48 protein-coding genes and 1 pseudogene are annotated in these 57,671 nt (G+C 48.9%); 5 read left to right on the top strand and 44 right to left on the bottom strand.

Going from position 1 to position 57,671, the window contains the following annotated elements; genetic code table 11:
- The first annotated feature begins 298 nt into the window (after positions 1-298).
- Positions 299-1,525: a 6-phosphofructokinase gene (locus V8Q34_RS00235; RefSeq protein ID WP_335834501.1), complete on the top strand. Its 1,227-nt coding sequence runs from the start codon at positions 299-301 to the stop codon at positions 1,523-1,525.
- A gap of 54 nt (positions 1,526-1,579) precedes the next feature.
- Here the strand turns inward: V8Q34_RS00235 and V8Q34_RS00230 are convergent, their stop codons facing one another.
- The 3 genes from V8Q34_RS00230 to V8Q34_RS00220 form a co-directional block, all read right to left on the bottom strand.
- On the bottom strand, positions 1,580-2,203 hold the full coding sequence (locus V8Q34_RS00230) for a TetR/AcrR family transcriptional regulator (protein WP_335834500.1): 624 nt from the start codon (positions 2,201-2,203) through the stop codon (positions 1,580-1,582).
- Positions 2,184-6,194, bottom strand: a complete 4,011-nt coding sequence (locus V8Q34_RS00225) for an efflux RND transporter permease subunit (RefSeq protein ID WP_335834499.1) — start codon at positions 6,192-6,194, stop codon at positions 2,184-2,186. Before V8Q34_RS00225 ends, V8Q34_RS00230 begins: the two co-directional genes overlap by 20 nt.
- Before the next feature lie 161 nt (positions 6,195-6,355).
- Entirely contained in the window at positions 6,356-7,807 is a 1,452-nt protein-coding gene (locus V8Q34_RS00220) for an O-antigen ligase family protein (RefSeq protein WP_335834498.1), read from the bottom strand.
- 160 nt (positions 7,808-7,967) lie between these two features.
- Here V8Q34_RS00220 and srtB point away from each other — a divergent pair, with 160 nt between their 5' ends.
- Both srtB and V8Q34_RS00210 read left to right on the top strand, forming a co-directional pair.
- Positions 7,968-8,843: a class B sortase gene (gene srtB, locus V8Q34_RS00215; protein WP_052099632.1), complete on the top strand. Its 876-nt coding sequence runs from the start codon at positions 7,968-7,970 to the stop codon at positions 8,841-8,843.
- Positions 8,844-8,918: 75 nt separating this feature from the next.
- On the top strand, positions 8,919-9,638 hold the full coding sequence (locus V8Q34_RS00210) for a hypothetical protein (protein ID WP_033142766.1): 720 nt from the start codon (positions 8,919-8,921) through the stop codon (positions 9,636-9,638).
- An 86-nt stretch (positions 9,639-9,724) separates the two neighbouring features.
- Here the strand turns inward: V8Q34_RS00210 and V8Q34_RS00205 are convergent, their stop codons facing one another.
- The 13 genes from V8Q34_RS00205 to V8Q34_RS27470 all read right to left on the bottom strand — a co-directional run bounded on the left by V8Q34_RS00205 (position 9,725) and on the right by V8Q34_RS27470 (position 24,023).
- Positions 9,725-10,708, bottom strand: a complete 984-nt coding sequence (locus tag V8Q34_RS00205; RefSeq protein WP_054352864.1) for an ABC transporter ATP-binding protein — start codon at positions 10,706-10,708, stop codon at positions 9,725-9,727.
- 1 nt (position 10,709) lies between these two features.
- Complete coding sequence (locus V8Q34_RS00200; protein ID WP_033142764.1) at positions 10,710-11,684, bottom strand: ABC transporter ATP-binding protein; 975 nt, start codon at positions 11,682-11,684, stop codon at positions 10,710-10,712.
- A gap of 13 nt (positions 11,685-11,697) precedes the next feature.
- Entirely contained in the window at positions 11,698-12,588 is an 891-nt protein-coding gene (locus tag V8Q34_RS00195; protein WP_033142763.1) for an ABC transporter permease, read from the bottom strand.
- Positions 12,589-12,593: 5 nt separating this feature from the next.
- On the bottom strand, positions 12,594-13,610 hold the full coding sequence (locus V8Q34_RS00190; RefSeq protein ID WP_033142762.1) for an ABC transporter permease: 1,017 nt from the start codon (positions 13,608-13,610) through the stop codon (positions 12,594-12,596).
- A 213-nt stretch (positions 13,611-13,823) separates the two neighbouring features.
- The gene (locus tag V8Q34_RS00185; protein ID WP_033142761.1) at positions 13,824-15,506 is read right to left on the bottom strand and encodes an ABC transporter substrate-binding protein; all 1,683 of its coding nucleotides are present in this window, start codon (positions 15,504-15,506) and stop codon (positions 13,824-13,826) included.
- A 642-nt stretch (positions 15,507-16,148) separates the two neighbouring features.
- A complete protein-coding gene (locus V8Q34_RS00180; RefSeq protein WP_335834497.1) occupies positions 16,149-18,233 on the bottom strand; it encodes an aldehyde ferredoxin oxidoreductase N-terminal domain-containing protein in 2,085 nt (694 codons plus the stop codon).
- Positions 18,234-18,246: 13 nt separating this feature from the next.
- Positions 18,247-18,759, bottom strand: coding sequence for a 4Fe-4S dicluster domain-containing protein (locus V8Q34_RS00175; protein ID WP_227210001.1), 513 nt, complete (start codon positions 18,757-18,759; stop codon positions 18,247-18,249).
- A gap of 12 nt (positions 18,760-18,771) precedes the next feature.
- Positions 18,772-19,959, bottom strand: coding sequence for an MFS transporter (locus V8Q34_RS00170; protein WP_335834496.1), 1,188 nt, complete (start codon positions 19,957-19,959; stop codon positions 18,772-18,774).
- A 39-nt stretch (positions 19,960-19,998) separates the two neighbouring features.
- Positions 19,999-20,760: an SDR family NAD(P)-dependent oxidoreductase gene (locus tag V8Q34_RS00165; protein WP_244806201.1), complete on the bottom strand. Its 762-nt coding sequence runs from the start codon at positions 20,758-20,760 to the stop codon at positions 19,999-20,001.
- A 151-nt stretch (positions 20,761-20,911) separates the two neighbouring features.
- Positions 20,912-22,501: a PucR family transcriptional regulator gene (locus V8Q34_RS00160; RefSeq protein ID WP_335834495.1), complete on the bottom strand. Its 1,590-nt coding sequence runs from the start codon at positions 22,499-22,501 to the stop codon at positions 20,912-20,914.
- Between the two features lie 189 nt (positions 22,502-22,690).
- A complete protein-coding gene (locus V8Q34_RS00155) occupies positions 22,691-22,957 on the bottom strand; it encodes a DUF1905 domain-containing protein (protein WP_033142759.1) in 267 nt (88 codons plus the stop codon).
- 56 nt (positions 22,958-23,013) lie between these two features.
- Complete coding sequence (locus tag V8Q34_RS00150; RefSeq protein WP_335834494.1) at positions 23,014-23,736, bottom strand: hypothetical protein; 723 nt, start codon at positions 23,734-23,736, stop codon at positions 23,014-23,016.
- A 119-nt stretch (positions 23,737-23,855) separates the two neighbouring features.
- Positions 23,856-24,023 (bottom strand): aminoglycoside 6-adenylyltransferase, encoded by a 168-nt coding sequence (locus V8Q34_RS27470; RefSeq protein ID WP_227210006.1) that lies wholly within the window; start codon positions 24,021-24,023, stop codon positions 23,856-23,858.
- Between the two features lie 143 nt (positions 24,024-24,166).
- Here V8Q34_RS27470 and V8Q34_RS00145 point away from each other — a divergent pair, with 143 nt between their 5' ends.
- Positions 24,167-26,629 (top strand): cation-translocating P-type ATPase, encoded by a 2,463-nt coding sequence (locus tag V8Q34_RS00145; RefSeq protein ID WP_118594059.1) that lies wholly within the window; start codon positions 24,167-24,169, stop codon positions 26,627-26,629.
- Between the two features lie 51 nt (positions 26,630-26,680).
- Here V8Q34_RS00145 and V8Q34_RS00140 read toward each other — a convergent pair whose 3' ends face one another.
- Positions 26,681-27,307 (bottom strand): flavodoxin family protein, encoded by a 627-nt coding sequence (locus V8Q34_RS00140; RefSeq protein WP_033142757.1) that lies wholly within the window; start codon positions 27,305-27,307, stop codon positions 26,681-26,683.
- 48 nt (positions 27,308-27,355) lie between these two features.
- Positions 27,356-29,623, bottom strand: coding sequence for an endopeptidase La (gene lon / locus V8Q34_RS00135; protein ID WP_227210009.1), 2,268 nt, complete (start codon positions 29,621-29,623; stop codon positions 27,356-27,358).
- Positions 29,624-29,857: 234 nt separating this feature from the next.
- On the opposite strand from lon, the gene V8Q34_RS00130 reads away from it, so the two are divergent.
- The gene (locus V8Q34_RS00130; protein ID WP_225305343.1) at positions 29,858-30,241 is read left to right on the top strand and encodes a winged helix-turn-helix transcriptional regulator; all 384 of its coding nucleotides are present in this window, start codon (positions 29,858-29,860) and stop codon (positions 30,239-30,241) included.
- On the opposite strand, the gene V8Q34_RS00125 is transcribed toward V8Q34_RS00130, so the two are convergent.
- The 26 genes and pseudogenes from V8Q34_RS00125 to hutI form a co-directional block, all read right to left on the bottom strand.
- Positions 30,211-31,146: a tocopherol cyclase family protein gene (locus V8Q34_RS00125; protein WP_335834493.1), complete on the bottom strand. Its 936-nt coding sequence runs from the start codon at positions 31,144-31,146 to the stop codon at positions 30,211-30,213. The genes V8Q34_RS00130 and V8Q34_RS00125 overlap by 31 nt on opposite strands.
- A gap of 132 nt (positions 31,147-31,278) precedes the next feature.
- Positions 31,279-33,081 (bottom strand): ABC-F family ATP-binding cassette domain-containing protein, encoded by a 1,803-nt coding sequence (locus V8Q34_RS00120; RefSeq protein ID WP_335834492.1) that lies wholly within the window; start codon positions 33,079-33,081, stop codon positions 31,279-31,281.
- Positions 33,082-33,475: 394 nt separating this feature from the next.
- Positions 33,476-34,453, bottom strand: coding sequence for an Rpn family recombination-promoting nuclease/putative transposase (locus V8Q34_RS00115; RefSeq protein WP_335834491.1), 978 nt, complete (start codon positions 34,451-34,453; stop codon positions 33,476-33,478).
- Between the two features lie 390 nt (positions 34,454-34,843).
- Positions 34,844-35,908 (bottom strand): phosphotriesterase, encoded by a 1,065-nt coding sequence (locus V8Q34_RS00110; RefSeq protein WP_353964000.1) that lies wholly within the window; start codon positions 35,906-35,908, stop codon positions 34,844-34,846.
- Positions 35,859-35,990, bottom strand: a pseudogene (locus tag V8Q34_RS27465) (hypothetical protein); the annotation flags it as partial. The gene V8Q34_RS00110 and the pseudogene V8Q34_RS27465, both read right to left, overlap by 50 nt.
- A gap of 7 nt (positions 35,991-35,997) precedes the next feature.
- Positions 35,998-37,203: an alanyl-tRNA editing protein gene (locus tag V8Q34_RS00105; protein WP_335834490.1), complete on the bottom strand. Its 1,206-nt coding sequence runs from the start codon at positions 37,201-37,203 to the stop codon at positions 35,998-36,000.
- A 2-nt stretch (positions 37,204-37,205) separates the two neighbouring features.
- Positions 37,206-38,498 (bottom strand): homoserine dehydrogenase, encoded by a 1,293-nt coding sequence (locus V8Q34_RS00100; protein ID WP_335834489.1) that lies wholly within the window; start codon positions 38,496-38,498, stop codon positions 37,206-37,208.
- A gap of 2 nt (positions 38,499-38,500) precedes the next feature.
- The gene (locus tag V8Q34_RS00095) at positions 38,501-39,334 is read right to left on the bottom strand and encodes a PHP-associated domain-containing protein (protein ID WP_033142750.1); all 834 of its coding nucleotides are present in this window, start codon (positions 39,332-39,334) and stop codon (positions 38,501-38,503) included.
- Between the two features lie 45 nt (positions 39,335-39,379).
- Positions 39,380-40,186 carry an amidohydrolase family protein gene (locus tag V8Q34_RS00090; RefSeq protein WP_054352859.1) on the bottom strand — a complete coding sequence of 269 codons (807 nt, stop codon included), beginning with the start codon at positions 40,184-40,186 and terminating at the stop codon, positions 39,380-39,382.
- Positions 40,187-40,200: 14 nt separating this feature from the next.
- The gene (locus V8Q34_RS00085) at positions 40,201-40,992 is read right to left on the bottom strand and encodes an SseB family protein (RefSeq protein ID WP_033142748.1); all 792 of its coding nucleotides are present in this window, start codon (positions 40,990-40,992) and stop codon (positions 40,201-40,203) included.
- Positions 40,993-41,268: 276 nt separating this feature from the next.
- Positions 41,269-42,093: an MBL fold metallo-hydrolase gene (locus tag V8Q34_RS00080; protein WP_033142747.1), complete on the bottom strand. Its 825-nt coding sequence runs from the start codon at positions 42,091-42,093 to the stop codon at positions 41,269-41,271.
- Between the two features lie 12 nt (positions 42,094-42,105).
- Positions 42,106-42,972, bottom strand: a complete 867-nt coding sequence (locus tag V8Q34_RS00075; RefSeq protein WP_335834486.1) for a hypothetical protein — start codon at positions 42,970-42,972, stop codon at positions 42,106-42,108.
- 161 nt (positions 42,973-43,133) lie between these two features.
- On the bottom strand, positions 43,134-44,741 hold the full coding sequence (locus tag V8Q34_RS00070; RefSeq protein ID WP_227210017.1) for a sensor domain-containing diguanylate cyclase: 1,608 nt from the start codon (positions 44,739-44,741) through the stop codon (positions 43,134-43,136).
- A gap of 216 nt (positions 44,742-44,957) precedes the next feature.
- Positions 44,958-45,494, bottom strand: a complete 537-nt coding sequence (locus V8Q34_RS00065; RefSeq protein ID WP_033142746.1) for a Fe-S-containing hydro-lyase — start codon at positions 45,492-45,494, stop codon at positions 44,958-44,960.
- A gap of 32 nt (positions 45,495-45,526) precedes the next feature.
- Entirely contained in the window at positions 45,527-46,372 is an 846-nt protein-coding gene (locus V8Q34_RS00060) for a fumarate hydratase (RefSeq protein ID WP_033142745.1), read from the bottom strand.
- Positions 46,373-46,405: 33 nt separating this feature from the next.
- Positions 46,406-47,344, bottom strand: a complete 939-nt coding sequence (locus tag V8Q34_RS00055; protein ID WP_033142744.1) for an alanine-tRNA synthetase second additional domain-containing protein — start codon at positions 47,342-47,344, stop codon at positions 46,406-46,408.
- A gap of 89 nt (positions 47,345-47,433) precedes the next feature.
- Complete coding sequence (locus V8Q34_RS00050) at positions 47,434-48,684, bottom strand: methylaspartate ammonia-lyase (RefSeq protein WP_033142743.1); 1,251 nt, start codon at positions 48,682-48,684, stop codon at positions 47,434-47,436.
- Between the two features lie 90 nt (positions 48,685-48,774).
- The gene (locus tag V8Q34_RS00045; RefSeq protein WP_033142742.1) at positions 48,775-50,223 is read right to left on the bottom strand and encodes a methylaspartate mutase subunit E; all 1,449 of its coding nucleotides are present in this window, start codon (positions 50,221-50,223) and stop codon (positions 48,775-48,777) included.
- Positions 50,207-51,595, bottom strand: coding sequence for a methylaspartate mutase accessory protein GlmL (gene glmL / locus V8Q34_RS00040; protein WP_033142741.1), 1,389 nt, complete (start codon positions 51,593-51,595; stop codon positions 50,207-50,209). The genes V8Q34_RS00045 and glmL overlap by 17 nt, the downstream gene beginning before the upstream one ends.
- Before the next feature lie 15 nt (positions 51,596-51,610).
- Entirely contained in the window at positions 51,611-52,048 is a 438-nt protein-coding gene (gene glmS, locus V8Q34_RS00035) for a methylaspartate mutase subunit S (RefSeq protein WP_018594830.1), read from the bottom strand.
- A 20-nt stretch (positions 52,049-52,068) separates the two neighbouring features.
- The gene (gene citF, locus V8Q34_RS00030) at positions 52,069-53,472 is read right to left on the bottom strand and encodes a citrate lyase subunit alpha (protein ID WP_033142740.1); all 1,404 of its coding nucleotides are present in this window, start codon (positions 53,470-53,472) and stop codon (positions 52,069-52,071) included.
- Positions 53,465-54,343 carry an HpcH/HpaI aldolase/citrate lyase family protein gene (locus V8Q34_RS00025; protein ID WP_033142739.1) on the bottom strand — a complete coding sequence of 293 codons (879 nt, stop codon included), beginning with the start codon at positions 54,341-54,343 and terminating at the stop codon, positions 53,465-53,467. Before V8Q34_RS00025 ends, citF begins: the two co-directional genes overlap by 8 nt.
- Positions 54,340-54,612 carry a citrate lyase acyl carrier protein gene (gene citD / locus V8Q34_RS00020; protein ID WP_033142738.1) on the bottom strand — a complete coding sequence of 91 codons (273 nt, stop codon included), beginning with the start codon at positions 54,610-54,612 and terminating at the stop codon, positions 54,340-54,342. The genes V8Q34_RS00025 and citD overlap by 4 nt, the downstream gene beginning before the upstream one ends.
- A 132-nt stretch (positions 54,613-54,744) precedes the next feature.
- Entirely contained in the window at positions 54,745-55,380 is a 636-nt protein-coding gene (locus V8Q34_RS00015; protein ID WP_033142737.1) for a cyclodeaminase/cyclohydrolase family protein, read from the bottom strand.
- A 56-nt stretch (positions 55,381-55,436) separates the two neighbouring features.
- Positions 55,437-56,330: a glutamate formimidoyltransferase gene (gene ftcD, locus V8Q34_RS00010; RefSeq protein WP_033142736.1), complete on the bottom strand. Its 894-nt coding sequence runs from the start codon at positions 56,328-56,330 to the stop codon at positions 55,437-55,439.
- Positions 56,331-56,365: 35 nt separating this feature from the next.
- Entirely contained in the window at positions 56,366-57,619 is a 1,254-nt protein-coding gene (hutI, locus tag V8Q34_RS00005; RefSeq protein WP_054352853.1) for an imidazolonepropionase, read from the bottom strand.
- Positions 57,620-57,671: the final 52 nt, after the last annotated feature.

The following is a 57,671-nucleotide window of genomic DNA, read 5'->3' as shown; positions in this document are numbered from 1 at the left end:
AGCTTCTAACTCAATCAATAAGGCAATTAAATTGCCGGAAATATTTGCATGGAAATCTTCACCTTTATCTGTCTTCCATACATGCCATACTTTACCATAGCTTTATCAAAATAGCAAGAAAAAATTTAGACAACGCCTGCAAATTTCTGTTTTCACCCCCGGATATCTGTGGTATGATATATTTGTAGCAAAATTTCTGATTCGTAAGGAAAGGAGGGTATAATTGCCGGAATATTGATGACTGTTCAGACCTGCTGGACAGTGACAAATACTGCAGTTATACAGAGAATACAGAATTATGGAAATGAAAAATATGATCGTCGGCCAGTCCGGCGGCCCTACTGCTGCCATTAACAGCAGCCTGTACGGTGTGGTATCGGAGGGACTTCGCCAGAAAGAATTTATCGGACGTGTCTATGGAATGGTAAACGGAATTGAGGGGTTTTTGGAGGGCCATATCCTGGACTTTGAGGACGCACTTCCCGGCGGCATACTGGAAGGGCTGAAAACCACCCCCGGTGCTTACCTGGGATCCTGCCGTTATAAACTGCCGGAAGATTTGTCCGACCCGGTCTATCCTGAGCTGTTTGCCAAGTTTGAGGAGCTGCAGATAGGCTATGTCTTCTACATCGGAGGCAATGACTCCATGGATACTGTGAGCAAGCTCTCCCGCTATGCCGCCTCCGCAGGCAGCGAGATCCGTTTTATCGGAGAGCCGAAGACTGTGGACAACGACCTGGTCCTCACAGACCACACCCCCGGGTTTGGAAGCGCTGCCAGATATGTGGCCTCCACTGTGCGGGAAATCGTCATTGACGCCAATGTTTATGAGAAAAAATCAGTGACCATCATAGAGATCATGGGACGCCACGCCGGCTGGCTCACAGCCGCTTCCGCCCTGGCAAGAAAATATAAAGGGGACAATCCACTGCTCATCTACCTGCCGGAGACAGCCTTTGACCAGGAAGCCTTCCTCAAAAAAGTGAAAGAATGCTTTGAAAAGACGCCCAATGTCATTGTATGCGTTTCTGAGGGCATCCATGATGACAAGGGAACCTTTATCTGTGAATACGACAACCATGTAGGCACCGACACCTTTGGCCATAAAATGCTGGCCGGATGCGGCAAATACCTGGAGAACCTGGTGAGAAACCGCCTGGGTGTCAAGGCTCGCTCCGTAGAGCTGAATGTAAGCCAGCGCTGTTCCTCCTCCATGATGTCCCAGGCAGACCAAAAAGAGGCCGTCATGGCCGGTGAATTCGGCGTCCGCGCTGCACTCAAAGGATATACAGGGAAAATGGTGGCATACAAAAGGACATGCAACCTGCCTTACGCTATCACCTTGGGACTTGAGGATGTAAATGAAATCTGCAACAAGGAAAAAACCGTTCCCCTTGCATGGATCACTGGGGATGGTTCAGACGTAAGCGATGATTTCATCATTTATGCCCTTCCCCTCATTCAGGGAACGGTTGAGGTACCCACAGGTACAGACGGCCTGCCCGCATTTGTATATAGAAAATAAAATCTTTCATACCAAGAGAGAGGGAATCCCGCTTACCGCCGAATCCCCTCTCTCTTATTTCTGTTCTTCGCTGCTGCTGAAAGCCAGCAGAATATTTCTCTGTAAAAATTCTTTCGTCTGCTCTCTCGGAACCTCCTCTGTCTCCAGTCCCTGAAGCAGGTATACAAAATAACTCATAAATCCGGCCATCAATACCATGGTCACAAATGTTTCCGGCATCTTTACAGGGATGGTCCCTTCCTGCTTTCCCTGTTCCATGAGAATGCGGAGCACATTCTCCACCTGGCACTGGGGGCCGCCGAATTTTGTAAATTCCCTGTACAGATTCTCCTTCATTCTGCACTCTTGCCCCTGCAGACGCATAAGCTGTGTGCTGCATCTGCTCTCACTCATCTCTGTCTCGATGAAATCCAGCACTGCCATAATCTGTCCCTTCAGGCTTCCGGTCGTTCGGAGTATCTCCATAATTTTCTGAAACATTTTCTCCCCGGACCAGATGATGGCTTTTGCCACCATCTCCTCCTTACTGGAAAAGTATTCATACGCCGTGCCTTTTCCGATCCCGGCCCGGTTGGTAATATCAGATACTTTAATGGAGTGAATGTCCGCATCTTCCTCTATCAGGTCAATGACCGCCTGAAAAAGAGCCAGTTCCTTCTCACTGAGCTTCTCCTTCATCCACTAATCTCTCCTCATCCTTTTTATAATGACGGCGGTTCAGTATATCATAGATACACGGCACCACAAACAGGGTCAGCAGTGTACCGTAGATCAAACCTCCGATCGTGACGATTGCCATGGGCTGCACCATATCCGCACCCATACCCATGCCCATAGCCATAGTGACAAGGCCGAGGATGGTGGTGAGCGCTGTCATTACAATGGGGCGCAGACGGGCACGGCCGGCTTCCTCGATCGCTGCCCTCTTTTCCATGCCGTCCTTGCGGAGCTGATTGATGTAATCCACAAGCACGATACCATTGTTTACAATGATGCCCGACAGCATGACAAATCCAACCATTGCCACAATGCTGACCGGCTTGTTGCTGACAAGAAGGCCCAGGAAACCGCCTGTAAATGCCAGTGGAATGGTGAACATGATAATGAACGGGGAGAGCAGGGACTGGAACTGTGCCACCATGATCAGGTACATGAACACAAGCGCCAGCGCCAGCATCTGAAGGAGCTGCCCCATGGCCTCATTGATGCTCTCGTCCTCACCTTTCATTTCAACTGTGTACCCCTCCGGTATGGTGTATTTGTCAAGGATCTTCTGTACATCTTGGCTTACAAGCCCGATGTTATAACCGGACGCGATCTCCGCTGTCACGGACATATAGCGTGACTGTCCGTCCCTGTTGATCGCCTGGGGGCTTACGGAATCCTCAAAGTCGGCGATATCCCCCACTTTTATCTCTTCTGTCTCCCCTTCCGCATTGGTAGTCTGGATGGTTATGTCCGCAATCTGTTCCCTTGTGAGGGATTCATCCTTCTCGCTTCTGACATATACGTCGTAATCCTTGGTTGCTGTGGAGATAGTGGTGGCACTTGTGGCCTCAGCGATCTTCTTATTTATCTCCTGGAACACCTGCGCCACAGTCAGGCCGTGCCGCATGGCTTTTGATTTATCCACAACCACCTTGTACTGGGCGTCTGTCTCCTCCATGCCGTCACTGACATTCTGGGTGCCCTCCACTTTTTCAATCTTGCCGGCCAGGTCTGTGGCAATCTCCTGGAGCTGTTCCAGGTCTTTTCCCTTGATCTCTATCTGTATGCCGCTGCCGCCGAGGGCGCTCATATCCATATTGGAAGTGGAAACCACCACCTCACAGCCCTCTACATCCTTGGTTCTTTTCAGTATTTCTTTCTCAAGCTGTCCGTTGTCCAGCTTCTTATCTTCCTTCAGCACCAGGTACATGGTAACTTCATTGGTGGAACTTCCGCCCATAGACATGGCGGAACCTCCGGCCATGGCTCCGATGGTCTCAATATCATCTATATCGGAAATTTTTTCAATGACCTCATCTGCTTTCGCCGCAGTCTCCTTCAGCGGCGTTCCCTTATCCGTGGTCACAGTCATGCTTGCCTGTGTGCTCTCCATGGACGGGAAAAATTCTGTACCCTTGCGCACGGACAGGTACATGCTTCCCAGAAACAAAACCAGGGCTCCCAAAAGCACCCAGGCTTTGTGCGTCAGTGTCTTATGGATCATACGACCGTAAAAGTTCTGTACCTTATCCAAAAACTTTGACGGCTTTGCCTCCGCCCGCTTTAAAAGTCCGGCGGACATCATGGGCACCAGTGTCAGCGCCACGACAAGGCTGGCCACCAGGGAATAGAAGATGGTCAGACCCATATCCACAAAGAGCTGACGGGTAATTCCCTCTGTAAATACAATGGGCGCAAATACGCACACCGTTGTCAAAGTGGAGGAGACGATGGCTCCCGCCACCTGCTTCGCGCCCTCCACAGCAGCTTTTCTGGCAGGTATTCCCAGGCTTCGCATGCGGTATATATTCTCTATAACAACAATGGAGTTATCCACCAGCATGCCGACACCAAGGGCAAGTCCTGAGAGGGAAATAATATTAAGCGTAACTCCTGAGAAATACATGAGCACCAGAGCTGCCACCACACTGATGGGGATGGAGCAGGCAATGACAAAAGTAGGCTTAATATCCCGCAGGAATAAAAACAGCACCAGGATTGCCAGAATACCGCCGTACAGCATATTCTGCAGAACGGAATTAACAACCATATCAATATAAATACCCTGATTCATCAGCGTTGTAAAATGCAGACCGTTGTTTTCCTTTTCCAGTTCATCCATACGCTCCAGAATCTTATCTGCCACATCCCCCGTGGAATATCCGGTCTGCTTCTCTATGGAGAGCATCACGCCGGGGTTGCCGTTGATCTTGGCATACACGTCTGCGGAGTTATCGGTAACGCTGATATCAGCCACATCAGACAGACGGATGGATGCAAGTCCGTCCAGCTTCAGATCCAGAAGGACCAGATCCCCCAGACTGTCCACATCCTGCACCTTATCTCCTACTCTGACCAGATACTCCTTGTTGTCCTCCGTCACATAGCCTGCAGGCATGGCAAAGTTCTCTGCCGTGAGGATACCCTTAACCATATCAGATGTCAGGATCGTATTTAAATCCGCTTTGTCCTGCGCCTGTTCCTTCGCCTCATCTAACTGTTCCCTGCCTGAGTCAAGCTGGGACTGGGCTGCCTCCAACTGGGCCGTTCCCATGGCAATCTTGGAAGAAGCGGAACTGAGCTGAATGGAGGCCATGATCTTCTGGGTCTCAAGCTGGACCTGGGCTGCGCTCATCTGGGACTGTCCTGCCTCGATCTGGGCCTTTGCCTCCTGCAGCTTTTGAATCCCTGCGCTTAACTGGGCCTGGCCCTCTGCAAGCTGGGCTTTTGCCCCTGCGATTTCCTGCAGTCCTTTGTTAGCGGCATCCAGCCCTTTATCCACTACCTCAACAGGGTCAAGCTTGGAAAGCTGCTCATTCAGAGCGGCAAGCTGCTGCTCCATCTCCGCCTTTTTGTTCTCCATCTCCTCTTTGGCTGCTGTGAGCTGGGCAATGGCCTGCTGCCATTCCTCATCTGTCATACTGTCAGGTTTTTCAGGTGTCAGGGCACTCAGCTGTTCTTCCAGCTCTTCTATCTGCCCCTGAATCGCCGCGATCCCTTCCTCCAGCTTCTGGCTCCCCTCCTGGGCCTCCAGGAGTTTATTCTTTGCCTCTGTCAGCTTTTCCACAGTCAGGTTCAGGCCTTCCTCTGTGGCCTGCAGCAGCTTGGACTGACTGTCAAGCTCCGTCTGTTTGCTCTCCAGGTTCTGAAGCTGCATATCCACCTCAGCCGCACTTTTTGTCAGCTCACTCTGGGCCTGGGAGAGCTGTCCGCTTCCCTCCCCAATCTGGGAGGCCGCTTCATTCTGGCCGTTTTCCAGTTCACTCTGACCGCTTTCCAGCTCACTTTTTCCGGAATCCAGCTCTGCCTGGGCATCATTGAGCTTCTGCTCCTCCTCGGCGAACTTGCCGTTTATGGCATCCTGAACCTTACGGTTCATGGCATCCAACTTCTCCTGGTTGATCCGCACCTCAACACTCTCGGTGACGCCGCCGCTTTGGGAAACCCTGGCAACCCCATCTATGCTCTCGATATTGGGCTGTACATTATCTTCTATGTAATCGGTAAGCTCCGCAGCCGTAAGGCCATCCACATCCACGGCCGCCACCAGGACCGGAAGCATATCCGGGTTCAGCTTCATAATAATAGGATTACTCACCGAGTCATCCCAGTACCCTTTGATCTGATCCAGATTCTCCCGCATCTCCAGTGACACGGAATCCATATTGGTGGTCTCCTCAAACTCCAGGATCACCATGGATACATTTTCCCTGGAAACAGAGCTTACATTCTTGATATTGCTGACTGTTGCCATACTCTGTTCAATAGGCTTTGTAACAGTCTCCTCCACCGATTCGGGGCTGGCTCCCACATAGGTGGTCATTACAATTGCATAGGGCAGATTCATGCTGGGCAGCAGATCCGTGTTCATCTTCGTCACAGACACCACGCCCAAAAGAATCACCAGCACCACCGCCACAATGACGGTATAGGGCTTTTTCACACTAAAACGCGATAACATTTGAAGTCCTCCTGTATTTTTGATCGGCCGACCGACTGACCGGTCAGTCTAATGTAAAAATTATATGTCTTTCCAGTAGGTGTGTCAACAAATCTATTTATTAAAGTTGCATAAACTTCCAAATATATTACGGTTCACGGCATGCCCGGCAGCCTGAATATTCAGACATCTTTCCGGGACAGGCCCACGCAGAGGCCTGCCAGCAGAAAATAAAAAGGTGTGATCACCGGCTGAAGGATTCCGATGAACCCCTGAAGAAACATACAGAGAAAGGGAATCAGCCAGGGATATATCTCCTCTCTTCTGTTTTTCCACACCGCGCGGCATACACCGGCAAAACACCCCGCCCAGGCGGCTGCCCCGAAGATTCCGGTGGTAAGGAGCAGATGCAGGAGATCATTGTGGGCACTGTCGTAAATCTGTCCCGTCTTTTCTACCATCTCCCCGCTGCTTGTCTGCATCATGAGAAGTTTCAGTGTATCAGGTCCATATCCGAACAGCTTCCGCACAGGCGGCGCCTCCAAAAAAAGCTCCCAGGTCCGTTTCCAGATATATCCCCGGTTACTGCCCCAAAAGTCCGTGACCCGAAGAAAACCCGGTCCCTGCAGCACTCCTGCGTTCACCAGCCCGAAAGCAAGTACCCCTATCGCCGCCACCCCGCCCAGGCAAAGCATATAATAACGGTGCACTCCGGCTGCCGCCTGTTTCCACCAATCCTCTTTCAGGCCCCATCTCACTGCCGCGTACAGACAGGCAGATAACACCAGTCCCGCTGCCGCTGTCTGCCAGGATGCCAGGTATCCGGGCAGTGCCGTATAACTGCAGACTGCCTTTTTCCCCAGAAGCCAGGCTGCAAAGCAGGCCGCAGAAAAGGCAGCCCCTGTCTGTGTGATCCTGTACAGATATATCTTACTTTTGTAAAAGGCTGCGGGCAGGAAAAGGAATCCGGCGAAAACTCCCAGAAAGCCCCCGTCACTGTTTCCTGCGAACAATCCCAGAAATCCTATAAAACAGACAGCCAGAACCTCCCGCTCCCCGCCCAGGCAGAATCCCGCCATAGCGGAAACCGCCAGCAGTGCGCAGAACCCGGAAAAAATGTTGTTGTACCCAATGGTGGAAAGATAGGCTCCTGTAAGCCCCTCAGGAACGTGTTCCAGAAACCCCCAGAAATCCACGCCCGCAAAGTGCAGAATCCCTACCGCTGCGGTCACTGCCCCGATGGTATAGAATATAAGGGAAAAGAAGGATAGGTCGCAGCAGTTCCTTGATACCAGCAGATAACACAGGCACATACACACATACAGCAGGGCTCCCGCCCATCTCCCTCCGCTTCCCGTAAAGGATGCCATCCCGTAAGGGGACAGGACCGAGGATACCAGCACCGCTGCCCCCAGAGACAAGAAGCAGATATCCGCCGTCTCCGCCTTCCGGTTTCCTCTTTGCCCCATAAACGCTGTCACACACCAAAAAACGGCCGCGGCAATGGTAACCGCAATAAAAAAACAGCTTTTTGACTTCTGTATATTATAATAATAATCTGTAAAGAACAGCGGAAACACGCCCGCCACCAGACAGATGTAAACCTTTCTTCCTTTTTCGCACAGTTCGCTCATAGTCTTCCTCCCACAACATTTAGATATATTATATCAAAAAAAGTGAAAACAAGAAAGATTATTCGTCATTTTAACCATTTCTTCCTTTACTTATTTTCATATCATGGTATAATGATATTTATAAGTGCAATACCAACAAATATATGGGGGCACAGAAAGCATGAACAGAAACAGCAAATGGTTCCGTATTTTATTTCTGGTGATCGCAGCTATATTTGTGATCAGCACCTGTGCTTTTGTGAACACAAAGGTTCAGGACGCAAAAGCGCAGAAGGAATATGAACGGCTGCAGGAACTGGCACGAAAGCAGCAGGAGGAAGAGGATAAAAAAGCAGAAGAGGAAATGAAACGGCAGGAAGAGGAAGAAGCACAGCGGGCTAAAAAAGCTGCGGAGGAGGAAGCCGCAAGGCAGGCAGCTCTTGAAAAAGAAAAGAAAAGGAAATCCTTCCCCATTGATTTTGAAGGGCTGAGAGAACAGAATGAAGATATCTTTGCCTGGATCACCATTCCCGATACCGTCATAGACTATCCGCTCCTATGCCATCCGTCAGACGATACCTACTATCTCAACCACGACCCGGCAGGTAATCAGGTACAGCCCGGCGCCATTTTCATTGAGAGCATCAACAGCCTGGATATGAGTGATTCCAACACCATTCTCTATGGACATAACCAGCGAGATCAGTCCATGTTCGGCTCTCTCCATCAGTATGAAGATCAGGCTTATTTTGATACGCATCCCACGATTCTTATCTATACAAAAGATTATAAACTGCTTACATATACTGTCTTTAACTGCGGACAGATTGATGACAGCCATATTCTGGGGGAACCCAGCATGAACGGGGATACCGCTTTATTCCAGTCCTATCTGGACAATATAAAGAGCGGTACCATGCCGAAACAGCATCTGCGAAAAGATGTACAGGTAACTTCTGCGGATAAGATCATTACCCTGTCTACATGCGAAAACGGAGGACAAAATGACAGGCGTTTTATTGTACAGGCAGTGCTCACTTCCAGCGAGGATTACTGAGACACAGCCGTCAGGGGGAATATAAAGCAGCACGGCTTTATATAATATTTCTACTTTGAAAGGAGATTTAAAAAGATGAAGATGAAAAAGTTATTGGCTGTAGTGACTGCAGCAGTGCTGACCATGGCAACCGCCATGACCGCTTACGCCGCGCCTGTTGCCAGCGGAGGGGATGTATCAAAAGAAGACCCTGATGATGACGGCCTGACACCGGAGGAAGAAGAGTTCCTCAAAAAGGCTGCAACTGACAAAGTATCTGCTGTGGGGGAAAACGGCACTTCTCTTGTCACCATCGCCCTGGATTACAACAAAGTGGATGAAGATGTGGTAAAAGAGTTATCGAAACAGATCGACACAAGCAAAGCTCCCGGAAAGCTGGTCGGCTTATATGAAGTAGGCGTTGCAACTGCAGCCGGCGAAGAATACAGCGGCAAAGTTACTCTGACCTTTAAAGTTGACGGTGTAAAACCAGGTGATACCGTGACCGTGGTTCATTATCTCACAGATGCGGACGGAAACTTGACCGGAGAAATTGAATATATTAAGCCGGACAGTGTGGGCAACGGAACCGTGACAGCCACCTTCACAAGCCTTTCTCCAATCGGTATTGTGGTACAGGTTGCAAAAGCAGAAAAAACTCCGGCCAAAACAACAGCAGCCAAAACAAAGAAGACAACCACTGCTGCCAAAAAATCCCCGAAGACAGGAAACGAGGACTACACCATGATCATGCTCCTCTCTGCAGCAGCACTTGGCGTAATGACCGCAGTTTCCAAAAAGGGTAAAAAAGCCTGATTGACAAAATCCTTCTTATAAAATACAGAGACAGCCCCGGCAGCGAATCCGCCGGGGCTGTCTCTGTATTTATAGGAAGGATTTTATTATTTGTCATAGAGATGACAGGCGACCATATGTCCGTTTCCATTATCCTTTAATTCCGGGATCACCGTATCGCACCCTTCTGTCTTCTTAAAGCAGCGGGAACAGAAGCGGCAGCCTGCCGGAGGATTTATGGGTGTGGGAACATCTCCTGTCAGGATGATCCTCTCTTTTTTCTTTGTAATATCCGTGGAGGGGATGGCTGACAGCAGTGCCTGTGTGTAAGGGTTCAGCGGGTTATCATAGATCTCACGCTTATCTGCCACCTCCATCAGCTTGCCCAGGTACATAACGCCAACCCGGTCGCTGATGTGTTTCACCACATTCAGTCCGTGGGCGATGAACAGATAGGTAAGGCCGAACTCCTCCTTTAAGTCATCCAGCAGGTTCAGTACCTGTGCCTGAATGGATACGTCCAGCGCGGATACCGGCTCATCACAGACGATCAGCTTGGGCTGTACAGCCAGCGCACGGGCAATGCCCACCCTCTGCCTCTGTCCGCCTGAGAACTCATGGGGATAACGGTTTCTCTGGTGGTTTGCAAGGCCTACACAGTTCATGAGATATGTAACCCTGTCCTCCACCTGGTCATCCGGCATCAGTTTGTTGATGCGGATCGGCTCTCCGATAATATCCCCCACTGTCATACGGGGATTTAAGGATGCATAGGGGTCCTGGAAAATGAGCTGAATATCCTTACAGTATTTCCGCCTCTCCTTTGTGGAGAGCTTGGAGATATCCTTTCCGTCGTACAGGATCTCACCAGCGGTTGGTTTGTACAAATCCACCAGCATTTTGCCGATGGTGGATTTGCCGCAGCCGGACTCTCCTACCAGGCCCAGGGCCTCGCCTTTATATATTTTAAATGATACATCGTCCACAGCTTTTAAAACAGCGGTGGGTTTTCCGAAGAAATTTGTCTCCACATCGAAATACTTTTTCAGGTGTTTTACCTCCAAAAGGACTTCTTTCTTCTCTTCACTCATCTTACTCACCCTCCACTTCGTCGCTTACCAGGAAGCATCTTACTTTTCTTCCATCCTCTGTGACGGACAGCTTCGGCATATGCTCTCTACACTTTTCCATGCATTTGTCACAGCGGTCTGCAAAGGAACATCCCTTTGGCAGATGGATGGGGTCCGGTACGATACCTTTGATCATATAAAGCCGCTCTCTGTCCTCATCCATTTTCGGGATGGAATCCAGAAGCCCCTGTGTATAGGGGTGCAGAGGTTTCGTGAAAAGCTGCTCCACGGTTGCCTGCTCCACTACACGGCCGCAGTACATAACCACTACTTTGTCTGCAGTCTCAGCCACAACACCCAGATCATGGGTGATCAGCAGCACTGCCATACCCAGCTTTTCCCTCAGCCGGTTGATCAGATCCAGAATCTGTGCCTGGATGGTCACGTCAAGGGCTGTTGTAGGCTCATCCGCGATCAGCAGCTCCGGGTCACAGGCCAGTGCCATGGCGATCATGACACGCTGGCGCATACCTCCTGACATCTGATGGGGATAGTCGTTCACGCGCTGTTCCGGCGCAGGAATCCCTACCAGATCCAGCATTTCAATGGCTCTTTTAAGAGCCTCCTTTTTGTTCATGGTGGTGTGGGTCAGAATCGTCTCCATGATCTGGTCTTTGACTCTGTACACCGGGTTTAAGGAGGTCATTGGCTCCTGGAAGATCATGGAGATCTTGTCCCCGCGGACAGCCTGCATCTCCTTTGTGCTCTTCTTTAACAGGTTCTCACCGTTAAACAGGATCTCTCCCCCTGCCACACGGCCCGGATCACGGATCAGGCCCATAACGGAGAGGGAGGTAACACTTTTTCCGGAACCGGACTCTCCCACAACTGCTAGGATCTCTCCCTTGTCCACTTCAAAGCTGACACCGTTTACCGCCTTGACCGTACCTCTTTTTACTTTAAATTCTGTCTCCAGATCTTTTACTTCCAACAACATGATACGGTCCTCCTTATACTCGTTCTTTCGGGTCCAGCGCGTCCCGCAGGCCGTCACCAAACAGGTTGAATGCCAGCACTGCCAGGGTAATGGCAAGACCCGGGAAAATCAGTGTGTAGGGAGCGGAGAATATATAAGTTCTCGCACGCCCCAGCATATCTCCCCACTCTGCCATGGGAGGCTGCACGCCCATACCTAAAAATCCAAGAGCTGCCGTATCCAGAATGGCAGTGGAGATACCCAGGGTTGCCCTTACCACAATGGAGCTGACCACGTTAGGAAGGATGTGGTGGAAAATGATCCTCCTGTCAGAGTTTCCCACAACCTTGGCAGCCGCCACATAATCATTTTCCTTGACAGACAAAATGGAGCTTCGCACAATACGCGCGTACTCCGGAATGGATACCGTACCGATGGCAATGATGGCCTTGTCAAGTCCTTTGCCAAGGGCTGCCATCAAGGTGATGGCCAGAAGAATGGATGGGATTGAGAGCATGATGTCCATACATCTCATGATAAAGGAGTCCACCTTCCCTCCGAAATAGCCTGCCACTGAGCCAAGCACGGTCCCGATCAGCAGGGAATAAGCCACAGCAGCCACACCTACAAAAAGAGAAATCTTCGTACCCGAAAGCACACGTGAAAAGATATCACGTCCAAGCTGGTCTGTTCCGAAATAGTAATCCCTGCAGGGTGCCACAAATGTGTGCCCCATATCAGAGTATTCCGGGTCATAGGGAGCCAGCCAGTCTCCCATAACAGCTAAAAATAGGAAAAACAGAATCACTACAAGGCCTGCCACTGCTGCTTTGTTCTTTTTCAGGGTGTCCCACATCACGCGGATTTGGGATTCCGGTTTTTCCAGTGCCTCCCCTGTTGTCTGTACCTGTTGTTTTTTCCGCATGACGGTTACACCTCCTTCTTCTCAAACTTAATACGCGGATCCAGAAACGCATAGATCACATCCACAATAAGATTCATCAGCACGAATATCACTGCAATGAGCAGAACCACGCCCTGCACCACCGGGAAATCCGATTTCATAATACACTGTACTGTGTAGTTGCCGATACCCGGCCATGCGTACACAGATTCTGTCAGCACAGCACCTCCTAAAAGAGAGCCGAGCTGCAGACCGATAACGGTGGTGACGGGAAGCATTGCATTTCTCAGCGCATGTTTTCTTGTCACCTTGCCTTCGCTGATACCTTTTGCCCTGGCTGTACGGATATAATCCTGGTTCAGGGTCTCCAGCATACTGGAACGTGTCATACGGGCAATGATGGCCATGGAATACAGACTCAGGGTCACTGCCGGAAGTACCATATGTACGACAGCGTCCTTCAAAGCTACCGTATCTCCCTGGATGATACTGTCAATGATCATAAAACCTGTCACTGTGTCCGGGCGCAGAGACGGGTCAATACGTCCACTGGAAGGCAGCCAGTGAAGGATGCCGGAAAACAGGATGATCAGCATGATTCCGAGCCAGAAAATAGGCACCGATACACCGACCAGGGACAGCAGCATACCTCCGTTATCAAATATGGAGTTCTTCTTCACAGAAGACACCACGCCGATAATAATACCGAAAATAGCTGCCAGGATGATCGCTATAATAGCCAGCTCCACTGTTGCCGGAAAACGGCTGGCAATCTCTTTTGTCACAGGTGCTTTTGTATAATAGGAAGTTCCCAGATCACCGGTGACTGCTCCTTTGATAAAATCAACATACTGTGTGACCACAGGTTCATTCAGCCCATTGGCTTCACGCCATTCCTCCATGCTCTCCCTGGTTGCGTGCTGACCCAGAACGATAGGCGCCGGGTCCGGTGCGCATACACGCATAAGAAAGAACACAATCAGGGATACACCGAAGAGAACGGGTATGAGCTGTAAAAGCCGTTTAATTATGTACTTAAACATGTCTTGACCTCTCTTTTTCTTTTGTTTCAATCTGCGCTCGGTAATTTGTCTCCGCCCGCCGCTGTTTTGCTGAATTCCTCCGGAACAATTCATTTCTCAAGGGGTTTATCCTGCAGAGCCCTTTCAGAGATGAACTGTTCCCCGGTAAAACAAGCTTTTAGACCGCATATAAGGGCAGATTTCTCTGCCCTTATGCAATCCCGTTTTACCTGATTAGTTCTTATATGTCTTGCTCAAGAAAACATTTCCTGTCGGATGTGCGATGAAGTTCTGTACATTAGATACATAGCCTGACAGGTTCTGCTGATGGGAAATCGGCAGCCAGATATTCTCGTCTGCGATCTTCTGTTCCATCTTGGCATATGCTGCATTTCTGTCGTCACCGTTTTCCATGGAGGCTGCTTCGGAAAGCATGGTATTGTACTCCTCATTGCGGTACAGGGCAACGTTCATCTCCGGGTCCTCATGAGCTAACAGATACATAAAGTTATCCGGGTCACCATTGTCACCGATCCAGCCGTACAGGCACATGTCATAATCGCCTGCGCCCAGCTTCTCTTTGTATGTTGTCCAGTCATAGGAATCAATGGAAACTTTTACGCCTACCTTGTCAAAGTATCCCTGCAGAGCCTCTGCCAATGTCTGGCCTGTTGCAGTATTGTAAGGTCTCGGGTTTGTATAAGCCATCATCTTCAGTTCCGTGATGCCCTTTTCTTCCAGTATCTTCTTAGCGTCATCCGGGTTGTACGCTGTCTGTTTTACATCTGCGCTGTAGCCCGGCATAAAGGTAGGAAGAATGCTGGTAGCCTGGGAAGCGTATCCCTTGTAAAGGCTATCAACCAGTTCCGGAATATTTACTGCCTCAGATAATGCTTTTCTCACATCAGGGTCTGTCACTTTCTGTGTGTTATATGCCATATAGTTGATATTCATACCTTCTGCCTGGTATAACAGACAGCCTGCAGATGTGATCTGGTCAACTACAGTAGCGTCGATACCGTCGATGATATCTACTTCCCCGTTTGTCAGGGCAACTACACGTGCGGAGTTATCGGGAATGGTTGAGAAGATGATCTCTTTTGCAACTCCCTTGTCACCCCAGTAGTCTTCGTTTCTTTCCATAACAACTGCTTCGTTCTTATCCCATCTTACGAATTTGTAAGGGCCTGTTCCGCACGGAGCTTCATTTAAGTTTCCGTTTGCCGCGTCACATGCGGTTGGGCTAACCATCGGTGCACCCAGAGACATAGCCAGGTTGTTTAAGAACGGTGTGGATTTTTTGGTGAGTTTGAACTCTACGGTATATTCATCCACTACGTTGCACTCTGCAACATCACCGTATACGAAGTCAGCGTAGAGCATGTCCTCTGTTTTATTGACTGTCTGTCTGTCAACATTATATTTTACTGCTTCCGCGTTGAAATCTGTTCCGTCGTGGAATTTTACGCCTTCTCTTAACTTGAAGGTATAGGTAAGGCCGTCCTCACTGATCTCCCATGACTCAGCCAGGCAGGGCTCTACCTCTGTATCGCTGTCGCCGTATTTCAGAAGGCCTTCATACATCTGGCAGATTGGTTTGGAGGACTCACCGTCATCGATCATAGCCGGGTCAAGACCACGTGGGTCGGCGCCCTGCGCATATCTCAGTGTCTGCTCCTTGTCCACATCTTCCGGAACATCAGCAAATTTTGTCAGCATCTCGCCGCTTGCTTTTTTCTCGGTTGTTCCGGTTTCCGTCTCTGCATCCGCATCCGCATTTCCTTCATCACCGGCAGTTTCTGTTTTTGTTGTGTCACTGGCATTGTCTGCGCCAGTCTTCTTGTTGCTTCCGCATCCTGCCATCAGGGTGATTGCCATAGATGTGCAGAGCAAAGCCGCAATTACTTTTCTCTTCATAGAAAATCCCTCCTTTGATTCACGCAGCGCTCCCTGTGTCCTGTCATTTTGACATCACTTTGACGTGGTAAACACAAAGAACTCTGTGCTAACCATTTTACTATAGATAGAGAAAAATTACAAGTTTTAATTTCTTATCCTGCATTTATTGTATGATTATGCGTAACCGTTACAGTCACTTAGACGTGGGCCGGATGCCTGCCGGCACTGCCTTTTCGTGCGGTGAACGCAGTAAATACGCAGACCGGTCTGGGCTGTTATGGTTATGCAGACCGGTTTTATCTGGCTTTGATTTGTATATAAGTATAGAAATGATATTTTATTCAGGATGAATGTATATTTATATTCATCATTTGCAAGTTGGCTTTGTTTTTCCTGCAAATTTTTCTGTATAGATTTTTATATGCATGATGTGCGAGTGTACATTTGTCTTTTTATGGAAGACATTTTTGTATAAACCGCTGTAATTTTAGATGTTTTGGCGGGAAATGTCTCTCATTAAAAGACATGTGAGGTATTTCTCTATATAGTTGCCGGGATATTATAAGGGTATCCTGCAAGTGATAATCAGAATATGCAAAAGAGAACCCGTCAAACATTACACGGATTCTCTCTTTATAGGGAATACTCATGGCAGGTTAATTACCTTACCGGAAGTTTTCCCAGTATCTCCATCTCGTCTGCAATGTATTTCAGCCCATATTTCTCCCAGATATCTCTGTATGGCCATGCAGTCTTCCTATCCCATCCTCTGGTATCGTAATACATGTCTACTAAATGGTTGAAATCATCCCAGTCTGCTGTTTCCCCCCAGGAGTCCGGTATACAGATTCCCGGCCATACGGCATTTACTTCCATTTCCCGGTCACGGCCAAAATTACGAATCAGGATTGCACGGAACAGCAGCTTTGAACGCACTGCAGAATCCCTCAGTTCTTCCTCTGTCATGGGATATCCCGTTGCCGCTTCATACATCTCAGCTTCCATGGAGTTCCACCACAAGTCCGGACTCTGCCAGTCACAGCAGGTAACTCCATCCTTGATCTCCCCCTTATTTTCATTCATGATGATGCTGTCCACAAGAGCCTGGCTGTGGTATGGGTCTTTTCGGATTTCCAGCAGATTCTCATATTTATCATGATGATGCTCTATGGTCTGCATATCCCTGGAGGATGTCATCAGCTCAATGGTGGTTGCCAGCCAGGTTTCTTTGGTGATACTGGCCTCAAATCCCCGGCCCTGCCAGTGAAAACTATGCCCCCATGCTGTCTCCATACTGATAGGCAGATCCACCCGGGGATTGCCGGGGAGCATCTGTGATCGTCTGCCGTGATAGATGGTATCCCCAAACTTCTCCTTGCCAAGCCTGCGGATCGCCCGGGCCATTCCCTCTGCCAAAAGATTTCCGTAGTAACCCTTTCTGTATACGATCATATCCATTAGATATGCCACAAACTCCCTGGATTCCACATCAATGGGCATTCCAAAATCAATCTCATCAAAGACACCTTCCCTGCTCCCCATAGACAGCCAGGGAAGCAGCCATACAATCACATCCCATTTATCCACTCCATATTCATTGCACAACTCATTTATCATATTTCCTTTTTCAAAATCGGGTTTCCAGAACCCCAGTATATCCGGCAGTATAGGTTCATTGATTTCCTTAAAATAGGGATCTGTAGGGTCTGGTTCCGGAAATTCCTGGCTCAGCAGCTTGCAGGGCAGTACATGATTTTCCTTTGTCATCCAGTTGGCTCCCGGTGTATTCGGCACATCTGTCTCAAAACCATAGGCAAAAATACTCACACACTTTTCAATATGGTTGATCTTTTCATCGCTGAAAAATGAATCCGTGTTCATCATCAGACAGTTACAGTGCTGGTTACATCCATGGGAACAGGCAACATTTCCTCTCACCCACTTTCCCGGCGCTTCATTACCCGGCAGTCCCTGTGACTCCTTTTGAAGTACCGGTGACGGACGCATATAGGGACTGCCCATACGCATCCGCAGTTTTAGTATCTTTTCCACATTGGCAACAGCTACTACCCCTGTTCCATGACAGGTTACAGCCTTCAGATTCTTGGATCCCCACACAGCACCGAAACCGCTTTTAGCCATGACATTATCATTGCTTGTGGTAATGGAGGCGTTGCGGACCAGATTCTCACCGGCAGGACCTATCACCATACTCTTAAATTCTTTGCCGTGGGTTGTCTCCAGCCATTTCTGGGAATCATGGACTTTTTTCCCCCACAGGTTTCTTGCGGAAAGAAATTCCACTTTATCGTCATCTATGGCAATATACACCGGCTCCTGAGCCTTGCCCTCAAGGATAAATCCGTCATATCCCGCGAATTTCAATTCAGCTCCAAACCATCCCCCGATACCGCTGAAAGAATATTGTTCCGGATAGTTGTTGGCCGCTATCCCTGTCATCTCTGTCCTTCCCCCTGTAGGGATACCGGTTCCTGTAGTTGCCCCTGTCATGTAGATCAGCTTATTTTCCGGGTCAAAAGCTTTTGTTCCCGGCTTCACCTCATCCCAGAATATCTTATTACACAGTGCTCTTCCCCCTAAATACTTTGGAACATATTCGTAGGTAGATATAATCTCCGTCTTCTGCTCCGTCAGGTTGATGCGCAGGATTTTCCCCACATAGCCTCCCAGTCTGTGTATATTCAGAGGATTATTTAAGATATCATCTGCTGTATAATTCGGCATTTTCCTTCTCCTCCTATTTTGGATTTCTGATTTCACTGCCTGTATCTTTACTCACACCAAGGCAGCGTACCGGACAATACTGAACACAGGCAGGTCCCTCCGGCCTGGTACGGCATAAGTCACACTTTTTCGCCTTCCATTTCTTACGGCTGCTGTTCTTTGCCATATGAATCCTGGGAGGATCAAAACGACATGCTTTTATACATTTTCCGCATCCAATACAATTTTCCTCCCTTATATAGGCTATACCCTTATCATCTAAGCACATAGCCTCATCTTTTTTTGGACAGGCATCATAGCAGGGATGGTCTGTACAGTGCTGACAGGATGCAATATGGCACACCATATTCCTGGTGCCTCCGCGGATCAGGGATATACGGCTGTAACTAGGACTTACCAGACCGTCATGGACCAGACTGCATATGATTTCGCAGGATGTACAGCCGGCACATAAAGAATATTCGGGAGAATATTGGACAACATGCTCCCCATATGGCTCCGCCAAACGATTTTCTTTCATCTTCATCCTCTCTCTCTTTTAAGAATTGACCGAACTTTTATTTTTCTGAAGTTCAGGCAGGAAAATCACCAGTATGCTCATCAGAATCATACATCCACCAGCAAGCAGGAACATCAGGGAAAAATTTTCTCCCGCAATGGGTGTGATGATATATGTAGGAATAATTACCGCTCCTAAAAGCTCCAGGGTTGTGATCGCGCCGCCGGCACTTCCTGCATATTGCGGCCCGATTTCCGGAAGCAGCATGGGAAAGGACATGTATAACGGTATCAAAGTTCCAATACAAAAGCCTGCCAAAAGTAAAGATACCACAATAAGAGGCGGCGCCCCCATCCAACCGAAAGCGGCACACACTCCGGCAATCACGCCCAGCCCAATGAGGAATCCTTTCATGGACGGCATCCTGCCGCAGACTGCAGGTCCCAAAAGGCTTCCCAGTAAACTGCCCACAGTCAGGACAGACGCCATAATACCGGATGTTCCTGCACTGATTCCCCTGCTTTGGAGTGCTGTGGGAAGAAACGCGCTGACAGCTACGTTACATCCCAGCACACACATTAGACAAAGTCCCACCAGCCAGATATTCCTGCTTTTTAATACTACTTTCAGACTTTCCAGGGGTGACTCCTGATACTTTTGTCCGCTCTCACCGTCTTTCATAAACAGTATCCATAATACAAAAACCACAACAGCAGCAATTCCCGAAACTGCAAACGCAAAAGTATAGGAAGGCATCATGGCCGTAGTGGCTGTGCCCACTGTCATTCCCAGGGTACTGCCCACCATGGCGATTCCCACCATAGATCCCACCTTTTCCGGAGGATACCAGCCGCCGATGATTTTTGACATATTGACATTTAAAAATGTAACCCCGATACCTCCCAAGATCATAGTGCCCATCATGGAAGCATATCCTGCAGCAAAAGGCCTGAGACACAGTCCCAAAGCGGTCACAGCCAGGCCTATGGCGGCTACCCGCTTCACACCATATTTATCAGAAAGCATCCCTGCTATGATTCCCAGAAAAATTGCGGGAATCATCGGGGATGAAAACACACTGGAAAATTGGCTGGAGGAAAGTCCCATATCCTCCATAAGCACCGGTCCCAGAGGTGAAAGCTGGTACTGGAAATAATTTCCCAGGACTAAAGCTGTAAACAAAATAATAACCACGATTTTTCCATAGGAGCCTTTTTTCTTCCTCATTTTTTCTCCCTTTCCCAAGCTCTTGATTTATGCCTGAAACTAGTTGCTGATGCATACACCTCCGTCCACTACCATCTCTGTGGCAGTCACGAAGGAGGACTCATCTGACCCCAGATATACGGCTGCGTACGCGATATCGTCCGGTACTCCCAAACGTCCCAGCATACATACGGTGTTGATCATCTCCTGCTGTACCTCTTTGTTGTTTTTCACATCAGCCGGCGTCATATTTGTGTTGATCGGACCCGGAAGAATGCAGTTTATGCGGATACCTTTTCTGGCATACTCTTTTGCCACATTTCTGGAAATATTTGTCACTGCTGCTTTCATTGCCCCGTAAAAATAGGAATTCAGTTCCGGCCATATGGAAGAAATTGAGGCCACATTGATGACAGACCCCTTCCCTGCCTTTTCCATTTCAGGAATAAATGCCTGCATCATCCACACATAGGCTCTGTAATTCGTTTCCATGATCAGATTAAAATCTTCATCGTTCTGCTCCAAAAAGGGTTTATGTACTAAGACACCTGCTGCATTGAACAACACATCTACCCTCTGAAACTTATCCATGGCGGCCTTTTTCAGCGCACAGATATCTTCCTTTTTCCTCAGGTCACACCTTACAAAAATGGCCTCACGCCCCATTGCTGTGATCTTATCAACAACCTCCTGTCCTTTTTTCTCATTACGGCCGACAGCTACAATATCTGCCCCTTCCTTTGCATACATAAGCGCAACTGCTTCCCCGATTCCTGATGTAGCTCCTGTAACCACTGCGATTTTGTTTTCCATACGTCCCATAATGAATTACCTCCTGTTTTTTATATACGCACATTTTATCAATCTGCTGTTAAAAAGTAATCCATCTGAAAACATGAAAATTCAGCGGATTTTTCCGCTTGCGAACACGAAAGAGCTCCACCCTCACCGGATGAAGCTCTTTTGAAATTAATTATTTATAGGTATTCAGATATTGCAGGATTTCACAGGATAATAAAATTGACTGCCGTACATCCGAGTCATTCAGATTTAACGTCACCATTCTCTCCACTTTCAACAGACGGTAACCCAATGTGCTTTTATGTATATTTAGGATTTCCGCCGCTTTTGATAAACTCATGTTTTCTTTCATATATACATAAAAACTCTGCATCAGGATACCATCTTTATCATTCTCGTGCAGATGCAGGATTTCCGGATTGCACAGAAGTTTTAAATCGATCTTTTCTGCGAGAATGTCCATTATATGAATAATTCTGTATTTGCTATAGGGATAAAAATATTTTTCACGGTCGATTCTGGTCCCTAGTCTGATGGCCGCTGTTGTCAAATACGCCTGTTCATAAATATTTATAATATCAGGGAAACGGTAACTGACACTGGAATTCAATTTATATTTGACCAGTTTTTCTTTCACCAATTCCAGCTTTTCTTCAAAATTTTCTGTTTTTTTCTCATTAAATATAAAGTACAAATCACTGCCAAGCTGCAGTGGTATGCATCCTTTCAGGACTTTCTCAATCAGATTTATCACATAAAGCTGCATATCTGTTGCCACATCCTCTTTTGACATCTGTACTTTCAGGAGGTAAAAGCCATCTTCTCTCCCCCATCTTTGCTGTTTCAAGGAATAGTTCAGCGCTCCCGGTTCCAGGCTCTGTCCCTGAAGCCTGCCCGTCAGCATATTTTTCAACTGACTGTATTTTTCCTTATGCTGTCTGTTTTCGCTGAATACTCTCCGGTAAATCAATTCCTTTAAATATTCAAGCAGAATACTGTGAACAGGCAGAAGTTTTATATCCGTCTCAACGACTGCAAATACTGCAAATTTTTCATCCTCATGATACAGGTTACAGCAGATACTTGGAAGTCCTCCGTTTCCGGGATTTATATATGCTGTCCTGTGCGTAGTCCCCGCAGAGCGCAGCCCGCCGCTCTCTTTAAAATTTTTAATAAAGTGTTCACTCAGGTATCCCTTTTCCAGAGTTTCCTTCCATTCGGAATCTTCCATCAGCTTTTCACAATTCCCACCAACCGCAATGACATTCATTCCGGAATCGTATAAAATCACAGGATTATCCATGATTTCACTGCAGATACCCAGTATTTCACTCAAAGGTGCTTCCCGGATAACAGATAGCATCAAATTCTGATTCTGTTCCTGATAGCGCTCTATAATCCGATTAGCCTTTGATATCCATTCTCTTACATTTCCACCCTGTACAATCAGATAGTCAAGGTATTCACTCATTCTGTCCAGTTTGCTGCAGGCATTTCGATAGGAAGCAGGACCGGACTGCTGCTGGAAAATATGCTGTGTATCCACAGCGATCACGCTGATGCCTTCTAATTTTTCCCTTCCATCTAATTCCAGCAGTTCTTCCAATGTTCCAACAAGGAGATGTCCGGATTCCCGGGCGATCTCATTATCCTCCGGAAATATACCTGCACCGGTAATTGTACGGTTTCCACAATAAAAAGAAAATGCAGCAACGGCTTCTTCCTGCATCCTGGTATATATCATTTCTAAATTCACCTGCATTTTATGCCTCCCATGATAGCAGCACTTCTAAATCACAGCTCTAAAAATATATCTGAAATATAGTTGGAGGTATTTTATCATATTCAAATATTTCACGCAATATAATTGCGCACACCATTTGCAGCCGCTTATGAATTTCGGTCCTATTTTCCAAACACCGGGCCTGCTGATCATATGGTTCATCCCCATTTATCTCTCCTGTATGGTAACCTTAATCCTGTCCCCCGGCTGCTTCCCTGTTTTCTGTCTGATATCTTTCCTTACTCCTATAATATGGCCTGGTGTTTTCATCCGCACCAGGCTTCCGTCATACGGCTCACCATCAAAGGTTGCATGGACTTTCACTCTTCCTTTTCCGAACTCTTCCCGTACATCAAAAGGAAATTCAATATATGCGCCATCTATATCCGGCACCTTTTTTATAACCGCCTCAAATTCATATATTCTTGTATTCATGCCTCATTCCCTCCTGATTTCCTAAAATATAGCCTGCCGGCCAACAGAAGAAATACTCATACTTGCTTCCGTTCAAATAATGCCCCGTCTGTAATTACGGCTCCCGCATTCTCCTCTGTGAGAGATACATCCGCGGACTTCTCCTGTATAAATTTCAATGTATTTTCATCTACTACCTCAAAGACATACCGGCTCCCTTTTTCTTTATCCGTCGCGATCAGTTCCCCATCCGTGATCTCATACGTTCCCATAGGAATATAGGAACTGAGGACATCATACGAAAAGACAAAATTATCCTTATCCAGAAGTGTCAGACAGGGAAGACTCTGCTCTGTCTTTCCCAGCTCCTCTGCATTCATATAATAATTCTTTACGGATGAGATCTCCGCCTTATCCCTCTGGGGATTTACATCATCCAGCAGACTGATCCTGCTTACATCCTGTATCTGCGCAGGATAACTTTCCTGAACTCCTCCCGAAAATGTGATGGATATATGCTGTCCGGGCATCAGTTCGGTTAAGGCTATATCGGTATGATGCCATTCTATCTTTGTATCAGCGGTAACCTGAAAACTAAACTCGCCTCTGTAATTCACATCATTTTCCTTCAGCCCTGATACCAGCATGGATCTGCCGTCTATTTCCAGTATCTCAGCATAAAAAACAGCGGAATCACCAAAATCCTCCTGATCCATACGGTTCGTTCCTACCGTATATCCTGCCCAAAAGATAAGTAAAACAAACAGCAATATCATAACACCTTTTAAAAAATTCTTCATACCCAATCCCCCCGTATCACTCATTTACAGATACATAAACATTAACCAGAAACACAATATGAAACAATTTTTTTGTTTTCTATTGTAATTATACCTTTTATTCCCGCACAGTCCAACCGTTATTTATGTAACATCATAATCCTTTTCTCCGGCATCCCTGTGGGAACGGAAAAATCATGCTCCGCCGCAATATACCACTCAGCCATTTTTTCAAGCTCAACATGAACCACCTGATGATACATCCTCCATGCATAAGGCATCTGATCACGGACCATCCCCTTTGCCACACCTGTATAAAAAATGGATGAAAGGTCCAAAAATTGTGTGTATAAATTGGTATTTTTCTCTCTTCTGTGTTAGAATATATGCATCAGATACAGAAAATACGAAAGACAAAATGTCTTCGTCAGGAAGGAATGAGAGTATACTCGTGAAAAAACAGATAAAACTGAAAAAACAAACAAAACCCCAGCTATCTGACAGTCAAGAGGAAAAAAAGGACCGCAGGATTCCAACCACCCGGTATCATCCGGATTACAAAACCGGGCTTACCAGCCAGCAGGTGCAGGAGCACAGACTTCACGGCTGGACCAACAAAGCGGTGGACCCGCCGTCCAAGACCACAAAGGAAATCATACATGACAATGTCTTCACATATTTTAACTTAATCTTCGTAGTGCTGGCAGTCCTGCTCTGTATCGTGGGATCTTTCCGGGATTTGACCTTTCTCCCGGTCATCATTGCCAACACTCTGATCGGTATTATTCAGGAGGTGCGTGCCAAACAGGTCCTGGATAATCTGACCATGTTAAATGCCCCCAATGCCTCAGTGGTGCGGAACGGCAAAACTTCAGTGGTTAATGCCGAGGAACTGGTGCTGGATGATATGGTCATCTTCAAAGCCGGCAACCAGGTCTGCGCAGACGCAGAGGTCAGCGCCGGGGAAGTGCAGGTAAATGAATCCCTGCTCACCGGTGAATCGGATGAGATCACCAAGAAAAAAGGCGACCGGCTCATGTCAGGCAGCTTCATCGTATCCGGCCAGTGTCATGCAAGACTTGACAAAGTGGGGAAGGATTCCTACATCTCCCGCCTGACTCTGGAGGCCAAGGAAATGCAGAGCGGGGAACAGTCAGAGATGATACGCTCCCTGGATAAGCTGGTAAAATTCGTGGGCATCGCCATTATCCCCATTGGCCTTGTGCTGTTCATACAGGCATTTTTCTTCCAGCATGAGGCGTTCCGCTCCAGCGTCACCTCCATGGTGGCTGCTGTCATCGGCATGATCCCCGAAGGGCTGTACCTTCTCGCAAGCGTGGCTCTGGCCGTAAGCTCCATCCGCCTGGCCCAGAAAAAAGTCCTGCTGCACGATATGAAATGCATTGAAACGCTGGCAAGGGTCAACGTGCTCTGTGTGGATAAGACGGGAACCATCACGGAAAACTCCATGGAAGTCCAGGAGGTCATTGCAACGGAAGATTACGACTCCGAAGAGATGGAACCACTGTCTGTGATGATCGGGGATTTTGCAGCGGCCATGAGCAGTGACAACATCACCATGGCTGCCATCAAAAAACATTTCAAAACCACCTCCGGCAAAAAGGCCGTGAGCAAAACAGGCTTCTCCTCTGCCACCAAATACAGCAGTGTGACCTTTGAGGATGTGACCTGTGTATTGGGCGCCCCGGAGTTTGTACTGAAAGAGGATTATGAGGATTACAGAGATGAAATATTAGAATACGCCTCCAAAGGTTCCCGCGTCCTGGTATTCGGAACTTACGAGGAAAAGATTGACGGCAAAGCGCTCCAATGCCCCATCATCCCCTTAGGTTACATTCTCCTTGCAAATCCCATCCGCAGGCAGGCAAAGGAGACTTTTACTTACTTTGCCGAGCAGGGTGTGGAGGTGAAGGTGATTTCCGGGGATAATCCCACTACGGTATCTGAAGTGGCAAAGCAGGCAGGTATCGCCGGGGCTGAGAATTATGTGGATGCCTCGGAACTGGAGACAGACGCGGAAATGCGGGAGGCTGTCCTGAACAGCACCGTCTTCGGGCGTGTCACTCCCAACCAGAAGAGACAGTTTGTACAGATCTTAAAGGAAGCCGGCAAAACAGTTGCCATGACAGGAGACGGTGTCAACGATGTGCTGGCCCTGAAGGATGCGGACTGCAGCATTGCCATGGCCTCAGGAAGTGACGCGGCAGCCCAGGCTTCCCAGCTTGTACTGCTGGAATCTGATTTTTCCTGTATGCCGCAGGTGGTTCTGGAAGGACGGCGGGTGGTAAACAATATCCAGCGTTCCGCCAGTTTGTTCCTGGTTAAGAATATTTTTTCCTTCCTGCTCTCCCTGTTCTCAGTTGTATTTATGCTGACCTATCCGCTGGAACCCTCACAGGTATCCCTGATCAGCATGTTCACCATCGGCATCCCGGCCTTTTTCCTGGCGCTGGAGCCGAATAAAAATATCATCAAGGGGCATTTTCTCACCAATGTATGCCTGAAAGCCATGCCGGCGGCACTGACGGACGTTCTGGCAGTAGGAGCGCTGGTGGTGTTCGGGCGGACCTTTGGAGTAAACTCCACGGATATCTCAACCGCGGCCACCATGCTGCTGGCAATCGTGGGATTTATGATCCTCTACAAGATCAGCGCGCCCATGAACAAGATCCGTGTGGGGATTTTGCTGGGAACCATTGCCGGGCTTATCTTCTGCAGTCTGTTTTTAAACAACCTGTTTGCCCTCACCGGCATGTCCACCAAATGTATTATGCTCTTCGTGGTATTTGCCATTGCCACAGAACCGGTGCTCAGATACCTCACCATGGCAATCGAAAAATGCCGCAATCTTTATCTCCGTCTAAAAGAGCACGGGATAAACGGATTATCATAAAAGGAGTGCAGGCTGCCGCCGCTTACCGCCGGTATCCTGCACTCGTTTCTTTTATTTCTGCATAATGAAATGTGTTGCTATGCGCTCCTCATATTCCGGTAACGAAATACCCTTTTCACGGCCCGCCTCAATGCATTTCAGCAGCCATGCCATATTCTCTCCCAAAGTACGCATGGTCTGCAGTCCTTCCCCGTCTTTTCTCACATCTTCCGGCGTAAATCCGTGTACCTGATTCCAATACTGGGATGAGACAACTGGCATGCTGCTGATGGTGAAATATTTGTTCAGCCGGTCAAATGCTGCGCTGGCACCGCCTCTTCTGCAGGATACCACGCTGGCTCCCAGCTTTCCGGCCATTCTGCCGCCGCCGCTGTAGAACAAACGGTCCAGAAATGCGGTGAGCTGCCCGCTGGGGCCTGCATAGTAGACCGGAGAGCCGACTACAATAGCGTCAATGCTGTCCAGTTTATCTATCACCTCATTTACCTTGTCGTCAAAGACACATTTTCCTGTCTCTCTGCATTTGCCGCAGGCAATGCAGCCCGCCACCGGCTTTTTGCCCAGATACAGGATCTCTGTATCAATCCCGTGTTTCTGCAGCGTTTCCGCTGTCTCTGAGAGGGCTGTGTAGGTACAGCCGTGTTCGTTTGGACTTCCGTTGATCAAAAGAACTTTCATTTATCTGCCTTCTTTCCCGTCTGCTGACGCTGCCTTTTCCGCACATTTTTATGAAAAAACGCGTTTCAGGACCTCCGCTGCTTTTTTCACCGGTATGATCTCCAGCTTTTCCTTCACCTCCTCTGCCACTTCCTCCAGGTCTTCCACATTTTCATAAGGGATAAATACTTTCTTCACACCCGCTCTCTGGGCTGCCATCAGTTTCTCGGGAAGGCCGCCGATAGGCATAACACCGCCGCGGAGTGAAACCTCACCTGTCATGGCATATTCCGGGCTGACCGCATTTCCTGTCACAAGGGAGGACAGGGCAGTCACCAGGGTGATTCCCGCAGATGGGCCGTCCTTTGGAACCGCTCCTGAGGGGACATGGATATGCAGGTCCTTCTCGTCAAGCTGCTTCGTCTCCTCCGGGTACATGGCCTTTACCAGTGTCAGGGCTATCTCAGCGGATTCTTTCATTACATCTCCCAATTGTCCGGTGATCCTCACCTTTCCGCTTCCCCTGGTCAGCGTTGTCTCCACGAACAGGATCTCTCCTCCCGCCCTGGTCCAGGCCAGACCTGTCACCACACCGGGTACGGCTTCCTGAAGAATCCCCTCGTGATGCATGGCGTTCCTTCCTAAAAATTCAGGGACACGTTTTTCACTGACTGTGATGCTCTTCTGTTCTCCCCTGACCAGCTTCACCGCAGCAAAGCGGCACAGGATATCCATCTGTTTTTTCAGACCGCGGACACCGGCCTCTGCCGTATAATCGCTGATGATCTTCATAATGGCCTCATCCGTCACCTTCAGGTTCTGGGCCTTGATGCCCATACTCTTCATAGCCTTGGGAAGCAGATGCTTTCTTGCAATATGGGACTTTTCAATGGGTGTATATCCCGGGAACTGGATCACTTCCATGCGGTTTAAAAGCGGCTCCGGTATGGTGTCTGTGCTGTTGGCCGTGCAGACGAAGAATACGTTTGACAGGTCATAGGGCACATTCATATAGTGGTCTGTAAAGCTGTTGTTCTGTTCCGGGTCCAGCACCTCCAGAAGTGCACTTGCCGGATCACCGCCGTAATCCTTTGCCAGCTTATCCACTTCATCCAATACCATGACCGGGTTCATGGCTCCGCTTCGCTTCATGCCCTCCATGATCCGACCGGGCATGGCGCCTACATACGTCCTTCTGTGTCCCCTTATCTCCGCCTCATCCCGGATACCGCCAAGGCTGATCCTTACATATTCCCTGTGGAGGGCTTTTGCAATACTCTGCCCGATACTTGTCTTTCCGGTACCGGGGGCACCTACAAAGAGAAGAATGGAGCCTGACTGTTTTTTATTCAATGCCATGACAGCGATCTGCTGGATGATCCTGTCCTTTACTTTTTTCAGTCCGTAATGTTCCTCATCCAGGATTTTTTCCGCTTCTCCCAGATCAATGTCAGGGTTCTCACCAGTTTTCCAGGACAGGCTTGTCACAAAATCCAGATAATCGTAGAGAAGACCGTACTCGTGACTGTCCTTGCCCTCCTGCTTCATACGGTTTAATACCTTTTCAGCCTCTTTTCGTGCCTCCTCGTTCATACCCGACTCTTTTAGTTTGTTCTCAAATCTGCGCACATCGGAAATGTTTTCAGGATGCATCTCATCCAACTGATTCTGCAGAAAATCAATCTGTTTTTTAATGGCTGACTCTCTGTACGCCTGTTCATGCGTCTCCTTCTGGGCACTCTGGGCCTCCTCGCTGACTTTGAACAGCTCGATAAACTCGTAAATGGCCTTCTCGATCCGTTCACATCTCTGTCCTCTGGTATCAGCCTCCAAAACAGCATATTTTTCCGGCCAGGACAGATTCAGGTAGCCGGAGAGGGCGCAGAGGATCTCATTCATATTTTTCCAGTGCAGGATAAAGCTCCTTGCCCACACGCCCCACTGAAACATCTGCACAAATCTCAGTAAATCTCTTTTCAGTGTCTCAAAACGCTTCTGCATCTCTTCATCGGAAATATCCTCCACTTCACCGCAGATGGCTGCTGAGGCGGATATGGACTGCATGGTCACCTCCACATCGGAGATTGTGACCCGTTCCTTTGTACGGACACGAATATTTCCTTCCTCGTCTATGCTTTCGATCTTACCGGAAACCCCTATGGGACAGATATCCTCCGGTGTCATGTCCTCCCGTTTCTTATCCTGCTTCATCATCAGGAACAGAACATCCTCGCCCACATGCTCTGCTGTTATCTCCTGGTCTGTAAAAATATCTTTTTTGAAAAAAAAGGTAACGCCCGGCAGTATCATCATATCAAAAATAGGTATTGTAATCATATGCATCCTCCTCACTTTATCAGCACTCAACCCAATCGAGTGCTAGCATCAAGTTAAAATATATAGCGAATCCGTTGGAATCCGCCAAGTATTGTGATATAATTTTACCATTCAATAATTATTTTACAAGTACGCAGTATTTTCATACCTGGTATGCTTTTTCATACCTACTCAGATCCTATAGAAAGGAAAAGGCAGCTGTTCAACTGACTGAATGGCTGCAGGAAAGGATTTATGTACGCATCATCCATGGAAAAAGAGGAAAACAACACGGTCTGTCCGCTGAAGTACGCCCTGAATATGGTGGGAGGAAAATGGAAGCTCCCCATTATCTGTATCCTGGCACGGGAAGAATCCGTGCGGTACAACAGCCTGAAACGAAAGCTTGTAGGTATCACTAATATGATGCTCTCCCAGTCTCTAAAAGAACTGGAAGAAAACGGAATTGTCCACCGGGAGCAGTATAATGAGATACCGCCCCGGGTGGAATATTCCCTCACAAAAGAAGGGCGCAGCATTCTGGAGCCGCTTGAAAGCCTGTCCAAATGGGGGAAACTCCATATGGATAAACTCCGGACACAATCCCCCTACTGCGGAGAATGCAGGGAGGTAAAATAGGTGCTGCCCGCACTTTCATCTGCCTGCTCAAAGGATGCCTGTTCTGAAATAATATCAAATACCAGCCCGTCCCCCAGCCAGAATTCATATCTGACGCGGCAGGAAGGGCTTTCCCGGATCGTGCGGGTCATCTCCCCGCGCACGGGGGCTTTCAGGTCATGGGATGCCTCCTCCAGCCTGTGTACACAGAGCCGCATCTTTCCCTGCCTGACAGTCACTTGGCCCTCCCCGTATTCCTCTATGCGGACGCCCAGATAAGTTGCCATTCTGTATTCCCTGCCCCTGCAGTGTACCACACAGATACACCCCTGAAAATGAAAACCCAAAAAGGGAATATCCGCAGCAGACAGCATAACACTGCTGCGTTCCCCGAATCCGCACTGCGTCCAGAGATAGGACTTCGGAAAGGAACGGCCTTTGTCTGTCTCAATATACCCTCTTCCGCCTGTCATAGGGATTTTCCTGCCGTTTACCGTCAGTCCGCCTCTGAGACTGTGATGCATGCTCAGTACGCCGTGGCTGCACTGCAGGAAGGGAATATATTTAAAAAATCCCATAATATCATACCTCAGCCTGTCAAAAGGCCCATACGCAATACTTCCCTTTACCGTCAAATCTCTGCTTTTTATATCCAGTTGTATTCCCTTTTCCGTGAAAATATTTCTTCCAATCCTTACAGCAAAGGGCTTTCTGCTGACGCGGCAGGCCTCCTTGGGATAAGTAAAATACCAGGAACCCTCCTCAGTCACGATCTGCAGGGATACGGTCCACTGTCCGTTCTGATCCGCATGGACTGCGGGAATAAATGCAATGGTATCGTCCCGGTTCTGGTGTTTCAGATACCAGCCTTCAAAATAAGGGAACAAAAATGCCGCACATCCCTTATGAATACATGTTTCTTTCATGTTCTTCACCTCTATGTCTCAATTCATCTGCACATGGGCACCGGTGTTTTACCGGCTGTGCCCATATGACTGCGTCTGTTTTATTGACATAGTTAGGATGTACGGCATTTCTAAACGCTATACGCTGTTTGTTCAGGCGTTTTTCTGTTCTTCTATTTTTTCCGCCAGGTCATTCAGATAGACCCAGCGCTCCATCTTCTCTTCCAGTTCTGCCTCCGCCTTTTCCTTCTCGGCAGTAATCTCAGACAGCTTTAATGAATTGGTGGCATTTGCCATCATATCTCTGTCCAGTTTTTCTATCTTCTCCTCCAGAGCCGCAATGTCATCGTCGATGGTATCATACTCTCTCTGTTCCTTGAACGTAAATTTCAGTTTGGCCGGACGGCTCTGCTTCCACTCTTTGGCCCCTTCTTTTTTCTCCGGTACCTCCTTTTTCAGGGAAACACCGCTGTCCGTACCTGCAGACCTGTTTTTCCTGGCTTCCAGATAATCCGTGTATCCGCCCTCATACTGCTGCAGATGGCCATTGCCGTCAAATTCAAAGATCCGGTCCACCACATTATCCAGAAAATATCTGTCATGGGACACTGTGATCACGATCCCGGAAAAGGAATTCAGATAATCTTCCAAAATGGTGAGTGTGGGGATATCCACGTTGTTGGATGGCTCATCCAGAATGTACACATTGGCTCCGCTTATGAGCACGGAAAGCAGATACAGTCTTCTCTTCTCACCGCCGGAGAGTTTACACACAGGCGTGTACTGCATATCCGGAGTAAATAAAAAGCGTTCCAGGAGCTGGGAGGCACTGATCTTTCCATCTCTTGTCTGCACATACTCTGCAATATCCTTGATATAGTCGATCACCCGCTGGTTCGTATCCAGATCCGGTTCTTCCTGTGCCAGATAGCCGATCTTTATGGTCTCCCCGATTTCAATCTCTCCCGCGTCCGGCTGTATCAGACCTGCGATCATTCTGATCAGGGTGGATTTTCCGCAGCCATTGGGACCGATAATGCCCAGTCTCTGGTTTCTCAGCACAATGTAGTCAAAATCATCCACCAATTTGGTTTCACCATAGCTTTTGCTCACATGGTGCAGTTCGATGGTCTTTTTCCCCATCCTTGTCTCCACGGAATCCATCTCCACCGCCTGGTCCTGTACCGGAGCCTTTCCGTTTTTCAGAGCTTCCAGGCGTTCCAGCCTTGCCCTCTGCTTTGTACTCCTTGCTCTGCAGCCGCGCTTCGCCCACTCCAGCTCCATCCGAAGGACACTCTGCCGTTTGCGCTCAGATGCCACTTCCATCTCCTCCCGCTCGGCCTTCAGCTCCAGGAATCTGGAATAATTGGCATCATAGCTGTACATATTTCCCCGGCTGATCTCCAGGATCCGGTTGGAGACCTTGTCCAGGAAGTAGCGGTCATGGGTCACCATGAGTACCACGCCCCTGTACTCCCGCAGGTACTCTTCCAGCCAGACGATCATCTCCTCATCCAGATGATTGGTAGGCTCGTCAAGCAGCAGAACGTCAAAATCAGAGGCCAGCACTTTAGCCATAGCCACCTTCCTTCTCTGCCCTCCTGACAACTGTGCAAGCGGTGTGTCATACTCCGCGATTCCAAGCTTCGTCAGATTGCTCTGCACCTTCCAGTCTGTCTCCGCCGACTTTCCGAGGGCATAGGAAGAAACCGTTGCATCTTGAGGAAATTCCGGGTTCTGAGGCAGATATGCAATACGCAGTCCGTTCTGTCTGACGATCTGTCCTGCATCCGGCTCCTCGATTCCCGCAACCATTCTGAGAAGTGTGGTCTTTCCTGTGCCGTTGATCCCGATGATGCCTATCTTATCACCTTCGTGGATACCGAAAGATGCATCCTCGAAGATTGTCTTTTCTCCGTATATTTTACTGATATGTTCTATATTTAATATGTTCATTTGTGACGCTCCTCTTATTCTCATTCTGACCATATTCATCATAAATGATTTTTAACAGAACGTCAACTTCTATCCGGACAGCCTTCCCTTGTTACTGTTCACGGCCCTGCAAAAGCACAGTTCTGTGATCAGTAACACGCTTCGCGATGCACACAAAATGCAATAAATTGCATTTTGGCGCTGGCTAACTCGGGATTTTGATTCGCATCGCGCAGCATCCCCTTGGGGAAAACACCTCCCGGGACATTGGCCGTGAACAGTAACCTTCCCTTATCTATGGCATACACCACGTCCGCCGGATGCATGGTGGATTTCCTGTCAGGATGTTGAAGACTTCAGGCTGCTGTGCCCTCATATGGGTTCATGATAGAAAGGTTTTGCATCATTTGTAAAATTATTTTGCATTTGATACCTCATATTCAGCCAGGATTTGTGCATTGCTGTAGTCAGGGTATTGATTCTGCAGTTCCACAATCCTCTCAATATATACCTTGTCCATATCAAGCCAATGACTGATGGCTGCCGGTGTGAGTTCATTTTTCAGCAGTTTGCGGATCACATGAATCTCTTCTTCCATTTTTGCTTCTTCTTTTAATTCTTCCAATGCTCTGCACATGGTAAATTCCTCCTTATCCTTTTCTGCTTTTATATCCCGGCCCAGCATGGTAAGCAGAGCTCTGCTTGCTTTCGCCGATAATTCTTCCAGTTCTTTTTCATGACTTTCTACATATCTTAACAGATCATCCTTACAGTTTCCGCATCTCAATGTTTCCAGGATCACTTTCCAATCACCCGAAAATTTATCCGGGTCTGTGTTCCTGGCATCGATCAAATGCACTTTATACCCCGGCAGATACTCCTTTAATTCTGCCGTATCATCCGGCAGCAGAATCATTTCCTCCATGCTGAGCGGTCCGTCCCAGGGACTGTCTCCATAATAAAAAATAACGCTTACTACCGGCATAAGTTTCTCTCCTTTATGAAGACCAGACAGAAACTCCGCTGATGTTTTCAAGTCTCCGGTTTTCTTATTTTCTCTCTGCCTCTTTTTCATCTGTTCTCCATATTGGACAGAATCGTATAGAAGCATACGCACCGGCATTCCATAATGCACCTCACTTTGATTTTCACAAATAAAGATCACGTACATTGTATGAAAATATGCCTGTTTCACTGTATCTCTTATCAAGGTCTTTTGATTTGATCTGCCATCCGTTTCCCAGGGAAGCTGCATGATCAATTCTCTTGGTAACTGTTCTATGTTTTCCGGCCGCAATACCTGTTTTCCTTTAAAAACAGCACCGTTTATAAAATCACAGAACACAGTAGAGTCCTCAAAATACGGCGTAATGATATTATCTTTTACTCCCATTTTTCCTCCTTATATCATTTTTAATTTCTGGAAATCGTCTGGCCGAACGGCCGGAATGGATACATATGCTGCTAGATGCAGCGATTTGATGTTTCCAGAATATCATGCGGAGAAAAAAAGAGCAAATGAACTTTCTATAAAATTTAATAAGAACAAATAAACATTATTTCTTCTGCTTATACTCCTATTATATAATGCATATTATTATATTGCAATATCTGTTTTTAATATTGCTCAAGAACAACTATATACCGGTACTCCTATAGACAACAGCACACTTTGAAGCAAAAAAACAGGAGTATCCGATTCCCAAAGACGGAACGATACCCCTGTTTCCTATGCATTATGTAATTTCTTTATACCCTTAACAAAAAAACACAGTGCCCTGATTTAGTATGCAAGAATCCTGGCCGGATTGTTTACAGTCATATTGCGGACAGCCAGGTCAGAGACCTCACCGTATTTCTTCAGGGCAGGCACACCGAACTTTGTCAGCCTGCAGTATCCCTCTCCGCCAAACTGTCTGCACATGGTCTTTACACACATGTCTGTGCCGAGTACGATCTGGCGGCTGTATCCCTGCTGGATAAGGCGCACAATGCCTGCCATTTTCATCCAGTCCGGAATCGGCGCGGTTCCGAGGGCCTCCAGGCCGATGTCACCTGATAAAAATTCCACTGAAAAATTTGCACCTTTATCCAGCACACGTTTTGCCACGTCAAGATCCAATCCCCATTTTTCCGGATAGAGGACCATTTCCTTCATGGGTCTTTTCACGGTTGTCTCCATGTGGGCGATAACAATCTTCTCCGGATTCACGCCTTCTTCCATGAGAATCTCCACGATCTCACCCGGCGTGCCGCCGAAGGCATAATCCGGATGTACGGTAATGGACATCCCCGTGTCTTTTGCCGCCTGGCCGCCGGCTCTCAGCGCTTTTTCCTCTGCCTCTGTAAAATCGTTTAGTGCAATCTTTACACAGCCCGGCCGGATCTGCGTATCCTCGATTCCGTTTTCGATCTCATCCATCAGATGGTCATAAAACTGCCGGATACTCCATCCGTCATATTTTCCATTCCAGGAAGTCTCCACATAATAACCGGCAGCGGTAATGACATGGACGCCTGTCTTCTCTGAGATTCGTCTGACTGCTTCCACATCCAGACGGATTCCGGGGACACTCAGCTCCACCATGGAATCTCCGCCGGAATCTTTATATTCCTGCACTTCCCGGGTCATGGCGGCCTCGTCGTTCAGATCCATGGCATCCTGCACCAGCGGAAAGTTTCTCTTCAAAAATCCGATATTCTCCAGGGAGACCTTATCCTCGTATTTGACCGGCAGGTCCGTGGGCATGGCCGGTCTGCAGATTGCCCCCATATCTGCGCCGTTGAACATAATGTGTTCATGCATATCCGTAAATCCCAATTCTTCCGGAGCAATATCCCCGCACACGGTTGTTACTCGTTTCATAAATGTAAAACCCTCCAATCCATAAATATACGCCGGAGCGTGTCTGAAAATTGCTTTCAGCAGCCTGTACGTCACACTTTGCTGGAGATTTTCCGGCCCAAAAGCACCTTCTCTACGTCTTTCCGTTTCCCTGTCAAAGACCCCTGTACCATGGGTGGTCTGCCGCCGCCTTTTCCGCTGCAGGCCTGATTCATCTCTTTTGCAAGAGCAGTGATATCTCTTCCTGAACTGCCCAGAACATAGCGGTAGCCCGCCTTGTCACTGCCTACAAATACTCCGCAGATACCCTCAGTGATCTCCATGGCATCATTGACAAAACGACGCATGGCGGCCGGGTCCAGCTCCTCCTCAAACAGAAGCACTGCCGGTGTATCAGGTGTGACCTCTGACAAACGGCGTTTCAGATAGTGTTCCTGCAGACGTTTGATCTTCTCTTTCTGTCCGGCAATCTCTTCCTCCAGGCGGGAAACTGCCTGCACGACCTCCTCCTGTCTGGCTGAAAGTCTGACCGATATGGCTGCCACGCTCTCCTCTTTTCTGTTATAATCTTCAAGCGCCCGGAAACCACAGAGCATATTCACCCGCATGCCGCCTTTATAATGGATAGCACCGGTGATCTTGATCATTCCCACCGCTCCTGTTGTCTTTACATGGGGCGCACAGCAGGCACAGGTATCATATCCCGGAATACGGACAATGCGGACCTGACCCTCAATCTCGATCTTACTGCGGTAGACCATGGTATCCAGCTCCTCCTCAGTGGGATACAGGACTTCTATGGGGATATCCTCTGCCACTGCCCGATTGGCTTCCCACTCGATCCTGCGCAGCTCCTCCCCGGAAAGAGGGCCGTCATAATCCATGGTCACAGCTTCATCTCCCAGATGAAATCCCACATTCCGGTAACCGAAATGCCGGTTTACGATCCCGGATACAATGTGCTCTCCCGTATGCTGCTGCATTTTGGAAAAACGCTCCTCAAAATCCAGTACCCCCGTAACAGCAGTCCCGGGCTCTGCCGGTCTGTCCGTACAATGAAGGACAATGCCGTCCTGCTCTCTCACATCCAGAACGCGGATCTGCGAATCCGCCAGGCGCAGAACACCGGTATCCGCATACTGGCCTCCCCCCACCGGGAAAAAGGCGGTTCTGTCAAGAACCACCTCATAGTTTATTCCTCTATTTGTATATTCTTCCTCAGACAGCGGGCTGCAGGAAACCACCTTCGCCTGAAATTCTTTTATCATGCTGTCTCTGTAAAATAATTTTTCAGTCATGTTCAGTCTCCATACACGCGGATCAGGGCCGAAACCTTATGTACCACACTCATGCCCTCGATTATCATCATGGCATCATTGAAATTGCCTTCCCGCACCTTTGATGTCACGACCACGATCTCAGCCAGATCCCCGTCTTTATTTTTCTGTATCATCTGCGCAATACTCACGTCGTTATTGCCTAACACACTGGCGATGCTGGCCAGCACACCAGGTCTGTCATCCACCTGCAGGCGCAGGAAGAAGCGGCTGTCCATGTCATCTGCCTTCTTCACAGGCAGCTCTTTGTAACAGGTACAGCTTATCCTTCCGGTACAGCCGAACCGGATATTCCTTACAATATCAAATACATCCCCAACAATGGCACTGGCTGTGGGCATTTCTCCGGCACCTCGGCCGTAGAACATGGTATCTCCCACAGCGTCTCCTCTTACGAAGACCGCATTGAAGGAGTCATTCACAGAAGCCAGGGGATGGCTCTCGGAGATCAGCATGGGCTGTACCCGCACTTCGATTCCCGTCTCTGTGTTCCTTGCAAGTCCCAGCAGCTTAATCAGACAGCCCAGCTCTTTTGCATAGCGGATATCCTTTGCTGTGATATGAGTGATGCCCTCAGTGGTCACATCCTCAAAAGTCACCCGTGAGTTAAAAGCAATAGATGCCATGATCGCCATCTTGCGCCCTGCGTCATATCCCCTGATGTCCGCAGTCGGGTCCGCCTCCGCATAGCCAAGCTCTGTGGCCAGAGCCAGCGCCTCAGAGAACTCCATCCCCTCCTGGGTCATTTTGGTCAGGATAAAGTTGGTAGTGCCGTTTACAATGCCAATGACTTCCTCAATATGATTGCCGGCCAGACACTGCTTCAGCGGCCGGATAATGGGTATGCCCCCGGCCACTGCTGCTTCAAAAAGGAAATCACACTGGTGCTCAGCCGCACAGTCTAACAGCTCCCCGCCATTGGAGGCCACCAGATCCTTGTTTGCCGTCACCACATGCTTGCCTGCCCGCAGCGCTTCCAGAATATAAGTCCTTGCAGGCTCAAATCCACCCATGACCTCGATCACGATCTCAATGGACGGATCCTCCAGAATGGCATTCCAGTCATTGGTCAGTATGGAAGGATCTTCCACCTTGGCAGCCGCTTTCTTCAGATTGCGGACCAGGATCTTTTCCACCTGCACCACGGCTCCGATTTTTTTCTCCATCTCTTCTCTCTGGTTTTTCAGAACTTTATATACACCGTTTCCAACGGTTCCAAGCCCCAGCAGGGCAGCTTTTATCACTTTTTCACTCATAACTATTCTTCTCCGTCCTCCGGCTCCTCCTTTTTGGGTTTCACAACCTGCTCCACCCTCTCGATAAACCCTTTTTTCATCTTGTTATTCCGTTTAAAGGCCTTGCTCCATCCACCAATCTTGTTGTAGACCCAAAAGGAATGGACCAGAACCGCATTGGCCTTACCTATTTTGTCCTTGGTGGTCTTATTATAGATCTCGCCGCCGCACTCAAACTTGGTGCCTTTGATGATCTCCGTGATCAGATCCGATTCACAGGTAATGGTGTCCGGCACCTCTGTGTATGCTTTTCCCACACAGTCAGCCCTGTGGGCGTCACTTCCGCCCGTGCCTGTCAGATTGTACTTCTCTGCCAGCCTGGCTGCCCTTTCATTGACCTCTAAGGATTCACAGGCATTAAAGGTCTCAATAAAATCAAATTCTTTTAAAATATCAGGATTCCTCTTATAGGCCTTGGCATTCATAAAGCTCATGTATTTTTCCCCGCAGGGATGAGCCGGTCCCAGGATTCCGCCATAGTTGTGTACTATGGGAATCAGCATCTGAATGGGAATCCCCCGCAGCTCCAGCAGACGAAGCTTGATGCTTTCCGGCATAATGACAATAATATGTCCTGCATCCAGCGTGTCATACTCGATTCCTTTGAGCACCACAAAATCTGAGTATTTCTGACCCTTGATATTCTTTTTCCAATGACGGAATCCCCCATAAGAATCATGATCCGTCACGAGCATTCCGCCGAATCCCTGGTTTCTCAGCATACGGATATATTCTTCGATGCTCACTTTGCCGTCTATAGATCCTTCTTTTGTATGGCAGTGCATGTCAATTTTCACGACAAAACATCTCCTTCCCAACAGGCTGCAGATCTCAAAACAAATCTACAGCTTTAAAATTCGTCTCGCATTCTCCCCCAAAATGGCTTCTTTTTCATCCTCTTTCATATTCATTTCCCGTAAACGGGATAAAAATTCCTTCTGACCATCCCATGGACTGTCCGTGGCAAACAAAATTTTATCCACGCCGTGTTTTTGGGACAGACGTATGAACTGTTCATCCTCCATATGTCCCAGGCTGTAAGCGGTATCAAAATAAAGCCTGCTGCCTGCCAGATACTTCTCCACATCCTCCCAGCAGTTCCAGCCGCCCATGTGTGCCATTACCAGGATTCCCCCGTCTATCTGGCGAAGCACATGTTCCACACGTTTTGGTGTACAGTGTACCACTTCAGGAAGCCCCACGTCCACCCCTGCATGGGCAACGACAATGAGTCCCCGCTCTGCCGCCCGGTCCATAATACGCATGTACCTGATATCGTCAATAAATACTCTCTGATAGTCCGGATGCAGCTTGATCCCCTTCAGACCCATATCCGCGATCTGGTCCACCTCTGCCTTATAATTCTCCGTGTCCGGATGGATGCCGCCAAAGGAGAGAAACTCACCGCCGCCGCAGAACTCTTCCGGAGTGATCTCCCTTGCGTAGCGGTTAATGGACGAAAACTGCTGCGGCTTTGTCACCACCGGCAGGACTACGGATATATCCACCCCGGACTCTTCCATGGATCTTTTAAGTCCGTCCTTGGTTCCGTCAGTATATGCCGGAGAATCGGATGCTTTTGAAAGCTTTTCTATGGTCGCCCCGGCTATTTTATCCGGGAATATATGTGTATGGAAATCTATGATCATTTTGGATGCCCCGCCTATTTGCTTTCTTTCTGGATTCCGAAACGCTTCAGCAGGTTTTCAAACTGTTCACTCATGACAATAAGATTAAAGCCCTGGGGATTGACCACAACGCCTTTTGCCAGCGGAATTAATATTTTGTCCAGATTTTTAAATTCTACCACGACAGCCTTAAACTTCTTATCTTTGTTGAACTTTGCGAATTCGCCCGGGTCTGTAAAAATAGGCTGGAATACATCGCCGTTCTTGTTCTTGATATAGGGGACCTGGACATTTTCCTGGCCTTCCTCCTGCTTCTCCACTGCCACCAGAAATTTGCTCTTTACCAGATTGGCTGCCATCTCTTCTTCCAGCTCATTGATGTTCGCCTTCTCAGACATTTCCACGCCCCTTCTGAATTCCTGCATGAAATAAATGCCTGTGAGCTGAAGCTGGGGATTAAACAGCGGTCTCTGGTTCTCCGGGAGCTGGGAAAAATCCGGTCTGCGCACGATCTCCTCCAGGTCAAATTCCGTGGTCTTATCCTTTTCCACAAAAACCACCTCATTGACACCCAGTGTAAAAAGTGTGGAATAAAAATTCAGGAAACTTTTGTTCTCCACCTTGATGGAGGCCACAGGATTTTTCTGCTCCATATACGGTTTTGCCTTTTCCTCCAAATCCTTGCTGTCCTCAAAGACCCACACCTGATCATTATATGTCTCCGGGTCGCAGATGATAAAAGGATTGTTGGTTCCTCTGGAAAAAAGCACGTAAAAGGCTTCCATCTGCTGAATTTTCTTAATTGTCTCCATTCTTACTTTGTCCATTGTTCTATGTTCTCCTGTTGTATATTTTTTTAACGGCAGAGATCTGCCAGCTTTTTCTTCTTTTAGTATACACCTAAATCCTGTTCTTGTCCTCAAAAATTTGCATTCTGTGTTATGGCAGGAAATTTACAAATTACTGTTCACACGCCACTGTCCCGCGAGGTGTTTTCAGGCCGAAGGCATGAAAATCCCGAGACAGCCAGCGCGATATGGAGCAGAATGCTCCATATCTGTGCATCGCGAAGCGGGTTGCTGGGCACGCAGGGAACAGTAACCTCAAAACTCCAGCACCTGTCCGGTCTCCGGCAGGATACAGGAATCTCCAAATGCCGCTGCCATCATACCTGCTGCCCTTTTTCCCGTACAGTGGACCGGCATGAGCACCGGGATGTTCATCTTCTGCAGGCTCTCAATCGTCCCTGTGATCTGTTTTTCCCCTGCCCTGCCAAGATGCATACCTGCAAATACACTGTAAACAGGTATATCCGGCAAGGCTTCCTCTGCCCGCAGAATGCAGTTGACCACACCTCTGTGGCTGCAGCCCATGAACAGGCACAGTCCTTTTTTTGTGCTCACGGCCAGTATCTGTTCATCTTCCATCTCATCTGCCCGCCAGCAAAGCCCTCCGTCTTTTTTGTCCCGGATCCAGAAGCCGGCAGGCCGCTTTTCAAAATCCGTGCGGTACGGGATCTTCCCGATCAGCCAGAAGCCTGGGGCAATCTCTTCCAGGTCTTTGGTATAGCGGACATGGGCCATCCAGTCAGCGTGGCTGTCCGGAATGCCGATGAAGCGCTTGTCTTCTTCCATACCGCTGTATTTCTTTTCAAAGGCGCTTTTTTGTATGTACACAGGAGGCATCCCGCCGCTGCCATCCAGATATTCCATGCCTCCGCAGTGGTCATAATGGCCGTGGCTCAGTATGATACCGTCCAGTTTTGTCAGGTCCACACCCAGGGTCTCCGCATTTTTTAAAAACACATCGCTCTGCCCTGTATCCATCAGAAACCTTCTGTCATTCTCCTCGATCAGAACAGACAGCCCGTGTTCTGCAAAAAGCCCCTGTCTGTAAACTGTATTTTCATTCAATATCGTTATCTTCATCTGCTGCCTCCTCTACTGCAGGGAAGGCATGGGGAAGGTCTGAAATCCGTATTCCGCTTCCCCGTTGTCCCATTTCACTTTTACACTGTAGATAAATCCCGGTTCTGCCTGCAGGACACTGCCCTCTTCCCCCGCAGAGACCGCCACGGATTCCCCCTCAGGTTCTGTCCCTGACTCCCCTGCCTGTCCCTGCATGGAAGAGTCGTACCGGGTCACCGTGATCTCTTCCGGTTCTTTTGAAAACACAAGTTTTACTTCCGTATGCTCCTGTATCTTTATCTCCTCATACTGGCTCCACTGCAGAATGGAAGGTGCGTCTGTGGTTTCACTGACCGTCTCACCGTCCTCATTTTCATATTCCCAGCGGTAGCCGCCGACAGTGTTTACTGCTGCTGTGACATTTGCCTGAGGCTGGCTGTACTCCAGATTCAAAAAAGGCAGGGAGGAGGCTTCTTCCTGGAAACTGAACTGCTTCAGAAGTTCACCGTATTGTTCCAGCAGCTCCCGGTTCTCTTTTTCTATCCTTACGATTTTGGTGATACCCGGATACTGACCCGGATAGGACATGGTCATAGCGCCGTTGCCGTAGATTTTTACCACGTCGCCGTTTTCAAGCTCCCACGATTCCAGCTCATCTCCCCGTTCATCCAGAACAGCACCCTCCGGAAGAGGGCCTGTAAAAGGGGTTCCGTTTCTGGTATCTACGAACAGATAGTTTCCCACCGTCTCACCGGTCCCGTCCCGCAAAAACAGGGCTTCCAAAGCCGCAGCTTCTGCCTCCCTGTCCCTTTTTTCCTTTCCAAACCAGAAAACCGAAACAGCCGCAGCAGCGGCCAGCACACCTGTTACTGCAATTATAATCAATGTCTTTTTTTTCATGGCGTTTTCCTTTCCTGTTTCTATTCCATATTATACCCTAAGTTTCCGTTTATTCCAATGACAGATATAACCATAAAACAATAAAAACACAAAAGCTGCCGCTCCTTCTCTGTCGGAGCCTGCAGCCTTTGTGCTTTTCTTTTCACAGGTCAGATATTCTTTTATTGATAAGCAAATCCGCCGTTGTGGGTGACCTTTGCTTCATAGAGCGCTTCATCTGCCGCCTTTGCCAGGGAAAGATAGGTATCCCCGTGTCCGGCGATCACAGCGCCTGCTGACAGGGTGATGGACGGCATATTGCGGCGTTTTGCCTCTTTGCCGATGGTGTTGTTGATATCCTCCATGATCCGTCTGGCAACCGAATAATCGGAGGTGTTGGCAATAAAGATTGCGAACTCATCGCCGTGAAGACGGGAAGCCAGATCCACGGTCCTGATTCGTCCGATGATCATCTGTGCGGTCAGTTTGATCACCTCATCCCCCACACTGTGTCCGTAGTTATCATTGATGCTTTTAAAATGGTCTCCGTCTATCATGACCAGAATACCTCTCTCCTCTTCCTCCATATCATCCAGGGCTGAGGTGATTTCTTTGCGGAAGGACTTGAAATTCATCATTCCGGTCAGGTCATCCACTGCCGCAGCCTTCTGGGCCGCGCTCAGGGCGATTTCAAGTCTTCTCTGTGTCTGTCCAAGCTCCACATAGGCATCTCTCAGCTCCCGGTTCTTTATTCCCTTGCTGACACGTCCTATGACGTAGATGAGCAGAAGCTCCGTCAAAAGCAGAGGAATCAGCCATACCGTCATGGTGGCCTTCACAATGGACATGGCAGGCACCAATACAAGAAAGTTAAAATCCTGCTCCCTGTGCAGATATCCGAACTGTGACCTGCCGTTCAGGTTCAGACGGACCGTCTCTTCTTTTTTATCAAGAAGCTTCTCCATCCCGTTCCCCAAATCCTGCCTGAAAGCATAGAATGCCTCTGCTGCTTCCTTCTTATCTTTGGCCTTTGCCAGTTCCTCCGGGGCACCGGATGCGGCATCCTCCATCTCTTTTTTGGCAGCCTCCACACTGTCTGCTGTTTCATCCAAAGACGCGTACAGGCTGCCTCCCAGATACTTTTCTTCCGTGCTTCCTATAACGGTTCCGCTGCCGTCGAATATCATTACCTGTTCCTTCTCATAGCGGTCCAGTCCTGACACCAGATTCTGGATATCCCCCATTTTGATATCATAGGCAAAGACAGTCTCCCCGTCAGGCTGAAGCTGCGAGATCGTAGTCAGAATGTAATGGTTTGCGTAGCTCATATAAGGGGGTGTGAATACGATCTCCCCTTTTCCCTCCACGGCAGCTTTGTACCATGGACGCTCCGTGGCAACATACCCGGTTTCCTCGTACTGGGAATATGGCGTGTCCCAGCTATAGAGATAGCGGCCTTTGTAATACATATAAAGCCCGTCAAAGGTATCTCCTTCAATCTCCAGCATTTTAGAATCAATGCTTTTTAAATAATCCCAGATGGCGTCAGGCTCGGGATGGTTTCCGATCTCCTGTGTCATCATCTCAGCAAACAGCCGGAAGGAGTGCTTGTAATTCTCCATAATCTCATGGAAAGCCGTTCCCGTGTCACCTGCATGTTCTGCCAGATTTCCGTCAATTGCTCTTATCTCTCCTCTGCCGATCAGACAGACTGCCAGTATGTTGACCGCAAGAAAGACGGCTGCCATAACCGCCGTCTTTTTCCGGCCCTCCAGTTTCTTCCGCTGCATAAACGTATTCCCCCCAGGTATGTAGTCTTCCATTACACTTTTATATCCTTTTTGCTTTTCCTGTATTTTATGTAATTATATCATATAACAAAGGAAGAGGTAAAGGTGGAGCGTTGTCCCGTTCTGTTCTTTTTTGTATATTTTTGTCATGTGGCTGTGAGATATATACAAAAACAGCGGAAGGTGTATTTTCCTTCCGCTGTACCGGTTCCTATACTATTTCATTACTTCCTCATAGAGATTCCTGCCCTGGGAATCAATGACTACGATCACAGGGAAATTCTCCACCTCAAGCCGGCGGATAGCCTCTGTTCCCAGATCGTCATAGGCGATGACCTCTGCTTTCTTGATACATTTGGAGAGCAGAGCTCCTGCCCCGCCCACGGCTGCGAAGAACACAGCTCCGTTTCTGACAATGGCATCTGTCACCTCTTTTTTCCTCTTTCCCTTGCCGATCATTCCGGTAAGGCCCAGGTCGAGAAGCCTGGGCGCGTATTTGTCCATACGGCTGGCCGTGGTCGGTCCCGCGGAACCGATGGGACGTCCCTCCCTGGCAGGTGTGGGGCCCATGTAATAAATCACATTGCCTTCCATCTCAATGGGAAGCTTTTCCCCTCTGTCCAGTGTCTGGTCCATGCGGAGATGGGCCGCATCCCTTGCTGTATAAATAGTTCCCGTAATATACACATAATCGCCTGCCTGGAGTGTCTTCACTTCTTCCCTGTCAAGCGGCGCTTTCAAATATCTATCCATAGCGTAACCTCCTTACTCTCATCAGATTCTGATCAGATTGTCCTCACAATATGCCGATTTACATGACAGCAGATGTTCACTGCCACAGGCAGGCCCGCAATATGGGTGGCATATGTATTGATATTCACGGCAAGGGCAGTGGTGTCTCCGCCCAGACCTGCAGGTCCCAGACCGATACCATTGATCTTTGCCAGCAGTTCCTCCTCCAGCGCTTTGATATGCTCCAGCTCTGAATGGGTTCCCACCTCTCTTGTGAGGGCTTTCTTTGCCAGAATGGCCGCTTTTTCAAAGGTGCCGCCAATGCCCACACCCACAACTACAGGCGGACATGCGTTTGGCCCGGCTTCCCGCACAGCGTTTATAATGGCGTCCTTTACACCCTCCACGCCGTCCGCCGGTTTCAGCATATAGATTTTGCTCATGTTCTCGCTTCCGAAGCCCTTAGGTGCCACCGTGATCTCCACCTGATCACCGGGTACCAGCTCATAATGGATGATAGCAGGGGTGTTGTCCTTTGTGTTCACACGGATGAGAGGATCTCCCACAACGGATTTCCGAAGATATCCTTCCTCATACCCTCTGCGCACACCTTCATTTACAGCCTCTTCCACACTGCCGCCCTCAAAATGCACATCCTGTCCGATCTTCAGAAAAACCACCGCCATGCCTGTATCCTGACAGATGGGGATCATATCTTTTCCCGCAATATCCAGATTCTCCAGAAGCTGTCCCAGAATCTGTTTTGCCAGCGGTTTTGTCTCCCGCTCACAGGCATTCTTCATTGCCCTGTCCATATCCGGGGCAAGATAGTGGTTGGCCTGAATGCACATCTCTTTGATGTTATCTGTTAAAAGTTCAACGTTTACACTACGAACCATGCCTTTTTCCTCCAAATCTTATTTCTTCCCTGCTCAGCTTAACTGCCGCTTCACGTCAATGCGGTTAAAGTCTGACAAATCCTCAGACCTGTGCTTACCGATCAGTCCCACCAGCATATAATAGCCGGTTCTGGGATCAATGGGATAGTCTTTTACCAGGGTGAAATCCTCTATTTTTCCTGTGCTGGATACATGCATACGCGGCCCCAGACACTCCAGGACCATCTCGCCGATCTGCACGTGGTTCTCATCATAGTAGGATACCGATAAATCCTGCTTCACTGCATCCTTCACCTTTTTCTCCAGCTCATATAAATCCACATCCGGCTTTTCCTCAAACTCCAGCACGAATCCGTGGCGCACATCCGAGCGCGGGCCGTCCTGGGCAAAGCCGTCTCCCATATAGTACACGCACAGATCCTCCAGGGTATGGGCCATCTTCCTGTATTTTACGGATTTGTGCACAATATTCGCTATATTCTCCGGCAGAGGGCCGAACATGTTCGGTCTGGTGATGATGATCTCCTCGCCAATGCCTACAAGCAGATCCGCATTTCTGTGCAGCATGGGGTAGATCAGATCAAAGTGTTCCACAATGACCTGTTTCCCGTGATTGGCGGCATCCAGAATGGTGTCCGCCAGCACATGCATCTGGGTAAATGCGGATTCAAAGCGGATATCCAGATGATAAGTATGCGGGGAGAACGGGTCCGTCAGGTCCTCATGCAGCAGGGGCAGGGGCCTGATATTCACGCCCTCATCGTCATTGGTCAGGTCAATACCGGGAAACATACCTTTTATGAGCAGGCTCTTTCCCGCTCCGGCATCTCCTATGATTCCTATAATATGGTCAAAAGGGCTCAAATACATCTGACTGAGCTGCATTCCCAGATCCGCCATACGACGGTTTCCTCTGGGCGCAAAATAAAAGCTGTACAGGTTTCCTTCCTGCATCTGTTTTGAATATGCCATAGACTGTTCCTTCCCAAAATGCTGAAATAGCCGGACAATCCTGCAGGCAGAAGCCCGCAGAACCGTCTGGCATAGTCATTCATTTTCATTTAATTTGCTTTTTTCGCATTTCTAAGGGCAATGATCCTCTGCATTTCATTGTAGACGATCATGTATCCTTCGTCAACACCCATACCCGGTTTTGCCAGGATCTGGTCCGGTTTGGTAGCCATTGCGCAGTTTACGCAGACCTGTGCGGAACGGTCTGTCTCGTTGCAGGTACCTCCCTGATAAGCGCCGAAGCCTTTTTCCTTGCAGTAAAGAACAGCTTCCACAATGTTGTTGATGCCTCCCAGGTCAGGTGTTTTGATCTGAGCCATATGGCCTGCTTTGTTGTCTGCAAAGTATTTTACATCTTCCAGAGTGTTGCACCATTCGTCGGCAACCAGCTCCACGTCAATGCCTCTTCTGTCTACTTCTTCTCTTAATCCCTTTAAGCAGAGCATCTGTTTTTCTCTCTCCTCTGCGTCCATAGGTCCTTCAATCCTCAAGTGGAAAGGTTTTGCGGCCTCCTCAAGCTCTGCCAGATAATCTGCCATTGCGGTGTAGTTGTCCACGCCGAAGATAGCTCCGATGGTGCCGTATACGTCAATGTGGAATACAGGCATGTAATTCTCGTCATTGCGCAGTTTCAGCACACGGTCACTTAACCATTTTACATACTCTTTCAGAAGCTCACCGTGCTCGCCCAGTTTTGTCTTTACATTATTGATGAGGGCATGAGGCATAACTGCCGCTCCCTTTAAGATCATCTTGTCAGAGTTGTCATATCTGTTGTCACCGGACTGGGTAAAGATGGGAATCGGCTCCTCGGAAACAGTTGTGCCGTACTCATCTGCCACTACCTCACACATCAGTCTCTTGGAGGATTTTGCAACAGCATCCAAAATTGCCTGGCTTACACCGTAGCGAATGGCTGTGTGCAGTCTCTTACCGTCAACCTGCAGGTTTTCCAGCATTGCACACAGGTCTTTAAAGCTGTCTGCCTCTCTGCCTACCAGTTCCGGTTTGATATATTTTTCAATGATCGGAATAAAGTCCTCTGCTAAGAACAGCGGGTCTCTTCCGCCTGCGCCGGAATACTGAACAGCCGCGCAGTCTCCCCATGCGATCTGTCCGTCTTCCAGGATCAGCATAACGGAGATGGCTTCTCCTGCCTGTCTTACGGATTTGAACCCCGGTGTCACAGTCTCGCCAAAGTACGCGGAACCGTCTGCTACAGCACCTTTTTTGATCGCTCTCTGGTCATCAAAGAAAAAACCTGTTCTTGCTTTGGAACAAACAACGTCTACAATTTTCATGATACACTTCTCCTATTATTGTGATTTTCTGTAACCGCCCGGAATGTCCGGGCAGTTCTGATTTTCTATATTCCGGGTTATGCTGTGATTTTATTTTGGTTTACCAACCAGTCTGCCTTTGCTGATGGCATATACGTCATCAATGACCATCTGGAAGGATGCTTTTCTCTTCTCCATTTTCGCTCTGTGCTCAATCTTGCCCTGGTTAAAGTCTTTAAGCTCTCTTGGCAGCGGCACGTTGGCTACGTTCAGGTAACGCACAGCGCCTTCAAAGTCACGGGCCGGAAGCATCTTACCTGCATTGTATTTGCTGGGTGCAAACGGAATATCCAGGACACCTGCCTTCACTGCGCGGATGGCGCCCAGTGCCAGATCTCCCATGCCAAGCTCAAAGCATTTGTCCACGATCGCACAGGTCTCACCTTTGATGATGGCTTTTTCAAGCTCTAAGGCAGAGCTTTTCAGTTCCTGGTCTGCCAAAAGGGAGATAGCCTGTTTGGTACAGCGCAGTCCCTGTGCATTGGCTTCCATGGTAGGAACGCCCATAGCTTCATGAGGTGTCTTTACGATCACCTTTGTAGCTTTTGCCAGGGCCGCCACAGAGCTTCCCCAGGAGATAACCGCAAATGCTTTGGACTCATCCTGCGGGAAACCGCCCATCCACTGATGGAGCACGGAGGTAACGGTCACGTCCTCATAGCCGTATTTTTCCAGATATTCCTCTGTCAGCTCCTCTAAAACTCTGAGGGCTGCAACGTCCTGAACCAGGTTACCGCACTGGCCATAGCCTACTGTCACGTTCTTTACACCCTGTTCTGCCGCCAGCATGGCCTCAATGATAGCCACTGCGTTGGACATGGAGGGCGGAACCAGTGTTCCGGTCAGAGGGCCGTATGGCTCACGGTTGATGGAAACACCTGCTTCCTCGTAGATGCCTGTCAGACGGTCAACATACATCCAGTCATAAATCGTTCTCTCCAGGGGCACATCTTTGGCATAGGGAATATTATAAGAAATACCGCCTCCCTCATAGCTTGTGAAGCCGCCTGCATAACAGATCTCTGTCAGCAGTCTGGCATCCGGTGTGCCGTGGCGTACCTGTACCGGGGTATCCAGATTCTCGATAATAGAACGGCAGCCGAATACGCCATGGTTTACAGCCGGAAAACCGTTCAGCATGGATTTCTGTGTGTGGATAGATTCTTTGATCCCCACCTCAGCCTCTTCGTAGCGGTTCTGACGGGTATAGGAATCAATGGTGGTGGGCAGTAAATCTGCCTCGCCCTTGTCCTGAAGATACTGCAGCAGTTTGATATGCTCGTCGATCAGTGCCACACCGGCTCTTGGCTGGATCAGTGTTTTTCTCTCTTTTTTGGCATTTGCCAGTTTCCGTGAAAAGCTCTTGCTCTCCGGCATCGCTTTATGGTAATCTATGGCCTCCTCGAAGTTTACTTCTTTTCCGGTAGGCCACTGTTCCATAACCTCTTTCCGTATTCCATAGAACTCATCATCAGATAATTTCTTATTCCTTATGTCCATAATAAGCAATCTCCTTCTTCATGATTTCCAGGGCAGCCTGGGGGTACTGTTTTGATAGCAGTCCCATGGCAGCCAGGATATACTTTCTATCCACTAAGATTTCCGCTTTTTCCGGCCTTAATGAGGCAGGACTGCTTTCATCAAATAGTGCATACTTTGCAATTTCTTCTGTGTGTTTTGCATGGATCAATGCGCCCCCCGTAACTACCACGTATTTTACGCGGCGCAGATCCTTTCCGCTCTGTACAAAGGTCAGCCCGCTGGGGGTATAGACCTGTTCCAGAGAACCGGCATGGCGGGCAACCGCGGTTTCAACGGCTGCACATGCCAGTGCATAATCCATCTTTTCCATCTCTTCGCTGTCAGGAATGTAATCTGTGTGGTGTTCCAGATAGTCCACAAGCTCGTTTACCTTGTTCCGGGCAAGTCCCGCGATCTTGGCAAGCTTTCTGTCTCCTGCTGCTTCCATGATGCCCCTGACGCTGTACCGCATCCCTATGTCACCCTCCACGGTCCGCTTGGTGTAAGGCTCCTGCAGTCCCTTGATAACGGTCATAGTGTTGGCCGGGCTTCCTTCTGCCACAGAATATACGTCCGTGGTGGCCCCGCCCAGATCCACGCCCACCAGTTCTCCGATCCCGGGAATCTCGTCCCAGCCGTCTGAGAGAAGTTCCATGGCTGTCAGCATGGCTGACGGTGTGGGCATGATAATGCCGGACATCAGATCCATGGCCTGGGTCAGTCCCTTTCCCTGCACAATGCGGTTCAGGAAGATCTCCCGTATCTGCTTCTGCGTGGGTTCAATGTTCAGCTCGCCCAGCCTCGGCATCACGTTCTCACAGATGTAAGTGGTCCTACCGGCCAGGATCTCCTGGCAGTCATCCGCACAGCAGCGGTTGCCTGCAATGACCACAGGACAGTCATAGCTGAGTCCTGCCAGCATCTTGGCATTGTACAGGATGCAGTCTGTATTTCCGCCGTCTGTTCCCCCTGTAAGCAGGATAATATCCGGATGGTATTCCTCAATCTCCTTCATGTCGCCTTTTGTGAGCTGGAAGGAGTAGGTCTTCCATACCTTTGCGCCTGCACCCAGAGATGCCTCCCTGGAAGCCTGGGCTGTGAGCTCGGGAACCAGTCCGCAGGAAATCATTTTCAGTCCGCCGGCTGCGCTGGAACAGGCGTACGTCTCACCGAATTCCAGATGGCCTGTGGTCTTCTCCAGAATCTGTATGGCATCATGAAGACCATTGTTGATATCTGTCTCTACTGTTGTATATGCCGCCGCCGTTCCCAGAATCTCGCAATTCTCCACGTCAACAGCTGTCGCTTTGGTGTTGGTACTTCCAAAGTCCACCAAAAGAACTGGTTTCATTTTCCATCGCCCCTTTTATTCTGCTGCCTGCTGGTCTTCTTCCGGGATTCCCAGGTCCTCATAAAGCGCTGCAATGGTTGTCTCCGGTGCAGTGCCCGGCCCGAATACACGGTCAAAGCCCATGGCTTTGAAGCGTCTCTCCACCTCGTCAAAGGGCTGTTTTCCCACTACGATATTGCCGCCCACATAGAGAAGGATGCCTTTTAATCCGGCCTCATCACATTTGTCGCGAAGACCTCTGCAGTCCAGCTCTCCGTGTCCGTAGAGAGAGGAAACCATAATGCCGTCAGCATTGGTCTCGATGGCTGCTGAAATATACTCTTCCTGGGAAACCATAACCCCCAGATTGATCACCTCAAACCCTGCACCCGTAAATGCATGTTCCAGAATACTGATGCCTACCGCATGCACATCGGCTCCGATAACACCGATGACTAATTTTTTCTTATCCACTGTAAACCGCTCCCTTCCAGTTATATAGTATTTTTAATGGTATCCAAAAGTGTGCCGTCGCGGTACAGGACTTTCGCAACGACCCTGTCTCCCCGTTCTACGGCCTTCGGTACGCCCGCAATCTCTTCTGCGATCTTCTTTAATTCTTTGATATCTTTTACCGGAAGTCCGGCTTTTTCTAATTTCTCCCTCAGTTCCTTCTGGGCCGGATTGACTGCAATGCCCCTCTGCGTTACGATCACATCCACGGTGCTGCCCGGTGTGGATTTACAGAGCACCTGGTCCACGATAAGGGGAAGTCTTGCCCTTATCAGGGGAGCCACCACGATCGCCAGCTTGGCGCCTGCCGCTGTATCGCAGTGTCCGCCGGAGCCGCCCATAATGTAACCATTGGAGTCTGTATGTACATTTACATTAAAGTCCGTGTCCACCTGGGTAGCTCCCAGGATCACCACATCCAGGCTGTCTACCGCGGCACTTTTCGCTGCCGGAGAAGCATAGCGCATAGCGGATATCTCCTGATGCTTAGGATTCTCACGGATGGATTCGATAGCTTTTAAATCAAAGCACTGCACATCCAGAATGGTTTCAAAATACCCTTTGTTCGCCATATCGACCAGATATCCGGTGATCCCGCCCATGCAGAAGCTGCCTTTGATATGGTCTTTTTCCATCATCTCCTCCACGTATTTGGCAACAGCCAGGGATGCACCGCCGGCTCCTGTCTGGAAGGAGAATCCGTCTTTTAAGTATCCGGAGTTCTTTACCACCTGCGCGGCCAGTCCTGCGATGCGCAGTCCCACCGGGTCACGGGTGATCTTGGTTGTTCCGGAGACAATCTTTGTGGGGTCGCCGATCTGCTCCACTTCCACCACATAGTCGATATATCCTTCCGCAATAGAGGTATCTTTCAGTGGGTAGGGCACCAGATTATCAGTCAGAACCACCACCTTGTCTGCATGCATGGCATCAGAGAAGGCATAGCCCAGGGAACCGCAGGCAGACGGTCCGTACTTGCCGCTGCAGTTTCCCATATTGTCCGCACAGGGTGCGGCGATGAACGCAATGTCAATCTTGGAGGAACCGTTCTCCATGTCCCCGGCCCTTCCGCCATGGCTTCTGAAGATCACGGGCTTTTCCAGGATTCCCCGGGAGATGGCTTTTCCCACCTTGCCGCCCATGTAGTTGCACTCCAGGCCAGTGACAACACCGCTTTCGATGTGTCCGATAATGGGTTCATGGATATCAAATATGGAACTTGCGTTCACGGTCAGATTCTTGATTCCCATCTCGGCAGCCTGGGCGAGCACCATGTTCAGCACATAGTCCCCGTTTCTCATATGATGATGGAAAGAAATCGTCATTCCGTCCTTCAAACCTGTCTTTTCAATGGCTTCTTTTAATGAGCCGAGTAATTTACTCATACTGCGCACCTCCATAAATGGCTTTCTCCATTTCCAGCACCTGGGAGGCGCGTTTTACTATGGGGGCATCTATCATTTTGCCGCGGAGGGAGATCACGCCCTTGCCCTGACGCTTGCCCTCTTCAATGGCATCCATCACATCGTGGGCATAGGCGATCTCCGCCTCTGTGGGTGAAAATACGGCATTGACTATGTCCACATGGCGCGGTGAGATGACTGCCTTGCCGGCAAATCCCAGGCTCTTGGCAAACTCTGTGTCTTTTTCAAGGCCCTCCATATCCTCCACATCCGTGAACGGTGTATCGTATGCTTCGATGCCGCAGGCCCTGGCTGCACACACCAGCCTGGTTCTGGCATAGAAAATCTCATTTCCCTCTTTTGTCCGCTTACAGTGCAGGTCAGCGGTAAAATCCTCACCGCCTAAAAACAGGCCGATCACTCTGGCATCCGCAGTCGCGATCTCAAAAGCCTTCTCCACACCCATAGCAGTTTCAATGAGCGGAAGGATCTTAACAGTTCCCTCCTCTATTCCTGCTGCCCGTTCCACCTCTGCCATACAGGCAGATACTTCCCGGATCATGGCACCGCCGTTTACTTTTGTGGGCATGATCACATCCGGTTTCAGGGGAATGACAGCTCTCAAATCCTCTTTCCAGAACGCGGTGTCTGTGGGATTGATCCGCACCACAGTCTCACAGCCCGGATAGGACTGGTAGCGAAGGGCGTTTCTCACCAGTATTCTGGCTGCGTCCTTTTCATCCGGAGATACCGCATCCTCCAGATCAAAGATGATGGTATCAGCTCCCAGGGTGTCACCGTTAATCAGCATGTTCGGCGTATTTCCCGGCAAAAACAACATGGTTCGTCTCATGGCTGTTCAACTCCCCCTCTTTTTAATGCGGTCTCCATACGCGCACGGATCACACAGTCCAATGCGCCTTTGTCCTTGATAAAAACTTTCCCTGTAGACACTTCAAATTCTTTCAGTGTGTCCAGTACAGCGGCCCGAATGGAATCCATATACTGGTTGGCTACTACAGAGTCAATTTCCAGGATCAGCTCTTTGTCATCCGGTTCGATCTGAATGAACAAATCACTGGATTCCAGGGTTCCTGCTACTGCATTCTTGAGAATCTTCACAGGTTTTCTCCTTTCTGCATTACATATTCTTTTCTTTCTTTCCTCCGCGCAAAAATCCGTCGACTCCGGCTTTTGCAGAAACCTCCGCGTACACGGAACCTTCTGGAAAAGCCGAAGTCAATCGGCTTTTTCTCATTCCTCCACTGTGCTCTTGGAGACACCGGCCTGTGCCAGAATCTTTTTCTCGTATGCCAGAGCATTTTTTTCTATGACTGCGACTTCTTTGGCGGTCTCTTCCACAAAAGCCTCGTCTTTGATGGATTCCAGATTGATCTTTACATTGAAAAGGGCTCCAAGGACTGCAGTTCTGGCCATCATAGTGGCTACCAGTGCGTCGGTCACTGCTGTCTTGTTGCCTTTTGTCACCATAACTTCCGCGTAGGGCATAACCTCATAGGCACGTTTTGCCACAGATAAAGGAACCGCAACGGCTGCCTTTAAGCCGTCCTGCATGGCTTTCGTACGGGCTGCTTTCTCCTCCTCTGTCTCCTTCGGAAGGGTCAGGGCCTGCATGTAGAGGTCAAAGGATTCGCTGTCGCGCTTGATGTCATCCAGAAGGTGCTCACAGATCTCATGCATGGGAGCAACTGCCTTCTTCATCTCCTCCTCCACTTCCGCGTATTTTTTCTTGCCGATGGTGAGTCCTGCCACCATCTCTGTCAGCGCTGCCGCCAGGGCACCAGCAAGGGCGGAAATACTTCCGCCCCCCGGTACTGGTTCATTGGAGGCTGTCTGCATGGCAAACTGTTCTACTGTCATATTTTTCATGTCGTATAACCTCTCTTTATTCCACTCTATATTACGTGCAGTGTCCTGCCGTTTTCTTACAGACGTGTCTCCAGAACCTGTTTGGAATCAAAGCCTTCAAAGCCTAAGTAGTATTCTGCGCAGTCAACGATAGCCTGCAGCGGGATCAGTCCTACTACCTCGCTGCCCAGTACATTGACACCGTAGCGTCTGGCTTCCATGCGTACGGTTTCAAATACAGTGTAAACAGAAGTCTTTGTATAGTCTGTCAGGTTCATGGATACCTGTGCGATATTTCTGTCTTCCAGCATAACGCCCATAGCTTTGCAGAAACGGAAGCCGCCTTTTACGTGACGGATCTTATCTGCGATTTTCTGTGCGATCTCCACATTTGGAGTATCCAGGTTGATGTTGTAGGCGATCAGAGGCATTCTTGCGCCGATTGCTGTCACACCGCCGGTAGGATGGATGGTGTTCGGGCCAAAGTCCGGTTTCCATTTTTCCTGGTCTTTCATTTTCTCAGCCATACCCTCAAACTGTCCCTGGCGAACCTTTGCCAGATTCTCTCTGTGAGGAGCTGTCGCTGATTTTTCATATAAGAAGAACGGCTGTCCGAATTTCTCAGATGCCTCTTTTGCCACTGCTTTTGCCACTGCGTCAGCGTCTTCCACTGTCACGCCGCGGATGGGGATGAACGGAACAACGTCCACACAGCCCATGCGGGGATGCTGGCCCTGATGTTTTGTCATGTCGATCAGTTCCACTGCTTTACCGATTGCTGCAACCATTGCGTCTTTTAATGGCTCCGGCTCACCGATAACGGTTACAACGCTTCTGTTGTGGTCTTCATCGGAAGTGTAGTCCAAAAGTTTAACGCCCTCTCTGTTACGGAAGCAGTCAACGATCTTTTCGACTTTCTCTTTGTCTCTTCCTTCACTGAAATTAGGTACGCATTCGATAATTCTATCCATGATATTTTCTCCTTTATGTTTTAATGAATTTAGGGTTACCACTCTTTATGATAAACAGTATCGCCATTCTTGATGACCGTCTCCACCAGGTTGATGGCGGTATGATACGGCATGAAATGAATGGACGGGAATTTCAGGAAAATAATGTCCGCAGCTTTCCCCGGCTCTATGCTTCCCACTTTGTCAGCGCGGTCAACAGCGGCTGCGCCGTTGATGGTCAGAGCTGTGATGACTTCCTCTATGGACATATTCATGTAAATGCATCCAAGGGCAACCATCAGGGGGATGGAGTTGGAAAAGCAGCTTCCCGGATTCAGATCAGAAGCCAGTGCAACTGCGCAGCCCTCGTCGATCATCTTCCTTGCGGGGGCATACTCCTCCTTCAAGCCAAAAGCAGTCAGGGGCAGGATGGTGCTGATCACACCGGCATCCCGCATCTGGCGGATGCCCTCATCGGATGCCTTCAGCAGATGGTCTGCGGAAACCGCTCCCACTCTCGCCGCCAGCTCAGAGCCTCCAAGCTGGTAGATCTCATCTGCATGGATCTTCAGCTTAAAGCCCATCTCCTTTGCTTTTGTCATATAATACTCGGAGTCCTCCACGGTAAACACATTCTTCTCTGTGAAGATATCCGCAAATTCTGCCAGATTCTCTTCTTTTACCTTTGGCATTACATGGTTTAACTGTTCGTCCAGGAATTCTCTTTCTTTTCCCTTCCACTGGGGAAGTACGCTGTGAGGGCCCAAAAATGTGGATACAATGTCCACCGGATGGGTCTCATTTAACTTCTTCATGGCACGGAGCATTTTCAGCTCTGTCTCACAGTCCATGCCGTAGCCGCTCTTGCCTTCCACGGTTGTCACGCCGAATTCCAGCATGCGGTTCAGGCGCTCTTTGCCGGCTTCCATCAGTTCTTCCTCTGAAGCTTCTCTGGTGGGAACCACGGTGGCGTTGATGCCGCCGCCGCGTTCCATGATTGACATGTAGCTGTCACCTTTCAGTCTCCAGGAGAATTCATCTGCACGGTATCCGCCGAAAATGAAATGTGTATGGGAATCCACGAATCCCGGCATAACGGTTTTGCCCGCTGCGTCGATCACTTCGTATTCTTCCGAATTTACCTGTTTATCCAGTTCCTCTGTGGTGCCCACAGCGATGATCTTATCGTCATGGATGATCACTGCGCCGTCATAGATCAGGCCGATATCTGACATTTCTTTTCCATGCTTCGGCGCTTTGCCCTTACAGGTCACAAGCTCGGAGGCATGGCGGATGTAACGTTTCTTCATGTCTTATCTCCTTTTCCTGCTTCTCAGTGATGTGCGTGATGCTCTTCCACTA

Source organism: Blautia sp. JLR.GB0024 (assembly GCF_037000545.1).
Lineage (GTDB): Bacteria > Bacillota > Clostridia > Lachnospirales > Lachnospiraceae > Blautia > Blautia celeris.
Note: the sequence above shows the minus strand (reverse complement) of the source record. Positions and strands in the feature narration are given on the sequence as shown.

Excerpts from the sequence above, each read along its gene's own strand:
- V8Q34_RS00235 (WP_335834501.1), top strand. The coding sequence starts at position 299 with ATGGAAATGAAAAATATGATCGTCGGCCAGTCCGGCGGCCCTACTGCT.
- V8Q34_RS00230 (WP_335834500.1), bottom strand. The coding sequence starts at position 2,203 with ATGAAGGAGAAGCTCAGTGAGAAGGAACTGGCTCTTTTTCAGGCGGTC.
- V8Q34_RS00225 (WP_335834499.1), bottom strand. The coding sequence starts at position 6,194 with ATGTTATCGCGTTTTAGTGTGAAAAAGCCCTATACCGTCATTGTGGCG.
- V8Q34_RS00220 (WP_335834498.1), bottom strand. The coding sequence starts at position 7,807 with ATGAGCGAACTGTGCGAAAAAGGAAGAAAGGTTTACATCTGTCTGGTG.
- srtB (WP_052099632.1), top strand. The coding sequence starts at position 7,968 with ATGAACAGAAACAGCAAATGGTTCCGTATTTTATTTCTGGTGATCGCA.
- V8Q34_RS00210 (WP_033142766.1), top strand. The coding sequence starts at position 8,919 with ATGAAGATGAAAAAGTTATTGGCTGTAGTGACTGCAGCAGTGCTGACC.
- V8Q34_RS00205 (WP_054352864.1), bottom strand. The coding sequence starts at position 10,708 with ATGAGTGAAGAGAAGAAAGAAGTCCTTTTGGAGGTAAAACACCTGAAA.
- V8Q34_RS00200 (WP_033142764.1), bottom strand. The coding sequence starts at position 11,684 with ATGTTGTTGGAAGTAAAAGATCTGGAGACAGAATTTAAAGTAAAAAGA.
- V8Q34_RS00195 (WP_033142763.1), bottom strand. The coding sequence starts at position 12,588 with ATGCGGAAAAAACAACAGGTACAGACAACAGGGGAGGCACTGGAAAAA.
- V8Q34_RS00190 (WP_033142762.1), bottom strand. The coding sequence starts at position 13,610 with ATGTTTAAGTACATAATTAAACGGCTTTTACAGCTCATACCCGTTCTC.
- V8Q34_RS00185 (WP_033142761.1), bottom strand. The coding sequence starts at position 15,506 with ATGAAGAGAAAAGTAATTGCGGCTTTGCTCTGCACATCTATGGCAATC.
- V8Q34_RS00180 (WP_335834497.1), bottom strand. The coding sequence starts at position 18,233 with ATGCCGAATTATACAGCAGATGATATCTTAAATAATCCTCTGAATATA.
- V8Q34_RS00175 (WP_227210001.1), bottom strand. The coding sequence starts at position 18,759 with ATGAAGATGAAAGAAAATCGTTTGGCGGAGCCATATGGGGAGCATGTT.
- V8Q34_RS00170 (WP_335834496.1), bottom strand. The coding sequence starts at position 19,959 with ATGAGGAAGAAAAAAGGCTCCTATGGAAAAATCGTGGTTATTATTTTG.
- V8Q34_RS00165 (WP_244806201.1), bottom strand. The coding sequence starts at position 20,760 with ATGGGACGTATGGAAAACAAAATCGCAGTGGTTACAGGAGCTACATCA.
- V8Q34_RS00160 (WP_335834495.1), bottom strand. The coding sequence starts at position 22,501 with ATGCAGGTGAATTTAGAAATGATATATACCAGGATGCAGGAAGAAGCC.
- V8Q34_RS00155 (WP_033142759.1), bottom strand. The coding sequence starts at position 22,957 with ATGAATACAAGAATATATGAATTTGAGGCGGTTATAAAAAAGGTGCCG.
- V8Q34_RS00150 (WP_335834494.1), bottom strand. The coding sequence starts at position 23,736 with ATGAAGAATTTTTTAAAAGGTGTTATGATATTGCTGTTTGTTTTACTT.
- V8Q34_RS00140 (WP_033142757.1), bottom strand. The coding sequence starts at position 27,307 with ATGAAAGTTCTTTTGATCAACGGAAGTCCAAACGAACACGGCTGTACC.
- lon (WP_227210009.1), bottom strand. The coding sequence starts at position 29,623 with ATGATTACAATACCTATTTTTGATATGATGATACTGCCGGGCGTTACC.
- V8Q34_RS00130 (WP_225305343.1), top strand. The coding sequence starts at position 29,858 with ATGTACGCATCATCCATGGAAAAAGAGGAAAACAACACGGTCTGTCCG.
- V8Q34_RS00125 (WP_335834493.1), bottom strand. The coding sequence starts at position 31,146 with ATGAAAGAAACATGTATTCATAAGGGATGTGCGGCATTTTTGTTCCCT.
- V8Q34_RS00120 (WP_335834492.1), bottom strand. The coding sequence starts at position 33,081 with ATGAACATATTAAATATAGAACATATCAGTAAAATATACGGAGAAAAG.
- V8Q34_RS00115 (WP_335834491.1), bottom strand. The coding sequence starts at position 34,453 with ATGGGAGTAAAAGATAATATCATTACGCCGTATTTTGAGGACTCTACT.
- V8Q34_RS00105 (WP_335834490.1), bottom strand. The coding sequence starts at position 37,203 with ATGACTGAAAAATTATTTTACAGAGACAGCATGATAAAAGAATTTCAG.
- V8Q34_RS00100 (WP_335834489.1), bottom strand. The coding sequence starts at position 38,498 with ATGAGTGAAAAAGTGATAAAAGCTGCCCTGCTGGGGCTTGGAACCGTT.
- V8Q34_RS00090 (WP_054352859.1), bottom strand. The coding sequence starts at position 40,186 with ATGATCATAGATTTCCATACACATATATTCCCGGATAAAATAGCCGGG.
- V8Q34_RS00085 (WP_033142748.1), bottom strand. The coding sequence starts at position 40,992 with ATGGACAAAGTAAGAATGGAGACAATTAAGAAAATTCAGCAGATGGAA.
- V8Q34_RS00080 (WP_033142747.1), bottom strand. The coding sequence starts at position 42,093 with ATGAAGATAACGATATTGAATGAAAATACAGTTTACAGACAGGGGCTT.
- V8Q34_RS00075 (WP_335834486.1), bottom strand. The coding sequence starts at position 42,972 with ATGAAAAAAAAGACATTGATTATAATTGCAGTAACAGGTGTGCTGGCC.
- V8Q34_RS00070 (WP_227210017.1), bottom strand. The coding sequence starts at position 44,741 with ATGCAGCGGAAGAAACTGGAGGGCCGGAAAAAGACGGCGGTTATGGCA.
- V8Q34_RS00065 (WP_033142746.1), bottom strand. The coding sequence starts at position 45,494 with ATGGATAGATATTTGAAAGCGCCGCTTGACAGGGAAGAAGTGAAGACA.
- V8Q34_RS00060 (WP_033142745.1), bottom strand. The coding sequence starts at position 46,372 with ATGGTTCGTAGTGTAAACGTTGAACTTTTAACAGATAACATCAAAGAG.
- V8Q34_RS00055 (WP_033142744.1), bottom strand. The coding sequence starts at position 47,344 with ATGGCATATTCAAAACAGATGCAGGAAGGAAACCTGTACAGCTTTTAT.
- V8Q34_RS00050 (WP_033142743.1), bottom strand. The coding sequence starts at position 48,684 with ATGAAAATTGTAGACGTTGTTTGTTCCAAAGCAAGAACAGGTTTTTTC.
- V8Q34_RS00045 (WP_033142742.1), bottom strand. The coding sequence starts at position 50,223 with ATGGACATAAGGAATAAGAAATTATCTGATGATGAGTTCTATGGAATA.
- glmL (WP_033142741.1), bottom strand. The coding sequence starts at position 51,595 with ATGAAACCAGTTCTTTTGGTGGACTTTGGAAGTACCAACACCAAAGCG.
- citF (WP_033142740.1), bottom strand. The coding sequence starts at position 53,472 with ATGAGTAAATTACTCGGCTCATTAAAAGAAGCCATTGAAAAGACAGGT.
- V8Q34_RS00025 (WP_033142739.1), bottom strand. The coding sequence starts at position 54,343 with ATGAGACGAACCATGTTGTTTTTGCCGGGAAATACGCCGAACATGCTG.
- V8Q34_RS00015 (WP_033142737.1), bottom strand. The coding sequence starts at position 55,380 with ATGAAAAATATGACAGTAGAACAGTTTGCCATGCAGACAGCCTCCAAT.
- ftcD (WP_033142736.1), bottom strand. The coding sequence starts at position 56,330 with ATGGATAGAATTATCGAATGCGTACCTAATTTCAGTGAAGGAAGAGAC.
- hutI (WP_054352853.1), bottom strand. The coding sequence starts at position 57,619 with ATGAAGAAACGTTACATCCGCCATGCCTCCGAGCTTGTGACCTGTAAG.